The organism is Alteraquisediminimonas sediminicola (genome assembly GCF_019740335.1).
GTDB lineage: Bacteria > Pseudomonadota > Alphaproteobacteria > Sphingomonadales > Sphingomonadaceae > Alteraquisediminimonas > Alteraquisediminimonas sediminicola.
This window is the reverse complement of record NZ_JAHXZS010000002.1, coordinates 114,658-172,047: the sequence shown is the minus strand read 5'-3', so window position 1 is coordinate 172,047 and position 57,390 is coordinate 114,658. Positions and strand designations below refer to the sequence as shown.

The 57,390-nt window shown below is 58.2% G+C and carries 56 protein-coding genes and 1 tRNA gene (2 of these 57 cut by a window edge); 33 read left to right on the top strand and 24 right to left on the bottom strand.

What is annotated here, in order from left to right; genetic code table 11:
- The 7 genes from K6117_RS06860 to K6117_RS06835 all read right to left on the bottom strand — a co-directional run.
- Positions 1-1,099: the start of a TonB-dependent receptor family protein gene (locus tag K6117_RS06860; RefSeq protein WP_221793265.1), read on the bottom strand. Its footprint begins 1,166 nt before the window's first position; 1,099 of the gene's 2,265 nt are visible here — the first part of the coding sequence; it begins with the start codon at positions 1,097-1,099; the stop codon falls past the left edge of the window.
- A gap of 212 nt (positions 1,100-1,311) precedes the next feature.
- Positions 1,312-1,488, bottom strand: coding sequence for a DUF2256 domain-containing protein (locus tag K6117_RS06855; RefSeq protein ID WP_221793263.1), 177 nt, complete (start codon positions 1,486-1,488; stop codon positions 1,312-1,314).
- Positions 1,485-3,014 (bottom strand): cryptochrome/photolyase family protein, encoded by a 1,530-nt coding sequence (locus tag K6117_RS06850; RefSeq protein WP_221793261.1) that lies wholly within the window; start codon positions 3,012-3,014, stop codon positions 1,485-1,487. The genes K6117_RS06855 and K6117_RS06850 overlap by 4 nt, the downstream gene beginning before the upstream one ends.
- Positions 3,011-3,142 carry a hypothetical protein gene (locus tag K6117_RS14550; RefSeq protein WP_281422108.1) on the bottom strand — a complete coding sequence of 44 codons (132 nt, stop codon included), beginning with the start codon at positions 3,140-3,142 and terminating at the stop codon, positions 3,011-3,013. The genes K6117_RS06850 and K6117_RS14550 overlap by 4 nt, the downstream gene beginning before the upstream one ends.
- Positions 3,143-3,228: 86 nt before the next feature.
- Entirely contained in the window at positions 3,229-4,413 is a 1,185-nt protein-coding gene (gene bktB / locus K6117_RS06845) for a beta-ketothiolase BktB (RefSeq protein WP_221793259.1), read from the bottom strand.
- Between the two features lie 55 nt (positions 4,414-4,468).
- Positions 4,469-5,215, bottom strand: coding sequence for an SDR family NAD(P)-dependent oxidoreductase (locus tag K6117_RS06840; RefSeq protein WP_221793257.1), 747 nt, complete (start codon positions 5,213-5,215; stop codon positions 4,469-4,471).
- Between the two features lie 57 nt (positions 5,216-5,272).
- The gene (locus K6117_RS06835; protein ID WP_221793254.1) at positions 5,273-6,157 is read right to left on the bottom strand and encodes an alpha/beta hydrolase; all 885 of its coding nucleotides are present in this window, start codon (positions 6,155-6,157) and stop codon (positions 5,273-5,275) included.
- Between the two features lie 256 nt (positions 6,158-6,413).
- On the opposite strand from K6117_RS06835, the gene K6117_RS06830 reads away from it, so the two are divergent.
- From K6117_RS06830 to K6117_RS06750, 17 genes are all read left to right on the top strand, one after another.
- Entirely contained in the window at positions 6,414-7,073 is a 660-nt protein-coding gene (locus tag K6117_RS06830; RefSeq protein WP_221793252.1) for a TetR/AcrR family transcriptional regulator, read from the top strand.
- Positions 7,074-7,540: 467 nt separating this feature from the next.
- Complete coding sequence (locus K6117_RS06825) at positions 7,541-8,464, top strand: DUF7064 domain-containing protein (RefSeq protein WP_221793250.1); 924 nt, start codon at positions 7,541-7,543, stop codon at positions 8,462-8,464.
- Complete coding sequence (locus K6117_RS06820) at positions 8,457-9,686, top strand: phosphotransferase family protein (protein WP_221793248.1); 1,230 nt, start codon at positions 8,457-8,459, stop codon at positions 9,684-9,686. Before K6117_RS06825 ends, K6117_RS06820 begins: the two co-directional genes overlap by 8 nt.
- Positions 9,683-10,201 (top strand): hypothetical protein, encoded by a 519-nt coding sequence (locus K6117_RS06815; protein ID WP_221793246.1) that lies wholly within the window; start codon positions 9,683-9,685, stop codon positions 10,199-10,201. Before K6117_RS06820 ends, K6117_RS06815 begins: the two co-directional genes overlap by 4 nt.
- A 40-nt stretch (positions 10,202-10,241) precedes the next feature.
- The gene (locus K6117_RS06810) at positions 10,242-11,264 is read left to right on the top strand and encodes an aldo/keto reductase (RefSeq protein ID WP_221793244.1); all 1,023 of its coding nucleotides are present in this window, start codon (positions 10,242-10,244) and stop codon (positions 11,262-11,264) included.
- 826 nt (positions 11,265-12,090) lie between these two features.
- The gene (locus tag K6117_RS06805; RefSeq protein ID WP_221793242.1) at positions 12,091-14,487 is read left to right on the top strand and encodes a TonB-dependent receptor; all 2,397 of its coding nucleotides are present in this window, start codon (positions 12,091-12,093) and stop codon (positions 14,485-14,487) included.
- A gap of 133 nt (positions 14,488-14,620) precedes the next feature.
- Positions 14,621-15,283, top strand: coding sequence for a glutathione S-transferase N-terminal domain-containing protein (locus K6117_RS06800; protein ID WP_221793240.1), 663 nt, complete (start codon positions 14,621-14,623; stop codon positions 15,281-15,283).
- A 55-nt stretch (positions 15,284-15,338) separates the two neighbouring features.
- Positions 15,339-16,532 (top strand): LLM class flavin-dependent oxidoreductase, encoded by a 1,194-nt coding sequence (locus K6117_RS06795; RefSeq protein WP_221793237.1) that lies wholly within the window; start codon positions 15,339-15,341, stop codon positions 16,530-16,532.
- Positions 16,533-16,735: 203 nt separating this feature from the next.
- Positions 16,736-18,697: a flavin-containing monooxygenase gene (locus K6117_RS06790; protein ID WP_221793235.1), complete on the top strand. Its 1,962-nt coding sequence runs from the start codon at positions 16,736-16,738 to the stop codon at positions 18,695-18,697.
- A complete protein-coding gene (locus tag K6117_RS06785; RefSeq protein ID WP_246604919.1) occupies positions 18,684-19,469 on the top strand; it encodes a crotonase/enoyl-CoA hydratase family protein in 786 nt (261 codons plus the stop codon). The genes K6117_RS06790 and K6117_RS06785 overlap by 14 nt, the downstream gene beginning before the upstream one ends.
- A gap of 34 nt (positions 19,470-19,503) precedes the next feature.
- Positions 19,504-20,349, top strand: coding sequence for a 3-hydroxyacyl-CoA dehydrogenase family protein (locus K6117_RS06780; RefSeq protein WP_221793233.1), 846 nt, complete (start codon positions 19,504-19,506; stop codon positions 20,347-20,349).
- A gap of 27 nt (positions 20,350-20,376) precedes the next feature.
- Complete coding sequence (locus K6117_RS06775) at positions 20,377-21,558, top strand: acyl-CoA dehydrogenase family protein (RefSeq protein WP_221793231.1); 1,182 nt, start codon at positions 20,377-20,379, stop codon at positions 21,556-21,558.
- A gap of 5 nt (positions 21,559-21,563) precedes the next feature.
- Entirely contained in the window at positions 21,564-23,135 is a 1,572-nt protein-coding gene (locus tag K6117_RS06770) for a long-chain-fatty-acid--CoA ligase (RefSeq protein ID WP_221793229.1), read from the top strand.
- Positions 23,132-23,980, top strand: a complete 849-nt coding sequence (locus tag K6117_RS06765) for an ester cyclase (protein ID WP_221793227.1) — start codon at positions 23,132-23,134, stop codon at positions 23,978-23,980. Before K6117_RS06770 ends, K6117_RS06765 begins: the two co-directional genes overlap by 4 nt.
- Positions 23,977-24,903, top strand: a complete 927-nt coding sequence (gene kce, locus K6117_RS06760; protein WP_221793224.1) for a 3,5-dioxohexanoate:acetyl-CoA acetone transferase — start codon at positions 23,977-23,979, stop codon at positions 24,901-24,903. The genes K6117_RS06765 and kce overlap by 4 nt, the downstream gene beginning before the upstream one ends.
- 3 nt (positions 24,904-24,906) lie before the next feature.
- The gene (locus K6117_RS06755) at positions 24,907-25,683 is read left to right on the top strand and encodes a cyclase family protein (protein ID WP_221793222.1); all 777 of its coding nucleotides are present in this window, start codon (positions 24,907-24,909) and stop codon (positions 25,681-25,683) included.
- Positions 25,684-25,730: 47 nt separating this feature from the next.
- Positions 25,731-26,906, top strand: coding sequence for an acetyl-CoA C-acyltransferase (locus K6117_RS06750; RefSeq protein WP_221793220.1), 1,176 nt, complete (start codon positions 25,731-25,733; stop codon positions 26,904-26,906).
- A gap of 191 nt (positions 26,907-27,097) precedes the next feature.
- Here the strand turns inward: K6117_RS06750 and K6117_RS06745 are convergent, their stop codons facing one another.
- Entirely contained in the window at positions 27,098-27,292 is a 195-nt protein-coding gene (locus K6117_RS06745; RefSeq protein ID WP_221793219.1) for a hypothetical protein, read from the bottom strand.
- Positions 27,293-27,598: 306 nt separating this feature from the next.
- Here K6117_RS06745 and K6117_RS06740 point away from each other — a divergent pair, with 306 nt between their 5' ends.
- From K6117_RS06740 to K6117_RS06725, 4 genes are all read left to right on the top strand, one after another.
- The gene (locus K6117_RS06740; RefSeq protein WP_221793217.1) at positions 27,599-27,967 is read left to right on the top strand and encodes a response regulator; all 369 of its coding nucleotides are present in this window, start codon (positions 27,599-27,601) and stop codon (positions 27,965-27,967) included.
- A 7-nt stretch (positions 27,968-27,974) separates the two neighbouring features.
- Positions 27,975-30,287 carry a PAS domain S-box protein gene (locus tag K6117_RS06735; RefSeq protein ID WP_221793215.1) on the top strand — a complete coding sequence of 771 codons (2,313 nt, stop codon included), beginning with the start codon at positions 27,975-27,977 and terminating at the stop codon, positions 30,285-30,287.
- 113 nt (positions 30,288-30,400) lie between these two features.
- On the top strand, positions 30,401-31,069 hold the full coding sequence (locus tag K6117_RS06730) for a TetR/AcrR family transcriptional regulator (protein WP_221793213.1): 669 nt from the start codon (positions 30,401-30,403) through the stop codon (positions 31,067-31,069).
- A gap of 211 nt (positions 31,070-31,280) precedes the next feature.
- Complete coding sequence (locus K6117_RS06725) at positions 31,281-32,717, top strand: aromatic ring-hydroxylating oxygenase subunit alpha (protein WP_246604918.1); 1,437 nt, start codon at positions 31,281-31,283, stop codon at positions 32,715-32,717.
- 190 nt (positions 32,718-32,907) lie between these two features.
- Here K6117_RS06725 and K6117_RS06720 read toward each other — a convergent pair whose 3' ends face one another.
- The 3 genes from K6117_RS06720 to K6117_RS06710 form a co-directional block, all read right to left on the bottom strand.
- On the bottom strand, positions 32,908-33,162 hold the full coding sequence (locus K6117_RS06720) for a hypothetical protein (protein WP_221793212.1): 255 nt from the start codon (positions 33,160-33,162) through the stop codon (positions 32,908-32,910).
- Between the two features lie 281 nt (positions 33,163-33,443).
- Positions 33,444-35,537 (bottom strand): TonB-dependent receptor, encoded by a 2,094-nt coding sequence (locus K6117_RS06715; RefSeq protein ID WP_221793210.1) that lies wholly within the window; start codon positions 35,535-35,537, stop codon positions 33,444-33,446.
- 101 nt (positions 35,538-35,638) lie between these two features.
- Positions 35,639-36,718 carry a PepSY-associated TM helix domain-containing protein gene (locus K6117_RS06710; protein ID WP_221793208.1) on the bottom strand — a complete coding sequence of 360 codons (1,080 nt, stop codon included), beginning with the start codon at positions 36,716-36,718 and terminating at the stop codon, positions 35,639-35,641.
- Positions 36,719-37,134: 416 nt separating this feature from the next.
- Here K6117_RS06710 and K6117_RS06705 point away from each other — a divergent pair, with 416 nt between their 5' ends.
- On the top strand, positions 37,135-37,716 hold the full coding sequence (locus K6117_RS06705) for a TMEM165/GDT1 family protein (RefSeq protein WP_221793205.1): 582 nt from the start codon (positions 37,135-37,137) through the stop codon (positions 37,714-37,716).
- Positions 37,717-37,791: 75 nt separating this feature from the next.
- On the opposite strand, the gene K6117_RS06700 is transcribed toward K6117_RS06705, so the two are convergent.
- From K6117_RS06700 to K6117_RS06675, 6 genes are all read right to left on the bottom strand, one after another.
- A complete protein-coding gene (locus K6117_RS06700) occupies positions 37,792-38,607 on the bottom strand; it encodes a formate/nitrite transporter family protein (RefSeq protein WP_221793203.1) in 816 nt (271 codons plus the stop codon).
- 299 nt (positions 38,608-38,906) lie between these two features.
- A tRNA-Ser gene (locus K6117_RS06695) sits at positions 38,907-38,997 on the bottom strand.
- Positions 38,998-39,087: 90 nt separating this feature from the next.
- Positions 39,088-39,897, bottom strand: coding sequence for a pyrroline-5-carboxylate reductase (gene proC / locus K6117_RS06690; RefSeq protein ID WP_221793201.1), 810 nt, complete (start codon positions 39,895-39,897; stop codon positions 39,088-39,090).
- Positions 39,898-39,940: 43 nt separating this feature from the next.
- Positions 39,941-40,450, bottom strand: a complete 510-nt coding sequence (locus tag K6117_RS06685; protein WP_221793199.1) for a type III secretion system chaperone family protein — start codon at positions 40,448-40,450, stop codon at positions 39,941-39,943.
- Between the two features lie 95 nt (positions 40,451-40,545).
- Positions 40,546-40,806: an accessory factor UbiK family protein gene (locus tag K6117_RS06680; RefSeq protein ID WP_221793196.1), complete on the bottom strand. Its 261-nt coding sequence runs from the start codon at positions 40,804-40,806 to the stop codon at positions 40,546-40,548.
- A 62-nt stretch (positions 40,807-40,868) separates the two neighbouring features.
- Positions 40,869-41,423, bottom strand: a complete 555-nt coding sequence (locus K6117_RS06675; protein WP_221793194.1) for a TspO/MBR family protein — start codon at positions 41,421-41,423, stop codon at positions 40,869-40,871.
- Between the two features lie 530 nt (positions 41,424-41,953).
- Between K6117_RS06675 and K6117_RS06670 the strand changes: the two genes are divergently transcribed.
- The 8 genes from K6117_RS06670 to K6117_RS06635 all read left to right on the top strand — a co-directional run bounded on the left by K6117_RS06670 (position 41,954) and on the right by K6117_RS06635 (position 48,780).
- Complete coding sequence (locus tag K6117_RS06670; protein ID WP_221793192.1) at positions 41,954-42,787, top strand: helix-turn-helix domain-containing protein; 834 nt, start codon at positions 41,954-41,956, stop codon at positions 42,785-42,787.
- Complete coding sequence (locus K6117_RS06665) at positions 42,787-43,623, top strand: helix-turn-helix domain-containing protein (protein ID WP_221793190.1); 837 nt, start codon at positions 42,787-42,789, stop codon at positions 43,621-43,623. The genes K6117_RS06670 and K6117_RS06665 overlap by 1 nt, the downstream gene beginning before the upstream one ends.
- 67 nt (positions 43,624-43,690) lie before the next feature.
- Positions 43,691-44,152 (top strand): RrF2 family transcriptional regulator, encoded by a 462-nt coding sequence (locus K6117_RS06660; protein ID WP_221793188.1) that lies wholly within the window; start codon positions 43,691-43,693, stop codon positions 44,150-44,152.
- 10 nt (positions 44,153-44,162) lie between these two features.
- Positions 44,163-45,644, top strand: a complete 1,482-nt coding sequence (gene sufB, locus K6117_RS06655; protein ID WP_221793185.1) for a Fe-S cluster assembly protein SufB — start codon at positions 44,163-44,165, stop codon at positions 45,642-45,644.
- A gap of 1 nt (position 45,645) precedes the next feature.
- Entirely contained in the window at positions 45,646-46,389 is a 744-nt protein-coding gene (gene sufC, locus K6117_RS06650; protein WP_221793183.1) for a Fe-S cluster assembly ATPase SufC, read from the top strand.
- Positions 46,386-47,123 carry a SufD family Fe-S cluster assembly protein gene (locus K6117_RS06645; RefSeq protein WP_221793181.1) on the top strand — a complete coding sequence of 246 codons (738 nt, stop codon included), beginning with the start codon at positions 46,386-46,388 and terminating at the stop codon, positions 47,121-47,123. The genes sufC and K6117_RS06645 overlap by 4 nt, the downstream gene beginning before the upstream one ends.
- Complete coding sequence (locus K6117_RS06640) at positions 47,120-48,304, top strand: cysteine desulfurase (RefSeq protein ID WP_343211753.1); 1,185 nt, start codon at positions 47,120-47,122, stop codon at positions 48,302-48,304. The genes K6117_RS06645 and K6117_RS06640 overlap by 4 nt, the downstream gene beginning before the upstream one ends.
- On the top strand, positions 48,301-48,780 hold the full coding sequence (locus K6117_RS06635) for an SUF system Fe-S cluster assembly protein (protein WP_221793179.1): 480 nt from the start codon (positions 48,301-48,303) through the stop codon (positions 48,778-48,780). The genes K6117_RS06640 and K6117_RS06635 overlap by 4 nt, the downstream gene beginning before the upstream one ends.
- A 146-nt stretch (positions 48,781-48,926) precedes the next feature.
- Here the strand turns inward: K6117_RS06635 and K6117_RS06630 are convergent, their stop codons facing one another.
- The 3 genes from K6117_RS06630 to purS all read right to left on the bottom strand — a co-directional run bounded on the left by K6117_RS06630 (position 48,927) and on the right by purS (position 51,651).
- Positions 48,927-50,471 carry a 2-isopropylmalate synthase gene (locus K6117_RS06630; RefSeq protein ID WP_343211752.1) on the bottom strand — a complete coding sequence of 515 codons (1,545 nt, stop codon included), beginning with the start codon at positions 50,469-50,471 and terminating at the stop codon, positions 48,927-48,929.
- Positions 50,472-50,737: 266 nt separating this feature from the next.
- Positions 50,738-51,400, bottom strand: coding sequence for a phosphoribosylformylglycinamidine synthase subunit PurQ (gene purQ / locus K6117_RS06625; RefSeq protein ID WP_221793175.1), 663 nt, complete (start codon positions 51,398-51,400; stop codon positions 50,738-50,740).
- A gap of 14 nt (positions 51,401-51,414) precedes the next feature.
- Positions 51,415-51,651: a phosphoribosylformylglycinamidine synthase subunit PurS gene (gene purS, locus K6117_RS06620; RefSeq protein ID WP_221793172.1), complete on the bottom strand. Its 237-nt coding sequence runs from the start codon at positions 51,649-51,651 to the stop codon at positions 51,415-51,417.
- 157 nt (positions 51,652-51,808) lie between these two features.
- Between purS and K6117_RS06615 the strand changes: the two genes are divergently transcribed.
- Positions 51,809-51,967, top strand: a complete 159-nt coding sequence (locus K6117_RS06615) for a hypothetical protein (RefSeq protein WP_221793170.1) — start codon at positions 51,809-51,811, stop codon at positions 51,965-51,967.
- Positions 51,968-52,057: 90 nt separating this feature from the next.
- On the opposite strand, the gene K6117_RS06610 is transcribed toward K6117_RS06615, so the two are convergent.
- Genes K6117_RS06610 through K6117_RS06595 form a run of 4 tightly spaced genes read right to left on the bottom strand, consistent with a single transcriptional unit; the run spans position 52,058 to position 54,844 of the window.
- Entirely contained in the window at positions 52,058-52,456 is a 399-nt protein-coding gene (locus K6117_RS06610) for a hypothetical protein (protein ID WP_221793168.1), read from the bottom strand.
- Between the two features lie 39 nt (positions 52,457-52,495).
- On the bottom strand, positions 52,496-53,023 hold the full coding sequence (locus K6117_RS06605) for a demethoxyubiquinone hydroxylase family protein (protein ID WP_221793166.1): 528 nt from the start codon (positions 53,021-53,023) through the stop codon (positions 52,496-52,498).
- On the bottom strand, positions 53,020-53,499 hold the full coding sequence (locus tag K6117_RS06600) for a disulfide bond formation protein B (protein ID WP_221793164.1): 480 nt from the start codon (positions 53,497-53,499) through the stop codon (positions 53,020-53,022). The genes K6117_RS06605 and K6117_RS06600 overlap by 4 nt, the downstream gene beginning before the upstream one ends.
- A 1-nt stretch (position 53,500) precedes the next feature.
- Positions 53,501-54,844 (bottom strand): S41 family peptidase, encoded by a 1,344-nt coding sequence (locus tag K6117_RS06595; RefSeq protein ID WP_221793161.1) that lies wholly within the window; start codon positions 54,842-54,844, stop codon positions 53,501-53,503.
- A 200-nt stretch (positions 54,845-55,044) separates the two neighbouring features.
- Here K6117_RS06595 and K6117_RS06590 point away from each other — a divergent pair, with 200 nt between their 5' ends.
- Positions 55,045-55,992, top strand: a complete 948-nt coding sequence (locus K6117_RS06590; protein ID WP_221793159.1) for an endonuclease/exonuclease/phosphatase family protein — start codon at positions 55,045-55,047, stop codon at positions 55,990-55,992.
- A 65-nt stretch (positions 55,993-56,057) separates the two neighbouring features.
- Positions 56,058-57,390, top strand: partial view of an NAD(P)/FAD-dependent oxidoreductase gene (locus K6117_RS06585; RefSeq protein ID WP_221793157.1) — the 5' portion only. Its footprint extends 296 nt past the window's final position; 1,333 of the gene's 1,629 nt are visible here — the first part of the coding sequence; it begins with the start codon at positions 56,058-56,060; the stop codon falls past the right edge of the window.

Below are 57,390 nucleotides of genomic sequence, written 5' to 3'. Positions count from 1 at the left end.
AACCGGATGCCCCGATGATTTCGGCCATTTGGTTGGCGTTGGTCGTGGGGTTCGCCAACACGCTGCCAATGCTGACCCAGCCCGTATTGGCGGTGTTGCGGATGTCGTTGAGCTTGTACCAAGCGCGCGCCGTGTCGTTGCGATAGCCAATGGTCGTGACCGTGAACGCGGGCGACACTTCAAACCGATGGGTCAATTGATAGGTCTGATGTTCGACGTGCATGCGGTCGACCTGACTGGCATTATACCGTCGATATGGGCTGGCCTGAAAGTCGGCCAGCGTCAGCCCGAGATAGGTCTCGTTGCTGGTTTCGCTGTAATCCTGATATTTAAACTCAAAAGCATGGCGGCCATCGGTGGAGCGCAGGCCAAGTTTGAGGACCCAATCTTCGACCTCAAAGCCCGTGTTGCCGCCGATATCGATGCGTTTGAAGCCGTCGGAATGTTCGTACAGACCTTCTGCGAGCGCGCCGATTTCCCAATCGCTGCCAAGCCCAGTCCATCCGCCCGCCCAGCCATGGGCGCGCCGTCCATCAAAGGAACCGGCCAGCAATTCGGCAAAGCCCGAAGTGTCCTGCGGGATTGGCGTTGACGAGAGGTTGATCGCGCCGCCAACCGTCATCGGACCATATTTGATCGTCGCGGGTCCTTTTGACACCTCAACGCCACTCATGCGTGCGACATGCGGGAAATAATAAGCGGCGGGTGCTGCATAGGGCGCAGGTGCGATCAAAATGCCATCTTCCATGACGGCGACGCGCGCGCTGCGGTCGCTGCCAGACCCGCGAATGCCGATATTCGGGCGCAGGCCAAAGCCATCTTCTTCCTGAATATTGACGCCCGGAATCTGACGCAGCAGATGGTTGACGTCGCTATAGGCAAAGCGGGACATATCAACCGCATCAAGGACATGCACTGAACCGCCGATTTCAAGCGCGTCGAGTTTCGTGGCCGTCACCACGATGTCATCCGTCAACCGGTCCGCCGCCAAGGCCGCAGTCGCAGTCGTGGCGATCTGGGCCGCCACAGGCGAAGTGGCGGCGCTTGCGGCCATCGCGATGGCAATCATTGCTGCATTCTGCATGTAATTATTCTTCATGTACCCCACCTTGATTCACTGTTTCGGGCTGGCTGATAGCGCTATTGATAATAGTTCGCAATTATATTTTTGCGAACGCTTCGCAGTCTCTTGGGGTAAATTGACGCCGTGCGCTTTGATCCATGTCATCAAGATCAATAAAATATGTGGGGGCGCGCGCGATGACTCAATTTGCGTCCGCGCGGATCGGCAGGCGTGAAAATGCTTGAGTGTCAGCGTGGATCAGCGTGCTGGCCGGGTTTGCGTCGCAGGTCGCCTTTGCAGCGTTCCGAACAGGTTTTGACATTATCCCAATCACGCGCCCATTTTTTGCGCCATGCAAATGGCCTGCCGCAGGCGGCGCAGATTTTTTCGGGTAGATTGGATTTGGTGTATTTTTTGTCCGTCATAAGCTTGCCAGAAAGGTCTTGGCGCTGTCGGCGATACGCTGCTGTTCATCGGCGGCGAATTTGTCATAGGTGCGAATCATCTGCGCCATACGTGGGTTGTTGGCGATCTTGTCGCGATGCCGCGCGATGAAATCCCAATATAGCGCGTTGAACGGGCAGGCTGCCCGGCCAGTCCTTTGTTTGACATCATAGCGGCATGATCCGCAATAATTGGACATGCGGTTGATATAGGCACCGCTTGCGGCATAGGGTTTGGACGCGAGCAAGCCGCCATCGGCAAATTGGCTCATCCCCAAGGTATTGGGCAGTTCGACCCATTCATAGGCATCGGCATAGACGCTTAGATACCATTGATGCAGCTCGTGCGGATCAATGCCTGCCAGCATCGCAAAATTGCCGGTGACCATCAGGCGCTGGATATGATGGGCATAGGCCTGTTTCTTGGTCTGGCTGACCGCCGCCTTGATACAGGCCATGTCGGTTTCGGCTGTCCAGTAGAAATCAGGTAGTAAACGGGTGTGGCCAAAGAAATTTTCATGTTCATAGCCGGGCATTTTTAACCAATAGATGCCGCGCACATATTCGCGCCAGCCGATGATCTGGCGGATGAAGCCTTCAGCGGCATTGAGCGGTGCCTTGCCCGCGCGATAGGCGGCCTCGACCTGTTGGCAGATACGCAGCGGATCAAGCAGTCCGCAGTTCAGATATTGCGAGATGACGGCATGATAGAGAAACGGTTCACCCGCCAGCATCGCGTCTTGATAATCGCCAAAATGTGGCAGGGCTTGTTGGACGAACGCGGTAAAGGCCGCCTCGGCATCGGCGCGGGTGACGGCGAACCAGAACGGCGCAAGGTCGCCGAAATGATTATCGAACCGGGCATCGACCAGCGCCAGCACCTCTTGGGTAATGGCATCGGGTGCGCAGTTTTTGGGTCGGGGCATGAACAGATCAATGTCTGCCGCCTTTCGGTTGTCCGCATCGAAATTCCATTTGCCGCCCACTGGCTGATCACCATCCATCAACAAGCCGGTCTGGCGGCGCATGTCACGGTAGAAATATTCCATCCGCAGTTGCTTGCGGCTTGATGCCCAGTGCTTGAATGCGGCGTGCGCACACAAGAAGCGATCATCGGGAAGAATATCGACCGGGATCGAGAATTGGGACTGCCAATCCTTCATCATCTCCATCACGCGCCATTCGCCCGCTTCGGTGATGATGATGCGGTCGGGCCGATGGGTGGCCGCCGCATGCGCGACCTGTCCAGAAAAACTGCCCTGATTGTCGGGCGCAACCAATTTTACATAATCGAGGGTCCAGCCCAAGCTGCGCAGCTCTTCGGCAAAATGGCGCATGGCAGAAAAGAGGAATGCGATCTTCTTTTTGTGATGGCGCACATAGGTCGCTTCGTCGTGAAGCTCTGCCATCAGCACGCGGTCGCGCGACGGGTCGCCAGCGGCAAGGCTGGAAAGCGTGGGCGTCAACTGATCGCCCAGCACAAGGATGAGGTTGCGCACGCCCGTCATGACGCGCCGCCCACCGTCAACAACGCGGGCTTAGAAGCTAAAAAGAGGTAATGACCGGCAAACCATAATATCATTTTTCCCATGTCGACATCACTACAGCCATAGCTATCTGCTGTCAGTATGGACATTGGGGGGGATGCGACGCCTGTATCATGGCATCGGCAGGCAGGGGGCAGAGGCACTGTCGACACGTTGCCGACAATGCCTCCTTGGTTCAGCTAGGGCAGCGTTCGACCACCAGCGCGATGCCTTGGCCCCCGCCGATGCACATCGTGATCAGGCCGTAGGTGCCGCCGGTCCGCTGCAATTCGTACAGCGTCTTCACCAGCAAAATGGTCCCGGTCGCGCCGACGGGGTGACCCAGTGAAATACCCGACCCGTTCGGATTGACCTTGTCAGGATTGAAACCGAGCAATTGCGCCACGCCGCACGCCTGCGCCGCAAAGGCTTCATTGGCTTCGATGACGTCCATCTGGTCGAGCGTGAGGCCTGCGCGCTGAAGGGCAATCGGTACCGAGGTGACCGGCCCAAGCCCCATGCGATCAGGGGCAACGCCGGAATGGCCCCAGCCGAGGATTTTCCCCATCGGTTTCAGACCATGCTGATCGACGGCGCGCTGGGATGCCAATACCACAGCCGCGGCCCCATCGTTGATCCCGGACGCGTTGCCGGCAGTGACGGTGCCATCCTTCTTGAACGCAGGCTTCAGGCTTGACAGGCTTTCAACACTTGTCTCGCCCCGGACATGTTCATCGGTGTCGAAGATGCGCGTGGCGCGACGGTCTTTGACCTCGATCGGGAGGATCTGGTCTTTGAAACGACCTTCCGCCTGCGCCCGAGCAGCACGGGCGTGGCTTTCGGCGGCGGCAGCATCCTGTGTCTGGCGCGTAATCTGGAGATCGCCGGCGATATTTTCAGCCGTGATGCCCATATGAAAGCCTTCGAACGGATCGCTCAGGATGCCGACCAGGGCATCGATCATGTCGATATTGCCCATCTTCTGGCCAAAGCGCGCACTGGTGACATGGTGCGGCGCCCGGGTCATGCTTTCAGCCCCGCCGGCTACCGCGATATCGCATTCATCGAGTGCCAGCATCTGCGCAGCCGAAATCACGGACTGCACCCCCGAACCGCAAAGCCGGTTGAGCGTCAGGGCTGGCGTTTCGATCGGTATGCCAGCCTCGATGGCGGATACACGCGCGAGATAGGCATCGGCGGGCTTGGTCTGGATGACATTGCCCATGACGACATGCTGGATGTCGGATGGCGTAAGACCCGCGCGGTTGACCGCTTCGCGGATCACCAGCGCGCCGAGCTGAGACGGTGAGAAGTCTTTCAGGCTTCCACCAAAGTCGCCAATCGCGGTGCGGGTGCCGGAAACAACAAAAACCGGGTTCATCAAGAATCCTTTCAAGGGGCAGCTATGTGAATAAATAGGATGAGCCGCCGCGGGTTCAAGCGGCGATCATGCCGCCGTCTATGACATGTTCCGTCCCGGTGATAAACGAAGATTCATCCGAGGCGAGGAAGATGGCGAGGTTGGAAATCTCGGCGACCTCTGCAAAGCGCCGAAGTGGAATGTCTGACGCCGCACCGCCGCCATCTTCATCGGTTGCGGCAACCATCATCGGCGTTTTCACATAGCCGGGATGGATCGAATTCACCCGGATATTGTCGGGACCATATTCCACGGCGGCCTGTTTGGTCATGCCGCGCACGGCGAATTTGCTGCCGACATAGGCCAGATTGGGCGACCCGATATTGGCAACCATCCCGGAGATGGAGGATATGTTGAGGATTGACCCACCCTTTGCCGCGACCATCGCAGGCAATACGGCCCTCATCCCCAAAAATACGCCGGTCTGATTGACAGCGCATACTTTCAGATAATCATCCAGCGACATGTCGCCCGTTTTTTTGATGGGGCCAATGATCCCGGCATTGTTGACGAGGACGTTAATCTTGCCGAACCGCGCCTCGCCAAGTGCCACGACATTTGCCCAGTCGGATTCGCTGGCGACGTCGTGCCGGATGAACATGGCATTCGGGCCGAGCGCGGCGGCAATGGCTTGGCCGTCCACTTCGTTGAGATCGGTCAAGATGACCTTCGCCCCTTCCCGGACAAAGGCCTTGGCATGCTCTTCGCCCATGCCCTGAGAGGCGCCGGTAACGATCGCGACTTTCCCTGACAGACGGTTCATTTCAATCTTCTCCATGGTTTGTTTATGGTTCACATTGTGGTGGAATAGTGCCGGTTGCTATGTCGCGAAGCTCGCGCGGATGTCCGTGGCGATATCCGCAATCGCGCGGCTGGCGGTGGGCGTAATGGCGGACAGGCTCGCAAAGCCGTGGATCATGCCGAGATAGCGCCGTCCGGTTGCCATGACGCCGGCATGGCGCAGGGCAAGGAGAAACCTCTCGCCTTCGTCGCGCAATGGGTCGAATTCAGCGGTGATCACGGACATATTGGGCAGGCCCGTCAAATTGGCCTGCATCACAGCGGCAAGCGGATTTGCGGTGCCGTTTTCGTTCCCCAGATAGCACGCCCAGAACCAGCGCATGATGTCGCTAGTCAGAAAATATCCGGAGCCGAACTGCTCCATCGAAGGGCTGGAGCAACCGGGGTCGATAGCCGGATAGAACAATGCGACATGGCGAACGGACGGACCATGCGCGCGCGCCTGCACGGCAAGGGCGACTGCGAGATTGCCCCCGGCGCTGTCGCCGCACAGGGCGATTCTGGTGGCATCGAGACCAAGGCGAGAGGCATTGGCGGCGGCCCATGTCAGCGCACGCTCACAGTCCGTCAGCGGTCCGGGAAAGGGTGTTTCGGGCGACAGGCGATAATCGACCGCCAGCACAGCGGCATCGGTAGCAACAGCAAGTTCATGGCACATCGCATCATGGGTTTCGAGTGAGCCCACTACAAATCCGCCGCCATGGAAAAACAGGATGACCGGCAGTGCCGGGCGGTCGCTGCCACGATAGAGGCGCAGCGGAATCTCATGACCGTCACTCATGACGATATATGATTCAACCGCATGTGCCTTGGGGGTGTCCGGTCTACTTGCCGCGATCATGCCGCCATCCAGCGCGTGGCGAAAATTGGCCAGAGATGCATTGTCGGCGGGCGGTCGCAGCATCGACCGCGGATCGGACAGCATTGCCGAAAAGCAGGGGTCTATCCCTGCCTGACTCCAAAAATCCGATGACATCGATCCAAAAACTCTCACGAGAACGGAGGAATTGCTCCCCCCTGATTGTTCTCATAGCTAGCGGGACTCCGTATAAAAAGTCAACAATAGTGTTGAGAAAAAGCGCGGGGCATTATATTGAGCTTATGAATGGAGAGTGATAGGTGCCCCGCAAGTCCTTGTAACAGGTTGACTGAGAAACGATATGCCGACGAAAGATGCGAGTGAAATCAGTAAGCGGCGGCGGGCTTTAAAAGAAGAGCCCAAGGTGAAATACAAAGCGAGGCGTCAGGAGATCGCCGACGCTGCCGTGCGCGTTTTCAACCGTGTCGGCTTTGAACGGGCCAGTTTGAAGGCGGTTGCAGAGGAAATGGGGGCGGACCGCGCCTCGCTCTATTATTATATCTCGTCCAAGGAAGAGTTGTTCGATGAAGTGGTCCGGACCGTTGTGGAGCGCAACCTTGCGCTGACGAAACGTATCGAATCGAGCAACCTTAGTCCGCGCCGGAAACTGCGGGATCTCATCATGGCGTTAATGGGCTCTTATGGAGAACATTACCCCTTGTTTTATATCTATATTCGTGAAAATCTGAGCCATGTCAGCGGGGCGCGGCATGAATGGTCGCGCGATATGCGTGAATTGAATCGGCAAACGACCGAGGCTGTGATCTCGATTATTGAGCAAGGCTATGCGGATAACAGTTTCCGCAATGTTGGCTCGCCGCGGGTTGTCGCTTATGGCGTGCTTGGCATTGTGGGCTGGACCTATCGCTGGTTTCGCCCGGACCAGAGCGCTATCAGCGCAGAGGAAATTGGCAAGACTTACGCTGAATTGATCCTGTCGGGGATTGAATCTCCTTATTGATCAACATCATATATGTTGGCGATGTGAGCGAATTGCCGCTTGAGGATTTGCTGCGCATTCTCGTGACTTGGTTGTGGGGATGATGCGCGAGCATTCCCTGTTTTATAATGATATATCAGTTGGATATTCCGTATCCAAGATGCGTTCGTGCGCGGGGCTGATTAAAATTTAACGACACTGTTGACAAATCCTAAGCCTGCTTGATATTCTTTTTGCCAATGAACATGTCGGCGCCTGTCTCCTGACAGCGATCAGGCCATAATGGGCATTGACGGGAGAGCGGCAGCCAATTGAACCTGCAAGCGGTCATTTAGGCAGCGGCTTTATTGCTCGTAATATCCCCATTTTAGCCGCGTGTCGGTGGTGCTGAAAACAATAATCCTGAGAGGTCTAAAATGATTACGCTTGATGACTTCAAATTTCATCCTTGTGATCCTGCCGATAAATTATGGACAGAGACACTGTTCTTGATCTTTTCTGTGCCGGAAGCGGGGATTAGCGGTAATCTCTATACGCTTGCTCGACCTAATCTCGGCATTTGCCATAGCTCTATCGAAATCCATAAGGGGTTCAGCCTGCATCCTTGGCAGATCGAACATAATGACGCGCAGATGCACCTTTCGTGCCCTGAGCGTTTTGACAACTTCACGCTGGATAATGGCCTGTCATTCCAGGCGATCAATGCCCGGGAGTGCGCGTTCCAATATCAATCACTGGACGGCAATTGTTCGTTGGACGTGGCGTTCAAAGCAGTGTGCGATCCCTTCGACCCGCATGATGCGAATGAAAACCCCTTGATCAGCTCGGCCAAGGTGGCGGGATATGATGGCTGGAATACCGGGCATATGGAAAGCAAGGGCCGGGTGACGGGTACGCTTTCATTGCATGGTCGCGAATATCAAATCGACTGCATCGACGGCATGGATAAAAGCTGGGGGCCGCGTAAGGATTGGGGGAGCAAGGGGGCGACCTGGGTTCATGTCAATCTGGGGGATGACCTTGGCGCATTTCTGGTGTTGGGGCTGGATTTCGAGAACAAGGAAGTGGTCTATGGCCCGTTCAATTTCGGGTTCCTCGCCATCAACGGGGAGCGTCGGCCAATCGTCAAGGCATCGATGCGGGCGCAACGGTTCGACATGCTTGTCATGCGTGCGGAGGTCGAGTTCGAGGATGACCGTGGCAATTGCTATGCAGCGATAGGCACGACTGTGGCGGCGGCGCCCTGGTATAATTTCAATCCTTCCAGCGCGGCATTCCAGACGCTGATGCGCTGGGAAAGCGGATCGCGCGTGGGATATAGCCACATCGCAGATTTTACGGGCCTGAGTTTTCTGTCACGAGGCATGGCAGACAGGCATGACATCGGCGCAAGAGTGCTGAATCATGACTGAGGCTGCGATCATGGCGGATATCAGGAGCAAGCCTACAGAGGCGTTCATTGATGATATCCGCAGCCGATTTCCGACTGAAAAAGAAATTGATGCGGTGCTCACGCGCAAGATGCATCGCCGCAACGGCGCTATGTTTCAGGCCGTAAGTCTTGAGACATTGGTTGATGGGGCGCGTCGGTTGATCTCCGATAGGCTTGGCTATGCCATCAATATTAAGGATGCCCGCTGGCTGTCCGGCGGTGCCTCCAAGTTGCAGATGGTGTTCAATCTGAGCTGGCGTGGTGAAGATGGCACGGCGGAACAACAGATCGTCACCCCGATGGTGCTGCGTATGGAGCCTGCCGCCTCTGTGACTGAATCAAGTCGCCGCCGAGAATTTGAGGTCATTCGCGCCGTGGAAGGTGCGGTCCCTGTGCCTCACGCCTATTGGATGGACCCTGACGCGACCTTCCTGCCATATCCTGCAATGGTCTCCGGCTTCGCGACAGGGGTTGCCAAACCGTCGCATGATGCCGGTAAGGTAACGGGACTGGGCCAGAATTACGGCCCCAGCCTAAGGGCTAAGTTAGCGCCTCAATTCGTCGAATATCTCGCGAAAATTCACAAGTTATCGGTTGAAGATGGCCTGACGATGCCGAGCTTCGATCGTCCGGTTGTGGGGTCGAACCTGTCCGTGATCAAGCAGGTCAACGCAGCGCGTCGGATCTGGGAGGAAGACCGGGTAGAAGATGAGCCGGTGCTGGCGGTGGTGTATAAATATTTGATCCGCCATGCGCCGCCGCTGGACCATGTGTCGATTGTCCATGGCGATTATCGCAGCGGTAATTTTCTGTTCGATGAAGGCCGTGGCGAAATTACAGCCTTGCTCGATTGGGAGGGGGCTGTCCTTGGAGATCGGCATCAGGATCTGACCTATGCGGCCTTGCCGATATTTCAGCATTATGGCGAGGATGAAAAGACCGTTTTATGCTCTGGCATGATGCCGCAATCTGATTTTTTTGGCGCATATGAAAAGGCATCCGGCTTGCCGGTCGATCCGTTTCGCATTCAATATTACGCCCTCTTCAATCGTTACCTCGTCTCGATTCTGTTGCTCGCGGCATCGGCGCGGGCGGCGCGCTGTGCGGCCACCCATCAGGATGTGCTGCTCAATCACGTGTCGGGCATGGGCTATCTCGCATTGTCGGAGTTGCGGGACTATTTTAAGGGCATGTCAAAATGATCCAGACCGCCGAAACACAGTTGCAGGTCGCGCAACGGGCGCTGAGCGAAACGGTTTTGCCCGCCCTTGGCGGTGCCGAGAAACATGTGATCGAGCAACTGCAACTGACCATGGCCGCCTTGGCTTTCATGCAGCAGCGCTTACCCTATGTCCGACGTTATTACCGCCATTTATTGCGATCCTATCTCGATATGGCAGATGCGATGATCGATGTGCTGCAATCGCATGGACAAGTGGCACCGGATGAACTGGCGACACTGTGTGAAATGGGGCGGGCTGCGCTGCACAATCCTGAAGCCGAGGATGCGGATTATCAGCACATCACCGCCGCATTGCGCAGCGCCATTGCCGGGCTGTCGGTTGCGGCGCAAGGCACCGATCATGAAGCGGCGCTCGATGCTATTATCATTGAACTGAGCGGCCCCATTCTTCTCAATGACAGGATGTGGTGCATTCCGCTTGGTTTTGAATTGCGTCCGCAAGACCTGCCAATTCCCTCATGGATGGGGCGCTGATTGCTTTCATCATTACTGCCGCAAAGGGGAGAGGCCAGACATGCGATATAACAGACTGGGCCAGACAGGTCTGCTTGTCTCAGAACTTTGTCTTGGCACCATGACATTTGGCGGCAGCGAAGGGATGTGGAAACAGATCGGTTCGCTGCAACAGGAGGATGCTGATCGCCTGATCCGTGTCGCCCATGAAGCGGGTGTCAATTTCATCGACACCGCCGATGTCTATGCCGAGGGTCTCTCGGAAATAATGACCGGCCAATCGATCCGAAATCTCGGCCTGAATCGGGACGAACTGGTTATCGCGACCAAGGTCTTTGGCCCTGTAGGTCCGGGGCCGAATAGTCGGGGGAGTTCACGCTATCACATCATGAATGCCGTGAAGGCCAGTCTGCGCAGGCTCCAGCTCGATCATATTGACCTCTATCAATTGCACGGTTTTGATCCCCTGACGCCGGTGGAAGAAACCATGCGGGCCATGGATGATCTGGTGCGAGACGGCCTTGTCCGCTATGTCGGCGTATCAAATTGGGCTGCGTGGCAGATCATGAAAGCGCAGGGCATTGCGCAAAAAATGCAATATTCTCGCATTGAAAGCCTGCAAGCCTATTACAGCATCGCGGGGCGCGACCTTGAACGCGAACTGGTGCCAATGATGCAATCCGAACAGGTCGGCCTGATGGTCTGGAGCCCGCTGGCGGGGGGGCTTCTCACCGGAAAATATGATCGCGCTTCTGAAACCGGGCATAATGGTCGACGTTCTGAATTCGACTTTCCACCGGTAGACCCCGATCGCGGCGCAGCGGTTATCGCGGCGATGAGGCCGATCGCCGGGCGGCACGGTGTCTCTGTGGCGCAGATCGCGCTGGCGTGGCTTTTGCACCAACCGAGTGTTACCAGCATCATCATTGGGGCCAATCGCGAGGCGCAGTTGATCGACAACATCGCCGCCACCAATGTCCAACTCACCGCCGATGAATTGGCAACGCTCAATGCGTGCAGTCTGCTGCCGTCCGAATATCCGGGTTGGATGTTCGATTTGCAACGCGCCTATCGGGCGGATTAACTCCGTCGCGCAGACAGGGGGGAATAACAGTCAGCGCCTTGTCCGGCGTGGCATGCGGTCGGCACATTCTCCACCTGTCTGACGCCTTCCCATGTCAGGGCGTGACAATATGTGACTGTCCGCGACATTTTACATCTCTCCATCGCGGCGATCGAATACCGGCTTGAACTAGGTCTCGGCCTTTGTCCGGCATGTGATGGTGCAGATTTTGCAGCCCGATTTTCTCATATTTTCTGCGCAATAGTCTATTTCAACGATTGTGTTGTAATAAATGTCGCGCAACAAGCACCGGCCCGTCTCGCAGGCACAGTGCGCGATTCCCCCGCACAGGCCATAATTATAAAATGACAGAAGCCCGATGTTAAGGATTTTAACTGGTAAATTAACGGCAAAAAGTCCACTTGAAAGCTAGGGTTTTGGTCTCAATTATATAATTTATCATATTGATATAATTATGTTTTTAAAATTAATTGCGGCGAAGCCTCACGGGCGGCGTCGCGGCTTGTTTTGCGCGGCTACTTTTTGGGGAGGTCGCCAAAATAAAATGGGCGGACGGTTGTCGTGCGCGCGGGAGTTGCTGCCATCTGGAATTTCGCGCCGAGCAAATTTTTTTAACGGATGTGTTGACAAAAAAACACGCATGTTGCATTTCGATAATCAGTCGTGAGGCGGGCCAAGTCGATTCGGAGAAAGCGCCGGATCTGCTGAAAATCCTCTGTTGATGACATGCGGCAGGGGTTGGTTTTGTCGGCGCGAAAGGGAGCAAAAGGGCGCCCCATTCTGAATGTTTGAATTCTAAAAAGAAGACTTGAAAGGGAGAGCAAAGATGTTGAAACATCGGACCATATCATTCTCGGCAACGACCTTGATTTCCGCGCTTTATGCGACCACGGCCTTGGCGCAAGTTGCCTCTGTTGAGCCTGCTGCCACTGCAGATGTCGGCAGCGACATCATTGTGACGGCGCAGCGCCGTTCGGAGACGCTGGAGCGTACCCCGGTTGCCATCAGGGTGTTGAGCGCCGCCGCGCTGGAGAAGCAGGCGATTGTTACCGAGACCGACCTTCAAATGGCCTCGCCGGGCCTTACCATTCGGGCAGGGCAGAATTCGAACCAGTTGAACTATGCCCTGCGCGGCCAGTCGCTCGATGCATTCAGCGATACGCGTCCAGGCGTTTTGCCCTATTTCAACGAAGTGCAGCTTGATGGCGTCGGCGGTGGTTCGTCCGCCTTTTACGACCTTCAGTCCGTGCAGGTCCTGAAGGGGCCGCAGGGTACGCTTTTCGGCAGAAACTCGACGGGCGGTGCTGTCCTCTTTACGTCGGTCAAGCCGGGCAAGGAATTGGGCGGATATGTGAGCGGTCGTCTTGGCGACTATAAGCTGCGTCAGGTGGAAGGTGCGTTGAACGTGCCGCTCATTGGCGAGTCTGTTCTGGCTCGCGTCGCCGGCTTCTATGAAAAGCGCAACGGTTATCAGCGTAACCTGTATAACAACACGCGCGCTGGCGATGTCGATCGCTTCGGCTTGCGCGGCAGCTTGCATGTTGATGTGTCGGAGACGATTTCCAACGATTTGATGGTCGATTATCTCCATTCGAATGGCAGCAGCCTCAGCGGCCTGATTGACAGCCTCGAACCGACCGGCCTTGTGCCGTTGATTGCCCTCACGAACTTCGGCAATCAGGCGCAGTATAATTTCCTGATCAACGCCTTCACGGGCGGTGCAGCAGGCTGCAACGATTCGACGAATAATTGTGCGGCAGCCTATGCTGCGGCTCATCCGAACCTCGATCCGGCGGGCATTGCGTCCTATTTGGAAACGCAAAAGGCGCGCGGACCTTACAAGATCGAATCCGATGGCCCGTCCAGATATCGCGGTCGCAATATCATCCTGTCCAACATCACATCGTTTGAAGTCGGGGATGACACCAAGGTTCGCAATATTTTCGGCTATACCTATCTGAAGAACGGCATCGCTGGCGATATCGACGGTACGCCTTATGGTATCGATGATAATGGTAATGGCGGTAAGAACGACAATACCCGTCAGTATTCTGAAGAGCTTCAGCTGGTCGGCAAGGCATTTGACGGCAATCTCGACTATGTCGTCGGCGGGTTTTATTCGCATGAAACCAACAGGAACTTAACAACAAGCCTGTTGCTGCAATTCCCGCCGCTGACAGGTACAACGGTATACAGCAAGCTCACCACGCGTGATATGTATGCGGCATATGCTCAGGGGACTTATGATGTCAGCGAAGTAACTGGCATTCAGGGCCTCGGGGTCACTGTCGGTGCACGTTACACGCATGAAAAGATCAAGTTCGACGTACTCTCCGATGACACGGCCTATCTGGCTGCGCCTGCTGTGTTGGCGACTTATGATTTCCATCAGCAGAAATCATATTCCAACGTAAGCTGGACTCTGGGCGTTCAAGAGCAGGTCAATTCCAATTTGCTGATCTATCTCGCCTCGCGTCGCAGCTATAAGAATGGCGGGTACAATGGTATCCAGAATCCAGTGCCGGGTCTGGGGCCGAATGGCGGCAACGGATATGATCTGGAAACCCTTACCGACGCTGAAATCGGTCTGAAGTATCGCGGCAATGTCGGTGGCGTGCCGACCCAGTTCAATATCGCCGGATATCAGAACTGGATCAAGGATGGGCAGCGCGTCGCCTATACGTTGCTGGGCACCACGCCTGCGGCTGTCACCGTCAACGTGCCGCGTTCGAAAGTGACCGGCTTTGAATTGGATGGCTCGATCCGTCCGACTTCATGGTTCACTTTGGGCGGTTCGTTGAACTACACGGATGCGCGGTTTACGGACAGCTATGTGTCGATCGGTGGCGGTGCGCCGGTGCTGTTCGGCACCTATCCGGATACGTCGAAATGGTCGGGTTCACTGTTCGGCGAAGTGAGCGTGCCGATTCAGGATTCGATCACGGCCAGCCTGCGTTCGGACCTGTACTCGCAGTCGTCATTCTGGTTCGCATCCACCGGCAATCGCAGCCCTGGTGCGCGCATCGACGGCTATACTTTGGTCAACTTCCGCCTTGGACTTGAAGATAGCGATGCCGGCTGGTCGCTGGCTGCTCATCTGAAAAATGCGTTCAACCGCGTCTATTATGCAGGCGGCATTGCAACGGGTGAACTGTTCCAGTTCAACACTGTTGTGCCAGGTTCGCCGCGTGCGTTCCATGTTGAGGCTCGCTTCAAATTCTGAGGACGTAGCCGAGGGTTGAAAAGGGGTGATAGGGCAGGGGGTTAAACCCTGCCCGTCATTCCGGGGTGAACGTCATCACAGGGGAACCCGGCGTGATGCGTTCAACCTCCGTCTCTTTTAAAGGTGGTAAACCATGGCGTTCAAACTGATCAATGCACGGCCAAGCCCCTATGGACGCAAGATAGCGATCGCCTTGCATGAAAAGGGGATCGCCTATGATGTGCAATATGACGTGCCTTGGGGAAATGAGACATGCACCCCGCATTTCAGCCCGCTTGAACAATTGCCGATCCTGATCCGGGACGATGTCGAATTCATATACGACTCTGTCTACATCATGGATTGGCTGGAAGCCCGTTTTCCATATCCTGCCTTGCTGCCGAGCGACATCGATGCGCGCTTGCTGGTGATGAAGCGCCGGATGCTGGGCGAGCGCGTGATGGAGTTTGCGCAGTCGCTGATTTTCGAAATGCACCGGCCTGAACCCAGCCAGTCATGGGTGGATCGTCAGACGCGCAAGATTGCCGGCGGTCTTGCCGAGATCGAAAATCTTTCAGGCACTATTGTGCCAAAGGTGAATGATGCGATCAATCAAGGCGATATTGCGATTGCGACCAGCTTGCTGGGACTTGAGTTTGCGATTTCAGCGGGACTTAGTCCCGATCTCGATGTGTTGCGGTGGCGTGGCCGATACCCTCGTATCACCCGTCTGATCGAAGCACTTGAAGTGCGTCCATCCTTTGTTGCGACAACACCGGCAACCATGGATGTGAACCTCAAGGCGACGGTCAATTAAAGTGCCGCCAACGCGGTTCATGATTTTAATTTTATAGGAAATATTGGAGGATTATATGTCAGGCAAGCTGCGTTTTGGGGTTTTCTGTGGCCCGCATCACCCGCTCAATGAAAATCCGACACTGGCTCTCCAGCGGGATCTGGAACTTGCCGAGCATCTCGACAATCTCGGCTATGATGAGATCTGGTATGGTGAACACCATTCTGCTGGCTGGGAATTGATCGCCAGCCCCGAATTGATGATCGCCGCCGCTGCCGAACGCACGAAGCGCATCAAATTGGGCTCTGCGGTGAGCTCGGTGCCTTACCATCACCCGTTGATGCTGGCCGAACGTTTCAGCCAGTTGGATCACATGACCCGTGGTCGCGTGATGTTGGGCATGGGGCCGGGTTCGCTCGCTTCAGACGCGAAGATGATGGGCATTGAAGTCTCCAAGCAGCGCGACATGATGGATCAGGCCGTCGATGTGCTGGTGCGCTTGATGAGCGGTGAAACCGTGACCGAGAAGACCGACTGGTACACGCTCGACAACGCCCGCATTCACATGACGCCTTATACCCGCCCGCATATCGAGATGATCACGGCCAGCACCGTCTCACCGACCGGCTCGCGCGCGGCTGGCCGCAACGGGATTGGCATGCTGTCCTTTGGCGCGACGTCAGGCGGTGCGTTCGATGCGCTGGCCGCGAACTGGAACATTGCCGAGGAAATCGCCGCTGCCAATGGCAAGACGGTCGATCGCGCCAATTGGCGGCTGGTCGCCCCGATGCATATCGCCCCGACGCGCGAACAGGCGCGTGAGGAAGTGAAATTCGGTATTGAGGCCTGGGCGGATTATCTGCGCGAAGTCGCGGCTTTGCCGATCGCACCGGGTAGCGGCGATATCATCGATGCGCTGTTGAGCTCGAACATGGCGGTGATTGGCACGCCTGAAGATGCCGTGGCCCAGATCCGGCGGTTGCAGCAACAGTCCGGCGGCTTTGGCACGCTGGTGCTGTTTGCCCATCACTGGGCCGATACGGCGGAAACCAAGCGTTCTTATGAAATGTTCGCCCGCTTCGTGATGCCGATGGTCGATGATGCGACGGATAACCGTGTGGTGTCCGAAGCCGAATGCCGCGCTGCACGTCCGGAATTGGCGGGCCAGATCGGCAAGGCGATTCAAGACCGTATCCAGCGCCACATTGACGAGCGCGGTGCCAAGGACATCAGCCCGGATCTGATCGCCGCATTGCCGGAGCGCAAGTAATCCGCATCCGCCAGAGAAGGGGGCGATGCCCTTTCTTCTCTGGCGAATGTCAAAGCGTATGGGTTTTACCGCGATGCCGACGCGCTGCGTTGTCAACGAGTATGTTGACTGTGTGGCGGCGGTGTCCTGACTACGGCGGACGTCGAATGTCGGTGTCCATGATGTATAGCTAAAGCGAGATAGATGCCGTGACTCATCAGACCATGAATCTGGAACGACATAGCGAATGGCTCCCTGCCGCAATTGCCTCCGCGAACGTGCCGACGCTTGCTTGCATTCTCGTGCAGTTGACGGGTGACCGGCGCTGGATCGAGCCGCCGTATATTCCGACCCGCACCCGGGGACTGGAGGACAATGACGACGGCGGTTTGTCTGCCGAAGTGCAAGACGAAATCCGCACCGCTGCTTTGTCGGCGTTACAGGCATGGTGCGATGGCAAGCCGCTGGCGCTGCCAAATCCATCGGATGAATTGCTGCTCAAGATGATGAGCATCACCTTGGGCGAAGATATCGCGCCGGAATATGTGCCGATCATTCGTCATGAACTGCAATTGCCGCCAGTGACGCAGGGTGTCGCGACGGTGGCCGCAGTGCCTGCCCCGCCTGCCGGATTCAAGGCGCTGATCATCGGCGCGGGCATTTCGGGACTATGTGCCGCGGTGCAATTTGAAGCTGCCAATATCCCCTATGTCATCGTGGAGCGTCGTGAGGCACTGGGCGGCGTGTGGTATGACAATCGCTATCCGGGTGCGGCCTGCGATGTGCCGAGTCATCTCTATTCCTTTTCGTTCGCCCCTTATCATTGGTCGCGCTATTTCGCGGATTGCCGCGAAATTCACCGCTATCTCGAAGAGGTTGCGGATAAGTTCGATATCCGTCGCCACATTCGTTTCGGCGTAGAGGTCACACAAGCCCGTTTCGATGAGGCAACCGGCGGCTGGCAGGCGGATGTGCTGACGGCGGATGGCCAGCGCGATACGCTGCACGCGAATATCGTCATCAGTGGCGTGGGCGCGTTCAACAAGCCGCGTATACCGGATGTGCCGGGCCTCGACCAGTTCCAAGGGCCGAGCGTGCATACTGCGCGCTATCCGGATGAAGGTCTCGACCTTAAGGGACGCAATGTCGTGCTGGTCGGCAATGGCGCGAGCGCGATGCAAGTCGCCCCCGCGATTGCCGATGAAGTGGGTTCGTTGACCGTCGTGCAGCGCACCCCGCAATGGGTGGCGCCATTCCCGAAGTTCAAACAGGCCATTCCGAAGCCGTTGCAGCAATTGCTGGATGCGGTGCCGATGTATCGCTTGTGGTATCGCCTGCGGCTGAGCTGGGCATTCAACGACAAGCTGTATGACGCGCTGCAACAGGACCCCAATTGGCAAGGCGGTGGTCAGTCGATCAATGCGATCAATGATGCCCATCGCAAGGCGCTGACGGCTTATATCAAGTCGGAACTAGGCACGGCGCAGCATCTGTTGCCCGAGGTGCTGCCGAAATATCCGCCGTTCGGCAAGCGCATGCTGCTGGATAATGGCTGGTTCCGCACGCTGGCCCGCGATCATGTCCACCATGTGACCGGCGCCGTGACCGAAGTGCGTCCGCATAGCGTGGTGACGAGCGATGGCGTCGAGCATCCTGCCGATGTGTTAATCTGGGCCACCGGATTTGACGTGGTGAATCTGTTGGTGCCGATGAAGGTCAAGGGCATTGGCGGGCGCGACATTCATGAAGATTGGGATGGCGACGATGCGCGCGCCTATCTCGGGACCGTGGTGCCGGGCTTTCCGAACCTGTTTTGCCTTTATGGTCCCAACACGCAGTTCGGCCATGGCGGTAGCCTGATTACCGTGCTGGAACGGCAGATGCATTATGTGATGTCGCTGCTCAAGCAGATGTTCGCGCACAATATCGCGACCGTCGATGTGCGGCAGGATATTCACGATGCCTATAATGACGAGGTCGATCGCATCCATTCGCATATGATCTGGACCTATCCGGGCGTGGACAATTACACCCGCAATTCCAAGGGCCGGATCGTCGTCAACAACCCGTTCCGCATCATCGATGTCTGGGGCATGACCGATGTTGCCAATCTGAACGACTATCATTGCACCGCGCCGGGCGGTGCTGCGATCGCGGCACCGGCGGCCGAAGATGGCGGGCATTGATATGGCCGATGCGGCCCCCGTCCGGATTGAAGAGCAAGGCGCGATCCTGATCATCACGATCAATCGTCCGCAGCAGCGCAATGCCGTGAATCGCGCGGTGTCGCTGGCGATTGCCGAGGCGCTGGACTCGCTTGACAGCCGTGAAGATTTGCGCGTGGGCATCTTGACCGGCGAGGGGAGCAGCTTTTGCTCCGGCATGGATTTGCGGGCCTTTGTCGATGGCGAGCGGCCAGAGCTTGAAGGGCGCGGCTTTGGCGGCCTTGCCGAAGCGCCGCCGAAAAAGCCGCTGATCGCGGCGGTCGAGGGCTATGCCTTGGCGGGCGGGTGCGAATTGGCGCTGGCGTGCGACATGATTGTGGCCGCCGAGGATGCGTGGTTCGGCCTGCCGGAAGTGTGCCGTGGCCTTGTCGCGGGGTCGGGCGGGTTGCTGCGTTTGCCAAAGCGCATCCCGGCGGCGATCGCGCTGGAATATGCGCTGACGGGCCAGCGGATGGACGCGAAGACGGCGCATGGTTGGGGTCTGGTCAACCGGCTGACCCCATCGGGCGGTGCGCTGGCTGAAGCGCTGAAGCTGGCGACGCAGATCACGGCTAATGCGCCGTTGGCCGTCGCCATGAGCAAGCAGATCATCAATGAAGCTGTGGACTGGCCGGAAGAGGGCATCTGGGAACGCCAGCGCCCGATGATCGAGTCCGTCCTAGGTTCGCAAGATGCGCAGGAAGGCGCGCGCGCCTTTGCAGAGAAACGAGATCCGGTCTGGCGCGGCGTTTGAACGCCCTACCGACAAGATGTTCAGGAGTGTGGAAATGACGCAGAATGTGGCCGTATTGGGCGGTGGGACAATGGGGGTAGGCATTGCCTATGTCGCCGCACAGGCGGAGGCCGGCGTCTTTGTCGTCGAACCCGATGATGCCAAGGTCGATGCGATGATGCAGACGATCAACGGCGCGGTGGCGTCCGCCATGCAGCGCGGCAAGATGGACGCCGCGCGCGCCGAGGCGCTGGTGGCCCGAATTGCGCGGGTGGCGGCGATTGAGGAGCTTCCCAAGGGTCTCGACCTGATCGTGGAATCGGTGCCTGAACGCCTTGAACTGAAGCTGGATGTGCTGGCGCGGGCCGCCGCGCGTGCGCCAAAGCTGATCGCGAGCAACACCAGCGCCCTGTCGATTGATCGACTGGCACAGGCCCTGCCTGATCCCGCCATGTTTCTGGGGATGCATTTTTTCAATCCCGTATGGTCGATCAAGCTGGTCGAACTGGTGCGCGGCGAACAGACGTCCGAGGCGGCGCTGGAACGGGCGCGGGCCTTTGTCGCCTCGCTTGGCAAGGAATCGCTGACGGTCAAGGATGTGCCCGGTTTTGCGACCAGTCGGCTCGACCTCATCGCGTCGCTTGAAGCGATGCGGATGCTGGAAAGCGGCGTGGCGAGCGCGGAGGACATCGACCGCGCGGCAGTGCTGGCCTATCGTCACCCGGTCGGCCCGTTGCGCCTTAGCGATATTGTCGGGCTGGATGTCCGGCTCGACATCGCGCGGACGTTGCAAGCGGCGCATGGCGAACGTTTTGCGCCCCCCCAAATCCTGATCGACATGGTCCGTGAAGGCAAGCTCGGCGCGAAATCGGGCCAAGGCTTTTTCAACTGGTCCGAATGAATTTATTTTTGAGAAGGGAAAACTGAAATGTCAGCTGAACCGATGTTCTTTTCACCATTGGTGGATACCGCAGATCATCATCGTGATTTGCGTGAAAGCGTGGCGAAACTTGTCGGCAAATTTGGCCGTAGCTATTTTCAGGCACATGTCGCCAATGGCACCCAGCCGGTCGAACTGTGGAAGGAACTGGGCGACGCCGGGTTCCTCGGCGTGCATATCCCGGAAGAATTCGGCGGCAGCGGTGGCGGCCTGGCAGAACTCAATATCGTGATCGAGGAATGCGCGGCGCATGGCTGCCCGATGCTGTCGCTGGTGATCGCGTCGATCTGTGCGCCGATCATCGCCGGTTTCGGTTCGGACGAGTTGAAGAACAAATGGCTGCCCGGCCTTGCCAATGGCAGCCGGAAAATGGCGTTCGCCATTACCGAACCGGATGCCGGGTCGAACACCCATAAAGTCACGACCACGGCCCGCAAGACGGAAAAGGGCTGGGTGCTGAACGGGGCCAAATATTGGACGTCGGGCATCGACGAGTCCGAGGCGGTGATGGTGGTTGCCCGCGATGGCGATATCGTGGTGGAAGAGGGGCGCTCCGCCTTGTCCCTGTTCGTGGTGCCGACCGACACGCCGGGTATCACCTTGCAGCAGATCGATGCCGCCGTGCGGACGACTGAGCGTCAGTTCTTCGTGTTTTTCGACAATGTCGAACTGGCGGACGATGCGCTGGTCGGCGAACGCGGTGCGGGCCTGCGTCAGGTCTTTGTCGGCCTTAATCCCGAACGGGTCGCTGCGGCCGCCATCAACAACGGCATTTCGCGCTTTGCCCTGTCCAAAGCCGCACAATATGCGCGCGAGCGCAGCGTGTGGAAAAGCCCGATCGGCGCGCACCAGGGTGTCGCGCACCCATTGGCTGAGGCCTATATCAATGTGCAGGCCGCCCGTTTGCTCGCGGCGCGCGCCGCCGATCTTTACGATCGTGGAGAAGATGCCGCCGAGGCCGCGAACATGGCCAAATTCTCGGCAGCGGAATCCTCGCTCAAGGCGCTGGATCAGGCGATCCAGACCCATGGCGGCAATGGCCTGTCGTTTGAATATGGCTTGGCAGATTTGTGGTTTGTGGCACGCTTGCACAAGACCGCGCCGGTCAGCCGCGAGATGATTCTCAACTATGTGGCGCAGCACAGTCTCGGTCTGCCCAAAAGCTATTGAGGGTGATGATGGCCAATGCGATCGTGCCGCCACTGATGCCGGGTTCGGAGGATGAAATGGGGCATAGCCTTGTTGATCTGCTTCGGCATCATGCGGCGCGTTCGCCTCAGGCCATTTGCCTTGCCTATGAAGATGAGGCGATCAGCTTTCAGGCATTGGACGACCGCAGCAACAAGGTCGCCAATGCCCTGATCGCGCAAGGTGTGCAGCCGGGGGATCGCGTGGCCCTGCTCGATATGAGCTCGCCGCTTTCCTATGAGCTGATCTATGGCTGCGCCAAGGCGGGCGCGATCATGATGCCGTTGAACTGGCGGCTGTCGGCGCGCGAGATCGCGGCCATTGTCGCAAATGGCAGGCCGCGCGTGCTGTTATATGCCGCGTCGCTCGTATCGCTGCTGGATGAGGTGACGACGCCGCTGGTGCGGATCAATATCGATCAGGACTATGCGACATGGCGGGATGCGGCATCTGCGCAGGACCCGTGCCTCGTTTATGCACCGGATGATGCGGTGTTGCTGCTCTATACATCCGGGACCACGGGCCAGCCCAAGGGCGTCATGATCAGCCACCGCAACCTGTCCTTTGTCGGGCGCACCGCCGCTGAGGCATGGAGTTTCTCGGCGGCCAGCGTCAACCTTGTGGCGATGCCGCTATTTCATATCGGCGGGATTGGCTATGGGATGATGGCGCTCAGCCAAGGCGGCAAAACGGTCCTCGTTCGTCAGGCGGATGCGAAAACCGTGATGGATGCGATGCGCCGCCATCATGCCACCCATGGTTTTTTCGTGCCGACCGTGATCCAGCAACTTGTCGATCGCGCTGAAGAATGCGGCGATGTGCCCGACAGCATGGAGCGCATGATCTATGGCGGCGCGGCGATGAGCCCGACATTGCTCGCGCGCGCGCTGGCGGCCTTTGGCTGCAGCTTTTCCCATGCCTATGGCATGACCGAAACATCCGGCACGGTGATTTCCCTGCCGCCCGAAGATCACGCGCTTGATGGTCCCCATGCCGAACGCCTGCGGTCATGCGGTCGCCCCTTTCCCTGGGTGGAACTGGCGATCATGGACCCGGCGCAGGGTCAGCGGGTTGCCTCCGGCGAGGTCGGGGAAATATGGGTGCGGTCGGGCATGAATATGCGCGGCTATTGGGAAAACCCACAGGCAACGGCGGCCACGATCACGCCGGACGGGTGGCTGCGCACCGGCGATGCGGCCTGTCTGGACGCGGATGGCTATGTCTATATCCGTGATCGCTACAAGGACATGATCGTCTCAGGCGGCGAGAATATCTATCCGACGGAAATCGAAAATGTCCTGCACACTCATCAGGCGGTCAAGGAGGTCGCGGTTGTCGGGGTCCCGCATCCGCGCTGGGGGGAAACGCCGCGCGCTTTTGTCGTCCTGAAGCCCGGCGAGACGGTGACGGACACGGCATTGCGAGAATTCACGCGGGCGCGGCTCGCCCATTATAAATGCCCGACGTCGTTTGTGATGCTGGCGGCATTGCCGCGCAATGCCTCGGGCAAGGTGCTCAAACATGAATTGCGCGCCTTACAAGCGGAAGGGACAACATGATGGACGCGCACCCGATCTCGATCCCCGGCATCAGCGCATCCGCGCGATTGCTGCGCGGATTTGCGGTCGATTTTCTGACCGCGCATAATCCGGCGGCCACGCAATGGGTGATGGACCCGGCCTATTGCCTGTCGATCAGCGGCGTTGTGCTCGATGGGCGCGATGACGTCTATCTCCCGGCGACGGTCGCGCAATTGGAACAATTTCCCGGCCTGTGCGTGACGGTGCATGATGTCATCATCGGCCCGGATGCGGTGGCGATGCGCTTTACCGAACATGGCGTCGCAATCCGTCAACCGGGTTGCGCGGCGGCATGGGGCGGTATCACCCTGTTCCAGATTGAAAACGGGCGGTTGCGCCGGGGCTGGGCAGAAGAGGATTATTTCGCGCGCAAGCGACAGCTCAAGACCGGCATTTGCGATGCTATTCTTGCGCCGCACCAGGCCCCTTGGGATGTTGCCGATGCCTTGCCCCAGCCTGCCACCGAAGCTGTCGCACGGGCATGGCTCAATGAGCCGGGTTCGATTGTCGATCCGGCGCAGATCGATGCGATCTGCATGGAAGGTCCCAGTTTTGCGGCACTGATCGCGCCGGATGAAGTGCGGATCAATCAACTATTCAGCGCGGGCAATCGGGTGGCTTTTCATGCCGATGGTCATGGCCGCTACATGGGCGGTTTCGACGATATCGATCCCCGCCTCATCGGCCAGAAGGTTGTGCTGCCTTTTGCCGGGATGGTGACGGTGCAGGACGGTCGCGTGGCGCATGTGCAGATTTCAGCGGACCGCCTTGGCCTCTATCGCCATCTGCTTGGCCTGAATGCGGCGGAATTGGGAGCATCATGAGCAAGATCATCATCACCTGCGCCGTGACGGGCGGCGCGCACACCCCGACAATGTCCGATGCGTTGCCGATCACGCCGCAGGAAATCGCGGATCAGGGCATTGCGGCGGCAGAGGCGGGGGCCGCGATCCTCCATCTCCATGCCCGCGATCCCGATACGGGCGCGCCCACCGGGAATCCGGACGTATATGCGCAATTCCTGCAGGTGATCCGCCAGCGCACCGATGCCGTGGTCAATATCACCACGGGCGGTTCGGCGACGATGGCGGTGCAGGACCGGCTGGCGGCGGCCACAAGATTCAAGCCGGAAATGTGCTCGCTCAACATGGGGAGCATGAACTTCTCCTTCTTCCCCGCTGCCAAGCGGATCGAGCAATGGAAACATGGCTGGGAGCAGGATTATGTCGTGAATTCGGACGATTATATCTTTCGCAACACGTTCCGCGACATTGCCTATATCATCGAGACATTGGGCGAGGCCGGCACGCGGTTCGAGCATGAATGCTATGATGTCAGCCATCTCTATAATCTGGCGCATTTCGTCGATCGCGGCGTTATCAAGTCACCCTTTTTCATCCAGATGATTTTCGGTATATTGGGCGGGATCGGGCCGGATCTTGAAAATCTGATGTTCATGAAGGCGACGGCTGATCGCTTGTTCGGCAAGGAAAATTTCCAATGGTCGGTGCTGGCTGCCGGGCGGCACCAGATGCCGTTCCTGACGCAGGCGGCGTTGATGGGCGGCCATGTCCGTGTCGGGCTGGAAGACAGCCTGTTCATCGAACGCGGAGTGCTGGCGACATCCAATGCCCAGCAGGTCGAAAAGATTGTCCGCATCATCCGGGAAATGGGTCACGAGCCTGCAACCCCCGCCGAGGCGAGGGCGATGTTGGGCCTCAAGGGCGGCGACAGGGTGGAGTTCTAGATCATGGCGCGCAAGATCATCGACATCTCGGTTTATCTGGAAAATGACGTGGTTTCCGATCCGCCGATCTATCGGCCCAAGATCGAATATATCAATCATAAGATGTCGGTGCCGGAGTTGCTCGGCTTCTTCCCCGGTCTCGAACAAAAGGACCTGCCGGACGAAGAGGCATGGGCGATCGAGAAGATCGAGCTGATCACCCATAATGGCACTCATCTGGATGCGCCTTATCATTTCGCCTCGACGATGAATGGCGGCGAAAGGGCGATGACGATTGACGAGGTGCCGCTCGATTGGTGCTTCCAACCGGGGGTGAAGCTTGATTTCCGGCATTTCGACGATGGCTATGTCGTCACGGCGGCTGATGTCGCCGCCGAGCTTGACCGGATCGGCCATGTCTTGTCGCCGCTTGAAATCGTCGTCGTCAACACGGCGGCAGGCAAGCGTTATGGCCGCGACGATTATGTCACCGCAGGTTGCGGTATGGGCTATGATGCGACGATGTATCTGCTCGAACGCGGCGTGCGCCTGACCGGCACCGATGGCTGGAGCTGGGATGCCCCGTTCGTCCATACCCGTCAGCGTTATGAAGAAACCGGTGATGCGGGGCTGATCTGGGAAGGCCATAAGGCCGGACGGGATATCGGCTATTGCCATCTTGAAAAGCTGCACAATCTTGAGGTCTTGCCCGCGACCGGGTTCATGATCTCCTGTTTCCCCGTGAAGATCCGGGGCGCTTCGGCGGGCTGGACGCGGGCCGTCGCTATTTTCGATAACTGATAGATCATCAAGGCAGGCGAGACCTGTCGCAACAAGAGGAATTTACCATGCGTGATGCCGTTATTGTTTCTACTGCCCGCACCCCGATTGGCCGCGCTTATCGCGGGGCTTTCAACGCTACCCATGCGCCGACATTGGGCGCACATGCGATCCGCGCTGCCGTGGCCCGCGCAGGTGTCGATCCGGCGGAAATCGACGATGTGATCATGGGCGCGGCGTTGCAGCAAGGCTCGCAATATACCATCGCCCGCAATGCGGCGCTGCGCGCGGGCTTGCCCGTCACCGTCGCGGCCCAGTCGATCGACCGTCAATGCGCCTCTGGCCTGATGGCGATTTCGATGGCTGCCAAGCAGGTGATTGTCGACGGGATGAACGTCTGCGTGGCGGGCGGGGTCGAATCCGTGTCGCTGGTCCAGACCAAAGAACTGCGCGTGACGCCGGACCCGGAATTGGTTGCGATGGTGCCGGCCGCCTATATGCCGATGCTGCAAACCGCCGAGACGGTGGCCAGCCGCTACAATATCAGCCGTGATCTGCAGGATGAATATGCGTTCCAGTCCCAACAGCGCACGGCGGCGGCGCAGGTAGCGGGGGCGTTTGACGCTGAAATCATCAGCGTGACTGCCAATATGGCGGTGCAGAACAAGGAAACCGGCGAGGTTTCGATGCAGGAAGTCACGCTCGCCAAGGATGAGGGCAATCGCCCGGATACGCAGCTTGAAGGGTTGAAATCGTTGAAGCCGGTGGTCGGCCCGACCGGGGTGATCACCGCCGGCAATGCCAGCCAATTATCGGACGGTGCCTCGGCATGCGTGGTGATGGAGGCATCGCTGGCGGCCGCACGCGGTTTGACGCCGCTTGGCCGTTATGTCGGCATCGCGGTTGCCGGGACGGAACCCGATGAAATGGGGATCGGGCCGGTGTTCGCCATTCCGAAGCTGCTCAAGGCGCATGGGCTGAAGATGGAAGATATCGGCCTGTGGGAACTGAATGAGGCATTTGCGGTGCAGGTCCTCTATTGCCGTGACCGGCTGGGCATTCCCAATGACCGCCTGAACGTCAATGGCGGCGCGATTTCGATCGGCCATCCTTATGGCATGTCGGGCGCGCGCATGGTTGGTCATGCGCTGATCGAGGGCAAGCGCCGGGGCGTGCGTTATGTGGTCGTGACCATGTGCGTGGGCGGCGGCATGGGCGCAGCCGGGCTGTTCGAAGTCCTTTAATCCGTGCGGGCTGGCGGCTTGCCTGTTGCAGGAGGTCGCCAGCCCAGCATCAGATCGTTATTCCCCGACCCTAAGCGGCGGTTCAGGCTTTGCTCTTTTGTCCCAAGACGAGGATCAATCCTGCGATACAGGGCGTAGCAAAACGGATCGCCTTTATAAGGCGGTGACGCAGCGGTATTTGCGGCGCGACCTCAAAGCGTGAGGTTGAGCCGGGTGCGTGCGTGCGGATGACCATGCTGAACAGAATGCCCGCCGGACCCACCGCCATCATCGTCAACGCGCTGGGTGGCAGGCCCGCTTCCCTGTGCCGTACCGCGCATCGCCGCAATCCATGGCTTGGCGCGATTGCTATCGACGAAGCCCGTAAAGCCGCCATCTTTTGCCACCAATTCCTGACAGTGCCCGGCGGCGGAACTCCATGTGGCGCAGCCTTGGCTCTCGGTGCAGATCCGGCGGCAGCATGCGGCGACATTGACGCTGTGATTGCCGTTGGCATAGGCCGATCACAGATGATTGTTGTCAGCACAGTCACTTTGCTGGCGTCGAAAACAGCGAGTGTGATCCTCGGTTCAGATTGTTGCGGCATAGCGCCCGCCATGTTAAGAAAATTTAATTTTTGGCGGGCGACGAAGGATGTCAGATGCGCCGCCGGATGACCCAAAACCAGAGCTCGGGCAAAGTGGATATGATGAATGGCACGAGTTCTGTATGTTGATGATGATCTCGATTTATGTGAAATTGCAGAGATATCATTGCAGTGGGACCCGACCTTGGAAGTCAAGGTTTGCTCCTCCGGTCGAGAAGCGCTGATCCTTGCGGTGCAATGGCGGCCAGACATCATTCTCCTCGACGTGATGATGCCCGAAATGGACGGTCCCACTATTTTTAGGCGGTTGCGTGCATTGCCCGAGACCTCAATTGTGCCGGTCGTCTTCGTATCGGCGCGCGCCCAGCCGCATGAGATTGAGGAGTTTGAGGGGCTGGGCATCATTGATTTTATTCAAAAACCTTTTGAGCCAATGGCGCTTGCCGCTTCGGTTCGGAAGTTTTTGAACAAATGAGGCCATCATGCGACTGAAGCAAGCTGGCCAGTTGGCAGCGGGCCTTGCCATCATATTGACCGTGACATCTGGCATGAGCAGTGGATTCGTTTTTTATCAGGCAGAACAACGCCGGGATGCGTTGATCGCGTTGCACCAGAGTGCCGAACAACTTGCCAGCCTTCGACGCATTACCGTCGCGAATGCGGATGTTATTCATCAGTATCTTCGCGACAATATGCGGACGCGTGCGACGATTCGACCGCGTGAGCCTATGCGGCAACGCACGTTTTCCGACCAGCCTATGCTGGAGCAGTTACAGCGCCACGGCCTAACCGAAAACGAATCAAGCATCTTGCGTCTGGCGCATCAGGACACCGAAATTTTGCTGTCGGAGACGGCCAAAGCCATCGCCTTGATGCGGCAGGGACGCAGAGCGCAAGCTGTGGAATGGGATTTCAGCAAGCGCAAGGACGATCAGGTCAGGTCCATTATCGGTAGCATCGATATTCTTGAGCGTTCGATGCGGGGGCGGCTGGAACGTCGCGTTGATGATCTCAACAGGTCGATCGACAAGTCGATGCGCATCGCCATTGCGGCGATGGGCGTGAATTTGGCGGTAGTGATGTTGATGCTCTATGGTTATTTCACGCGCCGCGTGTTGCAGCCGCTGGGACGCCTGACCAACAAGGCGCAACGTCTCGCCGCAGGCGAAACAGCCATTCAATTCCGCCTCACCGAAGAGCCGAATGAAATCGGTGACCTCGCCCGTGCCCTGCGGGGCTATCAAGAGACGGTGATCGAACTGGATGCAGTGCGTCACCGCCATCAAGACGCGGAAGCGTGGTTGCGCTGTATAGTAGATTCCGTGCCTGAGGCGCTGCTCACCATCGATGCGGCAGGCACGATTCTTGAGGCCAATCCGCATGCGCATGCCGTTTTTGGCTATGAACCCGGTGCGATGACAGGGCTTGAGGTGGATCGTCTCGTGCCGCCGGATGTCCGTTCTGTCCATGTTGGGTTGCGCGCCTCTTTCCATGCGGCGGGCATGGACCGACGCGTTGGTCGTATGAAGGGGGAGTTTCGGGCGGTCCGAAAATCGGGCGAAGAATTTCCTGTCGAACTCGGGCTAACCCATTTGCCAGCATCGGGAAACCGCAGCCAATGCGTGTTGGTGGTGGTGCATGACCTTTCAGAACGCAAGACGTATGAGAGGTCGCTGGCCGCGCAAATCAAATTCCGGCAAACATTGCTGGAAGCTGTCCCTTATCCGATTTTCTATAAAGACAAGGAAGGTCGATATATCGGCTTTAACAAGGCGTTCCTCGATTGGTTTGATGTGAAGCCAGAGGAGGTTATCGGCGTCAGTGTCGCAGATTTTATCAAATTACCGGAATCGGATCGGGCACATTACGCCGAGGTCAATCGTCGTATTTTGGACGAGGGTGGCAGCTATGACAATGAGGCGCTGATCCCGGACGCGCAGGGCGTTCTGCACCCGATGATATATCGGCTTACCGCTTTCACCGACGCGGAAGGACGGATTGCGGGGCTGGTGGGGGCGTGGATTGATATCACCACCCAAAAAGAAGCGGAACAAGCGATGGTGCGGGCGCGTGATATCGCCGAGGAATCATTGCGGACGAAGTCCAATTTCATGTCGATCATGAGCCATGAAATACGAACGCCGATGTCGATTATCATTGGTATGGCGCAACTCGCGCTGACGACAGATTTGAATGAACGGCAGCGCCATTATGTGCAGCGGGTAGACGCCGCTGCGCGCAAGTTGATGGGTGTGATCAACGATATATTGGATTTTTCCAAGATCGAGGCAGGCAAGCTGACAATCGAGCACCGACCGTTCGAACTGAGCGAGATATTGTCAGGTCTGACAGACCTCGCGCATGTGATGGCGCGCAGCGATGATGTGCGCTTCCTGATCGATGTCGATGCAGATCTACCGACCATGTTGGTCGGCGATCAGGTGCGCCTCAACCAAATATTACTTAACCTCGTCAGCAATGCGTTGAAGTTCACAGAACATGGTGAAATTACGCTCCATATTGCCGCCGTTGAGAGGACTCAGACTGAGCTGGGGCTGCGGTTCACCGTGTCTGACAGCGGTATCGGCATGAGCGAGGAAGAACAGGCGCGACTATTCCAAGACTTTGTGCAGGCAGATAGTTCAACCACGCGCCGATTTGGCGGCACTGGGTTGGGGCTGGCAATCTGCAAGAAGCTGGTGGCCCTGATGGGCGGTGACATCGACGTCAAATCGACGCCGGGGCAGGGGAGCAGCTTCTGGTTCACCATCAAATTAGGGCTAAAGGCGCCATAGGCCTAGGCCTGCATGACGAGGGGGGCTGTCCCCGTGGCTTTATCATGCCGACCCGAGTTGTGTGATCTGGTCGAGTGATCTATCTGCATGGGCCATCACGCAGGAGATTGAAGATGGACAAGCCCGCCACTCGCAAGCCGCGCAGCATGGGCGTGAAGGGCGAGGCACGGCGCGAGTCCATCATGGACGCGGCGGAGCGGGTCTTTGCGGCGCGTGGCTATTATGGCTCGACCCTGCGTGATGTGTCTGCGCTGAGCGGTGCGGCGCTCGGGCTTATTTCGCATTATTTCGAGACCAAGGACGATTTGTTCACCGCCGTCGTCAACCGTCGACTGCCGTTGCTGGCAGAGATGATCCGCGCCAATATCGATGCCGCGCTGGCCGCGCCGGACGTGACGACCAGCGGTATCGTGCGCGGTTTCGTGCAGCCCTTTTTGGTTATCGGCGCAGATCCCGCATCGCCGCTGCATCATTATGTGCGGCTGACCTCGCATTTCATGAGCAGCTATCATGATCCGCTGCTGACCCCGACATTGCGGACATTGCAGCCGATCTCCCACATGTTTTCCGATGCGCTACGCACCCGCTGGCCGGACGCGCCGGAAACGCGGTTTCTGTCCGCCGTTTATCTTGTTGAATCGGCGCTGGTGTTCATGACGCAGGATCAGGGTTTTCTGGAGGATCTGGCCGGCAGCCGCGCCCGGCCCGACAAGCTGCGCGAACTGGTCGACGACACGGTCGAGTTTTTTTGCGGCGGAATCGAGCGATTGCTCCAAGTGTGACGGGCCTATTCTAAATAATAGTAGGACATTTGTCCTATTAATGAGACTTCTTCAGTCATCGGAGCAAGGACTCCGACCCCTTATTGGGGAGAGGGTTGGCGACGGACAGGCCATGCGACCAGTGCCGCAAGCAAGCAGGCAAGGCGCAATGTCCGCCATAGAGGAGCGCTGCCATTCTTCCCGGAACTGTTGTGACTGGAGAGAATGTCCCATGAATATTCAGACCCCCCGCCCGAAATTATCGACCATGCCGCGCGATGGCTCGACCAGCCTGGTCCCCGGCGAAGCCCGCTGCCCGGGGGCTTCGGTGCAGGAGTTGATCGCCCGCGATGTGGTGCCTGCGCCGGACGTGCTGCGCCACGAACATTGCGACTTTCTCGGCGATGAAGACATTTCGGTGGATCGGTACGTCACGCAGGAATTCTTCGACCGCGAGATGGAGCATGTCTGGAAAAAGACATGGCAATGGGCGTGTCGCGAGGAGCATATCCCGGAAGCAGGCGATTATTATGTCTATGAGGTCGGGCCATTTTCGGTCATCGTCATGCGCCAGCACGACATGTCGGTGAAGGCATTTCTCAACGCCTGCCTCCATCGCGGCACCAAATTGCGCGCTTGCGAAGGCGAGGGTTCGACCCGCGACCTGCGCTGCCCCTATCATGGCTGGACGTGGAAGATCGATGGCGCTTTGTCATCGGTGCCATGCGCATGGGATTTCCCGCATGTCGAACCGGAAAAATTCGCCCTGCCGAACGTCGCGACGGCGCAATGGGGAGGTTTCATCTTCATAAACCTCGATGAAAATCCCCAGCCGTTCGATGACTATGCCAAGGTGCTGATCGACCATTTCAAGGGCTGGGACCTCAGCCAGCGTTATGTCTCGCTGCATATGGCCAAGGAGCTGAACTGCAATTGGAAAACGGCGATGGAGGCCTTTATGGAATCCTATCACGTCTATGAAACCCATCCGCAGTTGATGACGGCGACCGGCGACGCCAATGTCCAATATGATTGCTATGACGCGCATGTGTCGCGCTTTTATTCGGCGGGCGGTACGCAGAGCCCGCATCTCGACAATCCGATGACCGAACAGGAACTGATCAACACGATGCTGGTCGGCGACCGGTCGATGGTGTCGGACGAGTTGACGGTGAAAGAGGGCGAAACCGCCCGTTGCGTGATGGCGCGCTATCTCCGCAAGGTATTCGGCGCGCAATATCAGGCCGATCTGTCAGGCTATTCGGACAGCGAGATCGTCGACACGATCGAATATCATCTGTTCCCGAACATGATCCTGTTTCCCGGATTCTCGTTGCCGATGGTCTATCGCTTCCGCCCGATTGGCCTGCGTGCGGACCGCACCAAGTTCGAAATCCTGTTCCTCCGCCCGGTGCCATCGACCGGCGAACGCCCGGAACCAGCCGAGTTGTTCACAGTCAAGGAAGAGGAAAGCTACACTATCGTGCCCGGCATGGATAAGGGGCTTGGCTCGGTCTATGATCAGGACACGATGAACCTGCGGGCGCAGCAGGAAGGTTTCCTCAACCAGTATAAGGCCGGACGCAAGGCGGGCCAGACGCTCGGCAATTATCAGGAAGTGCGCCTGCGTCACTTCAACCAGACGCTGGATGCCTATCTGGCGCGTTAAATAAGCTCCTCCTTCTTCCTCCGCATGGCGGGGGAGGAGGGGCGGTTTAACTGTTTTTGTTTCCAATTGATCTCTCCTTACAGCCATTGGTGAATCACCTCTTGCCGCAGGATTTCGGCGGTGGTTGTCATCCCCGGTTGAATGACAACATCCTTGTTCAGGCAGCGGTGCATGGAGCGTACAGGACTGTCTAACGCAACATCTGCGCGGGTAATATCCCGGCCTGCGTCATGGCGTTGGCCAGAGCTGATAAGTTTTCGATGAGTGCCGGGATTTGATCGTCATCGATAACGAGCGCAATCGCACCTTGGACCATCTCGGGCCTGAGGTGTTGCATGCCACGCACCAGGCTGATGATCAGGGCTTCATGTTCCGAGATGTGGCAGCAATTGAGGTTGCAAAACCGCATTGTTTCAATCGCATGTGCATTCAGCAGCAGCATCATGCGATGAAAAGGCGTCAACGCCCTGATCATCTTCCATTGGGCGAAGGCGGGGCCGATGGCCGTGGCTGGACAACTGCCTCGACTTAGCGTTTTGACCCAGCTACGGGCCGCCCAGACAAGAAAGCGCCCGCCACGATCAAGCGACATTACCGGGCGATCGATATAGTCATACATGGCAGGCTCTCTCTCATTTGGGTGGGCCGGGTGATCCGACCGTCATCGATGGCGCAATTGCCGCGCTGATCGGGTTTCCGGTCTATTGCGCAGGGTCATTTTCCGCTTCAGTCTCGCTGTCCCGCAAAATTGTAGCGCAGCGTCAGCATGGCTGCCCTTGGCGCGCCGGGCAGGTTGAGATGGGCGCTGGTGCCATGGCCGGAGACGATATAGGCGCGGTCAAAGATGTTGGTGACGTTGAGTTGGGCAACCACCGGTCCAAAGCGATGCCAGACCATCGCATCGGCGGTGAAATAATGCGGCAATATTACGGAATTGACTGTATCCGCGAACCGGTTGCCGACATAATTCGCCCCCGCGCCAAGGCCAAAGCGATTGCCGAAGTCCTTTGTGATCCAGATGTTGGCGGCGTGGTGCGGCGTGATGGTCGCGTGCTTGCCGATCAGGGCCGTATTTGCCGATTGGACGATTTTGGCGTCCAGATAGGCATAGCCGGCGATTGCCTGCCAGCCGTTTTCCAGATTGAGCGTGCCGCTGAGTTCGACGCCGCGCGTGCGTTGGACCCCGATGGGGATGAGTATCGTCGGCGCGGCGGGATTGGCCGCCTTGATCCCCGACCGCCGCAGATTGAAGGCGGACAAAGTGGCGTTCAGTTTACCGTCGAAAAGCGTATATTTGGCGCCGACTTCCGTATTGCTCGTCTTTTCCGGGGCGATGTCGGCATTGTTCGCAGCGATGGAGAACGCCTCGCCTGACGGTTGGAACGATCGGCTCCACGAGACATAATAGGACTGGTTGCGGTCGGGTTGCCAGACGAGACCGGCGCGAGGGCTCCAGTTAGTGTCCGTGCGCGCCAGATCGGATTTGCCGGGAAGATGATCGTCGGTCTGTTGCTTGAAGCGGTCGTATCTGATGCCGACAAGCGCCTTCAGATGGTCGCCGATCGAGATCATATCCTGTGCATAGAGGCCAAGGGTGTTGAATATGCCCCGGTTGTCGCTCGCCAAGCTGCCATTGGTCGTAATGACCGGCAGCACCGGGTTGAAGAGCGCGACCGTAGCGATACCAGTTTTCGAATAGGTCAGGACATCCTTGACCTGACGCCCCAGTTCCACGCCGAGCAAAAGCTGATGCTGCATGCCGACGAGTTCGGCCTTGTGCGTCAGTTCAGTCTGATTGAACCAGCCATGCTCGTTCCTGTCCAGCGCAGACCGATTGAGGCTGACGGTCAGGGCGGCTTCATTCACGGCACCGGGCAGGGTATTTTGCCGATCGAGCCGATAATCATAATAACGGAACGCGTTGCGCAGGCTGTTATGATCGTCGAATTTGTGGCTGATCGTCGCAGTGCCTGAATAGACGCGCGATTGATTATAGTCGTCCTCATGGGCGTTGCGAGAGCCATAATAGGTGGCAGGGGGCACATCGACAGGCCGTCCTTTATAGGCGGGTATGCCGAAATCGGTCACGCGCCGATCGCGCAGATAATCACCTTGAATGAGGACATCGGTCTGTGCGCCGAGCTTGAGTGCCAGCGAAGGTGAAAGGGCTTCGCGCTCATGAAACTGCTGGCTACGAAAGCTGTCGGCGCGCTCGATGGCTCCGGTAAGCCGGAAGGCGGCGATACCATCTTCCGGCGCCAAACCCACGTCCAGTTCGGCGCGACGATCGTCCCAACTGCCATAGCTGACGGCAATCTCGCCAACATTGACGCCCGGCTTCTTGGTCACGCGATTGATGAGGCCGCCCGATGAACCGCGCCCATAGAGTACGGAGGCCGGTCCCTTGATGACCTCCACCCGTTCGATGTTGGAAAGGTCGCGAAAATAGAGCGCATCATCGCGCAGTCCGTCAACAAACTGGTCGGCGATGGCGGAAAATCCGCGAATGGACACCTGATCGCGTTGACCGTCGCCGTGCGAGAATCCGACGCCCGGTACGTTTTTCAATACAGCCTGCAGTGACAAGGCGCGTTGATCGCGCATGACGGCATCGGTGACGACGTCGATGGTCTGCGGAATGTCCTTGAGCGGCGCGTCAATCTTGATCGAAGCGACGATATCAACGGCATATTCGGCGCGCTTGCCGGTCACGATGATGGTTGCTGCGCTTTCGCTTTCGGCGGCGGTTTCGGCAGCGGCCATTGTCGAAATACTGACCGAAGTGGCCAGCGTCAGGCGCGCAATCGTTGAGATGAGCATGAACTTCCCCTGTTAGGTGTAATATTATGCTAATGAGAATCATTCTCATATATAGGGCGGCAAAGGCCGTCAAGTGAACATGATGACTGGAGCGCGAAGGACTATCGCGGACGGATTGGGTTGAGCCGCTTAAGAAACGCCAGAAATGCATAAGCGGACAGCGCGAGAAAGCTGACGCCAATGATCGTTAAAATAATTTGATAGGTCCGACCCCATGTCTTGCCCGCGTGCAATGGGTAGAAGCTATTGATAATACGGATGGCGCGGGGTTGCTGCAAAGCGTCGGTAACGGTCAGCATGTGCATATTGGCAGGATCGAAGATGATGACGGTGCGCCCTTGCGGCGTCAGTTCGCCATTTTGGCGCAAGCGCACCTGCGCAGGTTCGCCCGCGGCCTTTGGCCATGACACAGATCGAAGCTCGGCACCCGGAAATTGCATTTCCGCTATTGCCAGCGCCTTGCGCCAGTCAATCTGTCCGGGTTTCGCCACGATTTTATGGGTGATCGGCAAATTTTCCCGTGTCAGGGACAGGAGCACTTGTTTGGCCGCATCATGAAAAATCATGGCTGTGCCCGTTACGCTCAATAGCAGGATGGGAACGGCAAAGAGCAATCCCATGTCGCGGTGGACCTTTAGCAATGCCGGCTTGGAAAGGCGATCCGGTATCAGCTTCGGTTTGAACAGGCGCGCATAGGGCCACCATAAAAAGAGGCCGGCGATCACCAGCATAAAGCTGAGAATGCCAAGGATACCAATAGCGGTTTCTCCCGTTGCGCCTGCCAGCAGCCGGTGGTGAAGGTCGAAGGCGATGTCTAAGAATCTTTCATTCTTGCGCCATTCCTCGATCAGCCTGCCATTTGCCGGATCTGCATAGGCACCGCCATCTGTCAGGCGGTATTGATCCACGCCCATGCGTTCAGAAGCGAATTGGACCATGATCAGCCGATCGCCATAATGGCTGCGCGCCCTGTCGATGGTCGCGGCTAGGACGGACGACGGTCGTGCAGGAACCGATTGTGCTGCCTTGGGTGTTGCCCAGCGCAGATAGTCATCCTTCCAGAGCAATAGGCTGCCCGACGCCGCCATGACGACCATGAACAGCGCCAGAATGCCCCCAACCCATATATGGAATTGATGTGCGACCGACCGTGCTCTGGTCGCTTTGCGAATATAAGACATGGTAACCGCTCATTTCCTTGCGGGATGATTCCCGGTAAGGGGGGCGGTTATATGATAATGCAACTGATTCGCAATATGGATTGCGCAATTTCACCCGAGCTTTTGCACTAGCGATTTATGTACATGGGTCAGTTGTGGAATGACGCGGCCATGATCGGCTATGATATGCGTGAGGATATCCGGCAGGATGGTTGATTTTAAACGACCAGAGCGTTAAGGCCGCAATGTCATCTGGGGAGTAGCCAGTCGTCCGTTAGGACGAGCCCTTGCGTCAACATACTCGGTTGAGAGGCCGTGGTGCAGGGGAAGCGGGACACCGCTTGGGCGAGACCAATGGCATCGAATCTCCGTTCAGGGTTGGGCGGCGAGATCGATGTCCGTTGGATCTTTAACGCCGCCCGACCCGGAGATTGTTCATGGAAGCATTATTGACATCGACAGCGGTCGTAGCCCTCGCGGAGATCGGCGACAAAACCCAATTACTCGCCATTGTTCTGGCGACGCGGTTCCAGAAGCCTGTGCCGATTGTGGCGGGTATCTTTGCGGCAACCGTCGCTAATCACTTTCTCGCCGCATTGGTCGGCTCGGAAGTTGCGTCGATCCTCGACGGCCAATGGTTCCGTTATGCCGTCGCGTTCTCGTTCATTGCCATGGCGGCATGGACGTTGATCCCGGACAAGTTTGACGATGATGAGCACAAGCCCGCCCGATTTGGCGCCTTTATCACGACGTTAATCGCGTTCTTTCTGGTTGAAATGGGCGACAAGACGCAAATTGCGACCGTCGCGCTTGGTGCTCGATTCCATGACGTCTTGCCTGTGACAATGGGTACGACCCTTGGCATGATGATTGCCAACGTACCGGCGGTATTTGTGGGCCATGAATTGCTAAAATATGTCCCTCTCAACATTGTGCGCATGATCGCCGCGGGCTTGTTCCTGCTGATCGGTTTTTGGGTCGTTGCCCAGACTGCGGGATGGACCGCAGGGCTTATCTAATGTGTGAACGGGCGGGGGGTAAGCTTCCCGCCCAATCCCCAGTTATAGGCTTGAGCCTGTGCGTGCGGGCATTTTTCATCGCGTCATGTCATGAGACGAGGGGCGCAGGTACACCAGCCAATAGACAAGGGCGACAAGACCGCCGCCGCCGATAATATTGCCTGCCGTCACCGGGACCAGATTGGCAAGCAACATCCCGGCGTCAATCATACCGGTCTTGTGCAACATTCCGACGGGAATAAGATACATGTTCGCCACGGAATGTTCGAAGCCTAGCATGACAAAGGCTGCAATCGGGGGGACAATAACAACCACCTTGCCGGCTACGCTGCGGGCGGCAAAGCTCATCCAGACGGCGAGGCAGACAAGGATGTTGCATAATATGCCGCGCGTGAATGCCTGCAATGGGCTTATCCCTAGCTTGGCCATCACGATATTTTCGGCTGTAACCCCGACCGAACCATCCCCCAAGGTCAGTACACCCGAGACATGGACGAAGATCGCGGTGGCAATAGCCCCGATAAGATTGCCCACATAGACGATTGCCCAATTGCGCAAGATGGCACCTGTGCCGACCCGGCCACTTGCCCATGCCATGACGATGAGGCTGTTGCCCGTAAAGAGTTCGGCACCTCCTATGATCACCAAGATCAATCCAAGTGAAAACGCCACACCTCCAATAAGGCGGGTCGGGCCAAAGCCTAGTTCGCTGCCCGTAATGGCGACTGTATAGGCCATGGCGCCGAATGCGATGAATGCCCCTGCCAACACGCCTAAAGTCAAAGTTGGCAAGATGCCCAGACCAGCCTTGCGTATGCCAACGGCTTCGACGAGTTGCGCGATCTTATCTGGTGCGATGACCTGAAGTGGTTGCGGTTCAATGTCCATCATCTATCCGATCTTCGCCTGCAGTAGATGAAACGCTTAGCTGTTGGTACATGTGCTTGAGGGCATCAGCAAGGATCTGAGCCATCGCCCGGTACCCGGTGACGGACTTATGTGTGTCTTTGGTTTAAGCTGATGTTGAGCGTGTAGCGTCGTCACCAAAATTTGGGTTTCTCAACTGGCCGGCATTAAACGATCAAGAGTTCGAATATTGGAATAAAATATAATATAATCATATGGATATATGATATTTTTTCTCTGTTTGAATGTAATTCAGAGGCGGTTTTATTCCGATTTCTGGTCGGTGGCGGAGCGGGAGGGATTCGAACCCTCGATACGCTTTTGACGTATACTCACTTTCCAGGCGAGCGCCTTCGACCACTCGGCCACCGCTCCGCATTGCTCTGGTAGGCCGGTCCTCTATCCTGCACTTGGGCGCGGCGCAAGCTATTGCTGCGCAAAAAAGCGTGATGTCAGTTTATTGGCTTAGCCGCGCGCGGCGGCGGCCATTTCGGCGTTGCGGCGGGCGGAGGCGTTGAGCGTTTCTTCCATCAGGCGGAACAGGTCGTTATTCTGATCGAGCCGGTTCAGCCCCTCGCGCGTTGAACCGCCGGGGCTGGCAACGCGTTCCGCGAGCTGGCCGGGGGTTTCATCCGAACCAATCGCGAGCAGGGCCGAACCCTCGACCGTTGCCAGTGCCAAGCGGGTCGCCTGATCGGCGGGCAGGCCAAGGGCCGTGCCTGCACGCGCCATCGCATCGATGAAGCGGAACACAAAGGCCGGGCCACAGCCGGAGAGCGCCGTGACCGCGTCAAACAGGCTTTCCGCCGAAATCCATTCGACCAGGCCCAGCGGGCGCATCAGCGCCTCTGCACGTGCCTGAATGGCCGGATCGTCAGTGCCGTACAGCGCCATGACGCCCTTGCCGATGGCAGCCGGGGTGTTCGGCATGATCCGGATGATCGTGCCAGCATTGGGGAAGCGGCGGCGCAATGCGTCGATTTCAACGCCCGCGAGAATGGACAGGAGGATCGTTTGTGGGCCTACCAGTGGCGCGACATCATCGGTGATGGCGTCGAGTTGCTGGGGCTTGACCGCGAGCAGCATGATATCCGCCGTGGTGCCGGCCAGTGCGCTGGCGCTGCGGACGATATTGACGCCGGGGGCAGGGGCGGTGGCGAAGGGATCAATCGCGGTAATCGCGGCGGGCTTGGCCCCATCGGCAATCCAGCCGCGCACCATCGCGCCACCCATATTGCCGCAACCGACCAGCAGCACCTGTCCGAAATCGCTCATCTGAATTCGAAGTCCCTATAAATTGGCAATGATGCCTTGGCCCTCAAGCCTCTCCGGCGGTTTCAATCATCGAGGCGGCGATGGCCTCTTGGGGTGTTTTGCCGCCCCATAAAACGAATTGGAACACGGGATAGAATCGCTCGCATTCTTCCAGCGCGGTTTCGATCACCGTTTCGGCCTGTTCGATCGACATGCCCATTTCTTCCGCGGGTTCGAGGATCAGAGCGTGGCGATAGACGATCAGCCCGGTCGCATGCCAGAGTTCGAAATGGCCGACCCAGAGCTGTTCATTCACTAGGCTGATGGTTTCATGGACGACAGGATATTGGTCGGAATTGATACGAATGTCAGGAAAACACAGGAATTGCAGTGCCCGGTCGTCATCCCGGCAGACCGCGCGCATTTCGTAATTCGTCCAACTGCCCTGCACAGAGGCAATAATCTCGTCATCGCCTTGTCGCTGGACCTGCCAACCAAAGGCGGCGAAACATTGATCAAGGGCGTCGATTGGACGTCCCGTCTCGCGGGAAACCTCGAACTCGTCGCTCATCATGTGGGGAGCCTGCTCACAACTCGGTGATTTTTACAAGGCCCAACCCGGCTGGCGACCCGCTTTTTTGTGGAAAAAACGGTCGCCAGCGGTTTGCGTCAGGCCTTGGGCGTCTTTTTACTCGCAGCTTCAAGCGCGGTAATGCGCTCTTTCAGCGCATCGACCTCTTCACGGGCGGCCAGCGCGATGGCTTTTGTCGCTTCGAATTCGTCGCGGCTGACCATGTCCAGCCCGCCCAGCCATTCGCGCATTTTTTCGCGCATGTTGGTTTCGGCCTCGCGCCCCATGCCGGCAATCGTGCCTGCCGCGCCGTTGATCATTTTGGACAGATCTTCGAGGAACTTGTTTTCGGACTGCATGAAGCGGCCTTTCGATAAAGTGTGTTTAAGATATGGCCGACCCTTGAAGAAGGTGGCGATAACTACATGTCTATTTGGGTGCTGAATTCGCCGGGCGCAAGGATTTCAGCATCGGGATTGAGCTTGTCGAGCTGATAATTCAGGCTGCCCGCCACGCATAGCCATGCGAGATAAGGGACCAAAAGCCACGCAGCGACCGACCTGATCCGGCCAAAGGCGAAGGTGGTGGCCAGTGCCAGTACGCCGATCAGCCCCAGCCAATAGACCGAGAACGTCATTTCATGGGCAGCAAAAAAGATCGGCGACCATGCGAGGTTGGCGAGCAATTGCAACGTGAACAGGCTGAGCGCCAAGCCGCGTCCGCGCGCACCACGGGCATTCAGGATCATCGCGAGCGATATGCCCATCAGGATGTATAACACGGTCCAAGTCGCCCCGATAAACCAGCCGGGCGGGGTCATGTCGGGTTGGACCAAGGCTGCATACCAGCGGTTCTGTTCGCCAGAATTCGCCAGCCTGCCGGAGGCGATCCCGAGCAGCAGGATGCTGGGGACGGTAAACAGCGCCCAGCGGACAAACGACATGCGCAATTGCGATAGCGAGGCGATTCCACTCATGCCGACTGTGTACTCCTCAAACAGGCGGACGTTGGGGCGTGTGCCAAACATCGTGCCGAATCTATTAACCAGCCTGATCCTACCGACAGATCGACGCTTGGCAATGCGTAGCATTTTGATTGGACGACAAAAAGCGGGTAACTGCGACGCAGGGGCGGGGGAGGCGCGGGCTGGTTTCGCGACAGTTTTAGCGGCATTTATTGCCATTCATGTGTCGAATTTATTCTAAAAATGCAAAATCATCCAATACGGACGAAAGGCGACTAGTTTAAGCCGTCATTGCGACCCGAAGGGATTTCCGAGCGAAATCCTTTTTCCTGTGGCTCGGCTGGCACGCTGGCTGGGCCACTTTTTTTAAAAATTTGTTTACGCAACCTCCCGTCCAAGGCATGTATGGCAAGTATATCTGTGTGCGTGAATGGCGGCGTTGCATAATATTTGCCCAAAAATTCGGCATCAGACTTAGCGGTTTATATGGATCGCAATCTGGCGCTTGGACGTATGGCTTGGGGTGCACAAACGTGTTTTCGTTGGATTATGTTCCACCGCCGCCTGATCTGTCGGAATTTCTGACGGCATTCTATTATTTCCGGGCGGACGACGCAGAATTGAACGAATTGGAACGTGCGGATGTCGCGCAGTTCCGATTTGTGCTGGCCGGTGAGGGCCATATGGAATTCCCCGATGGCAATCATTACCCTTTTACGCCGTGCAGCCTGCTTGGCCCACGCACGGTCGCTTCGCGCATTGTCGCCAAGGGGCCGGTGCGCGCCTTTGGCTTGGGATTGCTGGCGGCGGGATGGGGGGCGCTGACGGGCGTTGAGGCGGTGTCGCTGACCAACAAGATGATCGATGCGACGAGCTTGCTTGGTCCGACTGTGCTGGATGTTCACCGTGCGCTGGCGGCGACCGACGATCTGGATGCGATGGTCGAAATTGGTACATCCTTTGCGCGGACATTGCGCCATCGGGCGGATCAGGTGCCATTATGGTTTACGCGAGCGGTCGATCGCTGGCTGATTTCCAGCCTTCAACCCGTGTTGGCGGATCTGATCGCGGATACCGGCCTGACTCGCCGCCAGATCGAAAAGCTGACCAAGCAGCTCTATGGCGCGACGCCGGGGCTGTTGGTGCGCAAATATCGGGCGTTGCGGGCGGCCAATGCGCTGGCGCGGGGCGATGAAATGGGCGAATTGCTGGCGGCGGATGCCTATTATGACCAATCGCATTTCATTCGCGAGGTGAAGGAGTTCACCGGCATTACCCCCGGCGGCATCAAGGATGAAGAAGAGCGGTTGAGCCGATTGACCTTTGGTCGTGCGGCGCTGGCGGGTAAGGTTTCTTCGCTATCGTCCGATAGCTGATGCCAAAGCTGTTCGAAGTCATCGGGGCGCATCCGGCCTTGCGTCCGGCGATCCCCTTTTATTACCGGCTGCGGCAGGATTATAGCGTCAATGAGGAATATTTGCGGGTGGATACCGGCAATCTATGGTTTTTTATTGAAGGCGGCGATGGCTATGTCGAATGGCCGAACGGGCGGCGATATGTCACCACGCCCTTGCTGTGTACGGGGCCGTTGACGACCAGTCCGCGCATGCGCGTGTCGGGGCCCGTCGAATGTATCGGCATCCCGATCAATCCGGAAGCCTGGGGGCAGTTGTTGGGGGAGCATGCCTTCGCCTTTTCGGATCGCGCCGTCGATATGCAGATTGTCCTTGGTGGTTTGGCAGACGAGATGGCCGAGGTCGTGCGCGCGACCAGCGACATGCGGGCATTGGCGGATGGGTTGGATGCGTTGCTATTGCCCCGGCTGAAGCCGTTGCCGCCCAGCCATCGCCAATTGCTGGGCGTGATCCGGTCGTGGCTGAGCGCGGATCTGTTCCCGGATGTCGATGCGCTATATGCGCGTTGCGATTTGTCGTCGCGGCAGGTGATGCGGATCGCCAGCCAATATTTCGGTGGGCCGCCCAAATTATTGTCGCGCAAATATGGGGCGCTCAGGACAGCATCGGCGATGCTCGCCAATCAAGGCCGTCCCCCCGCCGAAGCGGTCAGCCATTATGCCGATCAATCGCATATGATCAGGGAGTTACGCGCATTCACCGGGCGCACGCCGCGCGGGTTGATGACCCGTGGCAGCCCGATCACGCGCGAGGCGCTGACATTGGCGAATTTCCAGGAAATTGTCCCTTATGCTTGATTTGCGACGCTAGGGATGCGATAACAAACCGGATCAATTTTGTCTGATTTAGGATTCGCCGGTCGCCATGCGTCTTTCTTCCCTTGCTGATTATGCCGTGGTGATGATGTCCGCGGCTGCGCGCCATTGCGGCGGGGCAGGGGTGGACCCGTTGACGGGTGAGAAGCGCAAGCGGATCAACGCGGCGCAATTGGCCGATGAAACCGGCATTCCGTTGCCGACCGTGCAAAAATTGGTGAGCAAGCTCTCGGCGGCGGGATTATTGTCGTCGGTGCGTGGCGCGGGCGGTGGGTTTCGGCTCGCCCGTCCGCCTGCGGCGGTGACGCTTGCGGATATTATCGAAGCGGTCGAAGGCCCGATCGCGATGACGCCCTGTGTTGACAGCGGCAAGCATGATTGCAGCCTTGAAGGTGCCTGCCGGGTGCAGCAGCATTGGCCGCAGGTGAATGATGCCGTGCGCGGCGCGCTTGCCAATGTGCCGTTGACGCAACTGGTGGATCGGCATTTTACGCGGCCAGAAGTGTTGTGAGGAATAACGCATGACCAACATCGCCGACACAAAAAATGCCGAGGCATTGGCGGCGGCCAACAAGGTCTCCGATTATGAATGGGGCTTTTCGTCCGACATCGAACAGGAGTTCGCGCCCAAGGGGTTGAGCGAGGACACCGTGCGCTTCATTTCGGCCAAGAAGAACGAGCCGGAATGGATGCTGGACTGGCGGTTGAAGGCCTATCGTTATTGGCTGACGATGGAAACGCCGCATTGGGCCAAGCTCAATATCCCGCCGATTGATTATCAGGACGCCTATTATTATGCGGCGCCCAAGGCGAAGAAGCAGTTGGGCAGCCTTGACGAGGTCGATCCCGAAATCCTGCGCGTCTATGAGAAGCTGGGCATTCCGCTGGAAGAGCAGAAGATGCTCGCCGGGGTTGAGGGCGCGCGCAAGGTCGCGGTCGATGCGGTGTTCGATTCCGTCAGCGTCGCCACCACCTTCCGCAAGGAATTGGAAGAAGCAGGCGTCATTTTCCGTTCTATTTCCGAAGCCATTCGCGAATATCCCGAACAGGTCAAAAAGTGGCTCGGCAAGGTCGTGCCGATGCACGACAATTATTTTGCGGCGCTCAATTGCGCGGTATTTTCGGACGGCACCTTTGTGTATATTCCGGAGGGCGTGCGCTGCCCGATGGAATTGTCGACCTATTTCCGCATCAACGCGGAAAATACCGGCCAGTTCGAACGCACGCTGATCGTTGCGGACAAGGGCAGCTATGTGTCCTATCTCGAAGGCTGCACCGCCCCGATGCGCGACGAGAACCAGTTGCATGCGGCGGTGGTCGAACTGGTCATTCTCGACGATGCCGAAATCAAATATTCGACCGTGCAGAATTGGTATCCCGGCGATGCCGAGGGCAAGGGCGGCATTTATAATTTCGTGACCAAGCGCGCTCTGTGTCAGGGCAAGAATAGCAAGGTGAGTTGGACGCAGGTTGAAACCGGCTCGGCGGTCACCTGGAAATATCCAAGCTGTGTGTTGAACGGGGAAAATTCGGTCGGTGAATTTTATTCGGTCGCCGTCACCAATAATCACCAACAGGCCGATACCGGCACCAAGATGATCCACAATGGCAAGAACAGCCGGTCGACCATCGTGTCCAAGGGGATCAGCGCGGGCAAATCCAACGGCACCTATCGCGGCCTTGTCAAAGTCGCGGCCAATGCGGATGGGGTGCGTAACTTCACCCAATGCGACAGCCTGTTGCTGGGCGATCAATGCGGCGCGCACACCGTGCCTTATATCGAGGTCAAGAACCCGACCGCCCAGATCGAACATGAAGCGACGACCAGCAAGATTTCCGACGATCAGTTGTTTTACGCGATGCAACGCGGGCTGGATCAGGAAAGCGCGGTGGCGTTGATCGTCAATGGTTTCGCTAAGGAAGTGCTGCAACAATTGCCGATGGAATTTGCTGTCGAGGCACAAAAGCTGCTTGGAATTTCTCTCGAAGGATCAGTTGGTTAAAATGCTGAATATCAACAACCTCCACACCGCGATTGGCGACAAGGAAATCCTCAAGGGCTTGTCGCTCAAGATCAATGCGGGTGAAATTCATGCGATCATGGGGCCGAATGGCGCGGGTAAATCGACCCTGACCTATACGCTCGGCGGACGGCCCGGCTATGAGGTGACGAGCGGCGCGGTGGAGTTTGACGGGCAGGATCTGCTCACGCTCGCGCCGCATGAACGCGCCGCCGCTGGCCTGTTCCTCGGTTTCCAATATCCGGTCGAAATTCCGGGCGTATCGAACGTGCAATTCCTGCGCGAGGCGTTGAACGCCCAGCGCAAATTGCGGGGCGAAGCGCCGTTATCGGGGGGCGAGTTCCTGAAGGTCGCCCGCGCTCAGGCGGATGCGATGGGCATGAATATGGACATGCTCAAGCGCCCGGTGAACGTCGGCTTTTCGGGTGGCGAGAAAAAGCGCAACGAGATGGTCCAGATGGGCATTCTCGATCCCAAGCTCGCGATCCTCGATGAAACCGATAGCGGCCTCGACATCGATGCGCTGCGCGTGGTCGGCGAGGGCATCAACCGCGTGATGCGCAAGCCGGACAAGGCCGTGTTGTTGATCACCCATTATCAGCGCCTGCTCGATTATGTGCAGCCGGATTTTGTCCATGTGCTGGCGGCAGGGCGGATCGTGAAATCGGGCGGGCCGGAACTGGCGCTGGAGCTCGAACGCGAGGGCTATGCGGAGATCGCGGCGTGACGACACTTCCCACCCGCCGGGATGAGGCATGGCGCTATGCCGATATCGACGCGGTGGCCCGTCTCTGGCCGCTGGCAGCCCCGGAGCGGATCAATGTCGCGGCGGGTGATACGGCGGCGCGTCATCTGATTGTCGATGCCGCTCAAGGCGCGACCGAAATCCGGCAGTTTGCGATCAACCTCGATAAGGGGGCGAAGTTCGATTTTCATGTGCTGGCCTTGGGCGGGGCCTATGGCCGGATCGAGCTTGATGTCATCTTGCATGAAGGGGCGGATTTCAATCTTGGCGGCGTCATTCTCGGCAATGACGACCAGATTCTCGAAATCGTGACGACCGTCAATCATGTGGAGCCGGGCGCGACCAGTCGTCAGACTATCCGCGCTGTGATGGCCGACAAGGCGACCGGCACCTATTTGGGCAAGGTCGCGGTCGCGCGTGGGGCGCAACACACCGACAGCGTGCAGTCGTTCAAGGCGATGCTGCTGGGCCGTGCCGCCACTGCCAATGCCAAGCCGGAACTCGAAATTTACGCCGATGACGTGAAATGCGCCCATGGCGCGGCGATTGGCGAATTGGATGCGATGGGCCTGTTCTATCTGGAATCGCGCGGCCTGACGCCTGCGGATGCAAAGCGACTGATGTTGCAGGCCTTTGTCGCGGGCGTGTTCGATGGCGCCGAGGCAGAAGAAGAATTGCAGGCGGCGGCACTCGCGAAATTGGGAGAATTGGTGTGACGTTTCGCGCTGATTTCCCCGGTTTGGCGGGGGGCTGGCATTATCTCGACACTGGGGCCACGGCGCAAAAGCCGCAGGCGGTGATCGATGCGATGGTCAATGCGCTGGGCCGCGATTATGCGACGGTGCATCGCGGCGTTTATGCCCGCTCGGCAAATATGACGATGGCGTTTGAAGCCGCGCGGCGGCGGGTGGCGCAGTTTATCAACGCGCCGTCCGAAAATGAGATCGTGTTCGTGCGCGGCGCGACCGAGGCGATCAATCTCGTCGCCCATAGCTTTGGGTCGCTGCTGCAAAAGGGCGATCGCATCCTGTTCAGCCAGTTGGAGCATCACAGCAATATTGTCCCGTGGCAGTTGTTGCGTGATCGGATCGGGGTGGAGATCGATGTCTGTCCGCTGACGGCGGATGGCCGGATCGACCTTGATGCCGCCGAAGCCATGCTGACGCCTGCCCATAAATTGGTCGCTTTGGCCCATGTGTCGAATGTGCTGGGGTCGGTGCTGGATGTGCCGCGCGCGGTGCGGATGGCGCATAAAGTCGGGGCGAAGATCCTGCTCGATGGCTGTCAGGCCGTGCCGCGTCTGGCGGTGGATGTGCAGGCGCTGGATTGCGATTTCTATGTGTTTTCCGGCCATAAATTATATGGCCCGACCGGCATTGGCGTATTGTGGGGCAAGGGTGACTTGCTCGATCAAATGCCGCCCTATCAGGGTGGTGGCGCGATGATCGACCGGGTGACGTTTGAAAAAACGACCTATGCCCCGCCGCCCGCGCGGTTTGAGGCAGGCACCCCGGCGATTGCCGAGGTGATTGGGCTGCATGCCGCGATCGATTATGTCGATGCGATCGGCCTTGCCAAGATTGGCGCGCATGAGCACGCATTGGTGCAGGCGACGCGCGATGCGCTGCGCAAGTTCAACAGCGTACAATTATTCGGGCCGGAGGATGCCGCCGGGATCGTGTCTTTCGCGATGCAGGGCGTGCATCCGCACGACATCGGGACCATTCTCGATGAAGAGGGCGTGGCGATCCGCGCGGGCCATCATTGCGCCCAGCCGTTGATGGAATTGTTGGGCGTGCCTGCAACCGCACGGGCCAGCTTTGGCCTGTATAATGATCAAACAGATGTGGACGCGCTGGTGCGCGGCCTTGAACGTGTGTCGAGGATTTTCGGATGAGCGAGGACAATAAGGTCAATTATCAGGAAGTCGGCGCAGTATCGCCGCCGCCTAAGGCGCGTGTGACCGATGCGGGTTTTGCCCCGCCGTCTACACCTGCGCCGGAGCGCAAGCCTGATTATCTCGAAGGTTTCCTCTCGGAAAAGCCAGCGGCCCTGACCGGCGAAGAGCCGGGCGGCGATCTGTATGAGGCCGTGATTGCGGCGCTCAAGGACATTTTCGATCCGGAAATTCCGGTCAATATTTATGACCTCGGCCTGATTTACAATGTCGAGATCAGCAACGGCCATGCGGTTGTCACCATGACGTTGACGACCCCGCATTGCCCCGTCGCGGAATCCATGCCCGCCGAAGTCGAAATGCGCGTGGGCGCGGTGCCGGGGATCGGCGCGGCGGAGGTCAATCTTGTCTGGGACCCGGCATGGGATCCCGCGAAAATGTCCGATGAGGCCAAGCTCGAACTCGGCATGTTGTAAAAAAAGGGGGCGTTGCGGCCCCCTTTTTTATATTGCGAATGACTCCGGCGGCATGGCCGCCGCAAGGCCGACCGGCCGCCCGAGCTTATTGCGAGGAAAGCCAAGGCGACGGATGTCGCCGCCCGACGATTGAGGGACAAAAAAAATTACCCCGCCGATGCTTCGTTCAAATTGCTCTTGCCCCGCTTGACCATCAGCTTGTTGAGCGCATTGACATAGGCGCGCGCGCTGGCGACCATCGTGTCATAATGCGCGCCACGGCCACGCACCGTGCGGCCATCTTCCGACAACAGCACTGACACTTCGGCCTGTGCATCGGTGCCGCCGGTCACGGCATGGACTTCATAGCGTTCCAGCACCGATTGATCATGCGGCACGATCATGCGGATGGCGTTGAACAATGCATCGACCGGGCCATTGCCCTTGCTGGTGACGGTCGTTTCCTTGCCATCGACTTCCAAGGTCAGGATCGCGCGCTGCGGACCGTTGGAGCCGCAATAGACCTCGACTTCCTTGACCTGAATGACATCATGGCCGCGCAGGACTTCATCATCGACGAGCGCGATAATGTCTTCGTCGTACACAGCCTTTTTGGCATCGGCCAACGCCTTGAACCGGACGAAGGCGTCCTGAAATTCATTGTCGCCCAGACGGAAACCCAGTTCCTCCAGCTTCTGACGGAAGGCGGCACGGCCCGAATGCTTGCCCATGACCAGATTGGAGGCGTTCAAGCCGACCGATTCCGGGGTCATGATTTCATAGGTGCTCGCATCCTTGATCATGCCATCCTGGTGGATGCCGCTTTCATGGGCGAAGGCATTGGCGCCGACAATCGCCTTGTTCGGCTGAACCTGAAAACCGGTGATGCCGGAAATCAGGCGGCTGGCACGGGTGATTTCGGTGGTCACGGCATTGGTGCGGAACGGCATCACATCGTGACGCACCTTCAATGCCATGACGATTTCTTCAATCGCCGCATTGCCCGCGCGTTCGCCGATGCCGTTGATGGTCGATTCCACCTGACGCGCCCCGGCCATGACAGCGGCGAGCGTATTGGCAACCGCCAGCCCCAGATCATTGTGGCAATGGGTCGAAAAGATCGCCTGATCGGCATTCGGCACGCGGTTCAACACATCGCGGAACATCGCGCCATAGGTTTCCGGTGTGGCATAGCCGACCGTATCCGGCAGGTTGATGGTGCGCGCCCCCGATTTGATCGCGACTTCCACCGCGCGGCACAGGAAATCCGGGTCGGAGCGGGTCGCATCTTCCGCCGACCATTCGACATCCGGGCATAAGGATGCGGCCAGCGAGACGCTATGTTCAATCGCGGCCAGCACTTCTTCCGGCGTCTTGTTCAGCTTGACGCGCATATGCAGCGGGCTGGTCGCGATGAACGTGTGGATGCGCGGGAATTTGGCGTGTTTCACCGCGGCCCAGGCGCGTTCGATATCGGCGGTGGCGGCGCGGGCGAGGCTGGCGACGGTGGCGCTTTCACATTGTTTTGCCACTTGCGACACGGCTTCGAAATCGCCTTCCGAGGCGATGGCGAAACCGGCTTCGATAATATCGACGCCCAATGATTCGAGCTGGGCCGCCACGCGCAGCTTTTCTTCCAAATTCATGGAACAGCCCGGCGACTGTTCGCCATCGCGCAGGGTGGTGTCGAAAATTTTGACGGTATCGGTCACGTTCTTGATCCTTGATGAACCGGCCATCTGCGGGCCGGTCGATATCTCGATGACAGGCTATAGGCCTGAACGGTAAAAGGATAAACCCTTAGGCGGGAAGTGCCACAGGCGGCGCGGGGCGCGGCCGAGCGAAAACACACGCCTAAGGGCGTGTAAGTCGTAGCAGAAGCAGGGCGCGAATAACGTGCATAGGCAATGTTATTGCCGAATCACGCGCGAATGTCCAGCCAAACCCCATTAGGGCCGACAGGGAATCCCACAGGCGATCAAAGTGCGGCGAGCACGCCTTCAAACAGGCGACGGCCATCATTGCCGCCATGGGCCGGTTCGATCATCCGTTCCGGATGCGGCATCATGCCCAGCACATTGCGCTTTTCGCTCAGGATTCCGGCGATGTCGCGGGCCGCGCCATTGATCGGGGTCGTGTAGCGGAACGCCACCCGGCCTTCGCCTTCAAGCCGGTCGAGCGTGTCTACATCGGCGTTGAAATTGCCATCATGATGGGCAACCGGGAAATTGACCTGCTCACCAGCCTGATAGAGCCGGGTGAAATCGGAATTGTTGTTCGCAACCGTCAGCGACACATCACGGCAGATGAAGTTCATCGTCGCATTGCGCATCAACGCGCCGGGCAGCATGCCCGCCTCGGTCAACACCTGAAAACCATTGCACACGCCCAATACGCGCACGCCACGGTCGGCAGCGGCCTTGACGGCGGCGATGATGGGGCTGCGGGCCGAAATCGCGCCGCAGCGCAGATAATCGCCATAAGAAAAGCCGCCGGGCAGGGCGATGAAATCGACACCCTCGGGCAGTTCGCTTTCGCGATGCCAGATCATGGCCGGGGCCTTGCCGGTCACTTGTTCAAGTGCGACGGCCATATCGCGGTCGCAATTGGAGCCGGGGAAGACGATGACTGCGGTTTTCATGGCGTTTTCGTCCGTCAGCCGGCGACTGGTTCGATGCGGAAATTCTCGATCACGGTATTGGCGAGCAATTGCTGGCACATCCGTTCGATATCGGCGGTGGTCACGCTGTCATCGAGGTCGAGTTCGATCAGCTTGCCTGCGCGCACGTCATTGACGCCGCTGAATCCAAGACCCTCAAGTGCGTGGTGGATGGCCTTGCCCTGTGGGTCAAGCACCCCGTTTTTCAACGTCACATAGATCCGCGTTTTCATGCATTCGTCCCGGTTGCTGCGTGGCTGTGTGTGGATGTGCTCCCTATGGCGATGCTTGTTCGATCATGCAAGGATTCACACATCATTAGCGATAAATATGGCATAAGCGAATGAGTCGGTCCGATGTTCGGGTGTCCGCCGACGAGGAGTTGAGTACATGTTTGGCATTGCGTTTATTGTTTTTGTCGCCCTTTTTGGCTATGGGGAAGAACTGTTCGGCTGGTACGATAATACCGAGGGTTATATCCGTATCGCCCTTGGCATCAGCTTCGTTCTTGGCGCGATTTGCGGGTATACGGGCCGTTCGGGAGAATAGCCCGAAACGCCCTGATCCTTTTATAAAAGCTAATCTTCGTCAGCAAATAAAAGTCCGGATCGGATGGCGGTGGCCAAGCCCCGCGTTCGATCAGGGCAGATTGCTGTCTGCGGCTTTCTTGGCCTTTTGCTCTTCACGCGCCTGCCGCATCATTTCGGCATAGCAGCCGGTCCAGCCACCGGCCCCGGTGGTGGAGCAGCTATTGGTGCCGGTGCGGCCGACATATTCGATCGATCGCGCGCGCTCTGCCCAGCTTTGCGCATCGGGAGTCCGCTTTGATTCGCGCAACGCCTGCGGGATGCGATAGCGTTCCGATTCGGGCTTGCGCGCACACACCACAATGTCGCCACCCGTGCTGGTGGGGCAGGGATCGTCGCCATAGACGATCAACATCTGGTCTTTTTGCTGTGCGGCGACAGGCATGGGTGCAAGCGTGATTGCCAGCGGTACCGCCATCAGACCAAGGGTCGTAAAAATGATCGGGCGCATGGCAGATCTCCTGAGTCTAAAATTAGAATGATGATGACATCATATCCGCTTGGACATGGCAATGGCGAAGCGGCAGCCAAGGCGGATCGCTCCCGCCAAAAGGGGATAGGCCGGGGCCTGTTCGGCACCCGCCGCAAGGGCAGTGGCGCGATGTTCGACCTCTTCGGCCTGAAATTCGGCTATCATCTTGCGTAGCTCGGGATCGGCCTCGCTCGGCGGCGCTGCGTCCAGTTCGCGCAATTGTTCGGCATAATGGGCGTCGATTTCGGTTTCGATGGCGGCGGTGCAGGCCATCGCCGCCTTCGGTCCGATCAGGGCTGTCGCCGCACCCAAGGCAAAGCCCGCCACATCCCAAAAGGGCTGGAGCAAGGTCGGGCGCACCCCGCGTTCGGCCATCAGCTTATCGAACAAGCGGCGGTGGCGTTCTTCCTGCGCGGCCATATGCGCGACGGTGCCGCTGATTGCATGGTCGGTGCCGAGCACCGCCATCTGGCCCGCATAGATGCGGGTCGCGCCATATTCGCCCGCCTGATCGACGCGGATCATTTGGCTGCGATCAGAAGTCATGCTCGGCCTTTCCGTGCCAGCAAAGCGAGGACCCAAAGCCCCGCCGGGATCGAGATCAACGCATTATATCCGGCAAGGGAAATGCCGAACAATGTCCATTGTGGCTGGTCGCATCGGATCAAGGGTGTGGCCATGATGTCGGCCAACACTTGCGAGGCCGAACCCGCGGCGCTCGTGACCGAACATGAGGTCAGCCCCTCCCACCAGCGATATTCGACCCCGGCATGAAACACGCCGATCAGACCGGAGGTGATGATCGCCAGACCTGCAAAGACGACGAGAAACGATCGCAATCCACGCCCCGGCAGGAGGAAGGCGAGGGCCGCCAGCGCTATCGCCGCATAATGCGGCCAGCGCTGCCAATGGCACATTTCGCACGGATACAGCCCGCCGATATATTGCGAGCCAAGCGCCCCCGCCATCAATGCGGCAGGCACGATGAGCGCGAGCAACCGAGCGGGCGCAAGACCCTGCATCTTAACGCGAACCGCCGCTCTTGCCGCCCGCTATTTTGCCGGAAGCGAGCTTAGCGGCGGCAGTCTTGTTGATCGCGCGCACGGCGTAATCGAGCTGGAAGTCCTTGATGCCCTTCTTTTCAAGTTCCGCCGCCGTCGCGGTGAAGCGCGGATCGTCCTTATTGTCGTCTTCCAGCACGCTGTTATCGACCTTGGCCTCGTTGATCAGGTGGCGACGCAAATCGGCCTCGCGGAAGCTCGGGCGCGATTTGTAATCCGGATCGGACAGCTGCGGCACGTTGATGTCCGGCTCGATCCCGCCTTCCTGCACCGAACGGCCCGATGGCGTGTAATAACGCGCGGTCGTCAGGCGGAGCGCGGTATCTTCCGACAATTGCAACAGGGTTTGCACCGACCCCTTGCCAAAGCTGCGGGTGCCCATGACGATGGCGCGGTGATGGTCCTGCAATGCGCCGGCCACGATTTCGGAAGCGGAGGCGGAGCCGGAATCGACCAAAACGATGATCGGCTTACCCTTCGCATAATCGCCGGGCTTGGCATAATAACGCTCGATATCCGATTTGCGGCGGCCCCGCTGCGATACGACTTCGCCACGTTCAAGGAACGCATCCGAGACTTCGATCGCCTGATCGAGCAGCCCGCCGGGGTTGGAGCGCAGATCGATGACATAGCCGATCACCTTGCCCTCAGTTGCCTTTTCAATCGCGACCATCGCGGCGCGGACGCCTTCGCCGGTGTTCTTGCTGAAACTGTTGATGTTGACGACACCAACCTGATTCTTGATTTCCCATTTGACCGGTTTGAGCGTGATGATCTCACGCGTCACTTCGACGTCGAACGGCTTGTCACGGCCCGGACGGACGATGGTGAGCTTGATCGAGGTGCCGGGTTTGCCACGCATTTTCTGCACCGCTTCATCGAGCGTGCCGCCATAGATCAGCACCCCATCCAGATGGGTGACGAAATCGCCTGCCTTGACACCTGCACGGTCGGCGGGTGAATCTTCGGTCGGGGCGACGACCTTGACGGCCCCGTCTTCCATCCCGACCGTGAGGCCAAGCCCGCCATATTCGCCATCGGTCTGCGTCCGCATATTCTGGAAATCGCGGGCGTCGAGGAACGAGCTATGCGGATCGAGCGCGGCGAGCATGCCATCAATCGCGCCCTTGATCAGCACCTTATCATCGACCTGTTCGACATATTCGGTGCGAATGCGTTCAAACACACTCATGAATTGGTCGAGCTCGCGATAGCTGTCGACATCCACCGCCGCCATCGACGCATTGGCCGCCGGGATCAGCGCCATAGCGCCAGCGAACAGGAGGAACTTGCGGGAGACTTTCATGCGCAATCGGCTTTCACAAGATACTGGTTACCAACATGATATATGTCGGCAACTTGGGTGATGTTAAGTTGAAAAGGACTCTAGCCGAGTTTCACGGGCCGACCAAGTGGAACTGTTGCGGATTTCGCGCATGGATTAGCGGCTTGCAATGGTTACATATTGCCCCATGCTGACGGCTTGAGGAGTGGAGCGCCGATAGAATGCGGATTGCGTCGTTCAACGTCCAGAATTTACGGCTGCGCCAGCGCGGTGGCGATTGGCGGCTGGATGGCGCGCGCGATAGCGATACGGCTAGCGACAGCACCATGGCGGCCCAAATGCTGGATGGCACGGATCGGCGGTTGACGGCGGAGGTGCTGCGCGATGCCGATGCGGATGTGGTGGCGTTGCAAGAGGTGTTCGATCTGGCGACGCTCGATTATTTTCATGATCATGTGCTGTTACCCGAAGGGGTTGCGCCTTATCCCTATCGCATCTGCCTGCCGGGCAATGACGGGCGCGGGCTGGATGTCGCGGTGATGAGCCGCTTGCCATTGGCCGAGGTCGTCAGCCATGCGGCCCTGACCCCGCAAGACCTTGGCTTGGCGGTGGAGCCGCATCCCGGCCTTGGCATCGCGCCCGACCACCCGGTGTTCAGGCGCGATTGCCTGATGGTGACGGTCGGTCGACTGACCTTGTTTCTTTGCCATTTCAAAGCGCCCTATCCGGATGAAGAGGGCGCATGGACCATCCGAAGGCTGGAGGCACAGGCGGTGCGGCGGTTGATTGAACGGCGCTTTGCCAATGACGCGAACGCCTATTGGATGTTGATCGGCGACCTGAATGAACCGGCCATCTCACCTGTGGGGAAAGAGCGGGCGATTGCGCCGTTGATCGGTGATTTTTCGGTCGATTTGCTGGCGCGATTGCCTGCGGATGATCGCTGGACCTATTTTGATCGTTGGAGCGGGCTTTATTCCCGGCCCGATGCGGTGCTGGCATCCCCCGCCTTGGCGCGGGATTGGCCGGAGGCCTGCCCAGTGATCCTGCGCGAGGGGTTGGGACGCGAGGTGGGTGCAGGGGCCGGGGCGCGGCTTGATCAGGTGGGCGAGCATCGCCCGCATGCGAGCGATCATGCGGCGATTTTGATCGATTTTCCTGAACTCTGACCCCAGATCTGATGGCGGCGGTGAAGAAGATAGCATCACGGCATTATTCTCGTTAAAGGGACGGCATGCTCCGTTTGACAGATTTGAAACTGCCGCTCGATCACCCGAAAGAGGCGCTTGCCGGTGCGATATGCGCCCGGCTTGGCGTGTCCGCCGATGAAGTGACGGGCTTTAATATTGTGCGCCGTGGCAATGATGCGCGCAAGAAATCCGCGATCCAGATGGTCTATGCCGTGGATGTCGCGTTGACGGATGAGGCGGCGGTGTTTGCCCGTTTGGCCGATGATCCCCATGTCCGGCCCACGCCCGATACCGCCTATCGCTTCGTCACTAAGGCGCCCGCCGATTATAACGGTCCGCGTCCGGTCGTAATCGGGGCGGGGCCGTGCGGGTTGCTCGCGGCGCTGGTGCTGGCGCAAATGGGCTTTCGCCCGATCATTATCGAACGCGGCAAGGCAGTGCGCGAACGGACCAAGGACACTTGGGGCCTGTGGCGGCGCGGCGTGCTCGATCCGGAATCCAACGTCCAGTTCGGCGAAGGCGGCGCAGGCACGTTTTCGGATGGCAAGCTCTACAGCCGGATCAAGGACCCGCGCCATTTGGGACGCAAGGTGCTGACCGAATTCGTCAAGGCCGGTGCGCCTGCTGAAATCCTGACGGAAGCCCATCCCCATATCGGCACGTTCCGGCTGGTGACGATGGTGATGAGCATCCGCGAAACGATTGAGGCGCTGGGCGGCGAATATCGTTTTCAGACGCGGGTCGATGATGTCGATATTGCGGTTGATGCGGATGGCACGCGCAAGATGCGGGGGCTGAAACTCAGCACTGGCGAATATCTGGCGGCTGAACAGGTGATCCTCGCCGTTGGCCATAGCGCGCGCGATACGTTTCAGATGCTCTATGATCGCGGCGTCTATGTGGAGGCCAAGCCCTTTGCGGTGGGTGTGCGGATCGAACATCCGCAATCATGGATCGACAAGGCGCGTTATGGTGCCTCTGCCGGTCATCCCGATCTGGGGGCGGCGGCCTATAGCCTGTCGCACAAGGCCAGCAATGGCCGCACGGTCTACAGCTTTTGCATGTGTCCGGGCGGGACTGTCGTTGCGGCCACGTCCGAAGAAGGGCGCGTTGTCACCAATGGGATGAGCCAATATTCGCGGGCCGAACGCAATGCCAATTCCGGCCTTGTCGTCGATATCGATCCGATGCGCGATTATCCGGGCGGGCCGATGGCGGGCATCGCGTTTCAGCGCCATTGGGAGTCGCTCGCTTATGTGGCCGGTGGATCGACCTATGCCGCGCCGGGGCAGCGGCTGGGCGATTTCCTTGCGGGCCGGGCATCGACCGCATTGGGGAGCGTGATCCCCTCTTATCGCCCGAATGTGCATCCGACCG

Excerpts from the sequence above, each read along its gene's own strand:
- purS (WP_221793172.1), bottom strand. The coding sequence starts at position 51,651 with ATGAAAACGCGGATCTATGTGACGTTGAAAAACGGGGTGCTTGACCCA.
- K6117_RS06765 (WP_221793227.1), top strand. The coding sequence starts at position 23,132 with ATGATGGACGCGCACCCGATCTCGATCCCCGGCATCAGCGCATCCGCG.
- K6117_RS06730 (WP_221793213.1), top strand. The coding sequence starts at position 30,401 with ATGGACAAGCCCGCCACTCGCAAGCCGCGCAGCATGGGCGTGAAGGGC.
- K6117_RS06750 (WP_221793220.1), top strand. The coding sequence starts at position 25,731 with ATGCGTGATGCCGTTATTGTTTCTACTGCCCGCACCCCGATTGGCCGC.
- K6117_RS06795 (WP_221793237.1), top strand. The coding sequence starts at position 15,339 with ATGTCAGGCAAGCTGCGTTTTGGGGTTTTCTGTGGCCCGCATCACCCG.
- purQ (WP_221793175.1), bottom strand. The coding sequence starts at position 51,400 with ATGAAAACCGCAGTCATCGTCTTCCCCGGCTCCAATTGCGACCGCGAT.
- K6117_RS06780 (WP_221793233.1), top strand. The coding sequence starts at position 19,504 with ATGACGCAGAATGTGGCCGTATTGGGCGGTGGGACAATGGGGGTAGGC.
- K6117_RS06675 (WP_221793194.1), bottom strand. The coding sequence starts at position 41,423 with ATGAGTGGAATCGCCTCGCTATCGCAATTGCGCATGTCGTTTGTCCGC.
- proC (WP_221793201.1), bottom strand. The coding sequence starts at position 39,897 with ATGAGCGATTTCGGACAGGTGCTGCTGGTCGGTTGCGGCAATATGGGT.
- K6117_RS06815 (WP_221793246.1), top strand. The coding sequence starts at position 9,683 with ATGATCCAGACCGCCGAAACACAGTTGCAGGTCGCGCAACGGGCGCTG.
- K6117_RS06735 (WP_221793215.1), top strand. The coding sequence starts at position 27,975 with ATGCGACTGAAGCAAGCTGGCCAGTTGGCAGCGGGCCTTGCCATCATA.
- K6117_RS06635 (WP_221793179.1), top strand. The coding sequence starts at position 48,301 with ATGAGCGAGGACAATAAGGTCAATTATCAGGAAGTCGGCGCAGTATCG.
- K6117_RS06725 (WP_246604918.1), top strand. The coding sequence starts at position 31,281 with ATGAATATTCAGACCCCCCGCCCGAAATTATCGACCATGCCGCGCGAT.
- K6117_RS06840 (WP_221793257.1), bottom strand. The coding sequence starts at position 5,215 with ATGAACCGTCTGTCAGGGAAAGTCGCGATCGTTACCGGCGCCTCTCAG.
- K6117_RS06835 (WP_221793254.1), bottom strand. The coding sequence starts at position 6,157 with ATGCTGCGACCGCCCGCCGACAATGCATCTCTGGCCAATTTTCGCCAC.
- K6117_RS06740 (WP_221793217.1), top strand. The coding sequence starts at position 27,599 with ATGGCACGAGTTCTGTATGTTGATGATGATCTCGATTTATGTGAAATT.
- K6117_RS06755 (WP_221793222.1), top strand. The coding sequence starts at position 24,907 with ATGGCGCGCAAGATCATCGACATCTCGGTTTATCTGGAAAATGACGTG.
- K6117_RS06705 (WP_221793205.1), top strand. The coding sequence starts at position 37,135 with ATGGAAGCATTATTGACATCGACAGCGGTCGTAGCCCTCGCGGAGATC.
- K6117_RS06605 (WP_221793166.1), bottom strand. The coding sequence starts at position 53,023 with ATGACTTCTGATCGCAGCCAAATGATCCGCGTCGATCAGGCGGGCGAA.
- K6117_RS06785 (WP_246604919.1), top strand. The coding sequence starts at position 18,684 with ATGGCGGGCATTGATATGGCCGATGCGGCCCCCGTCCGGATTGAAGAG.
- K6117_RS06855 (WP_221793263.1), bottom strand. The coding sequence starts at position 1,488 with ATGACGGACAAAAAATACACCAAATCCAATCTACCCGAAAAAATCTGC.
- K6117_RS14550 (WP_281422108.1), bottom strand. The coding sequence starts at position 3,142 with ATGTCCATACTGACAGCAGATAGCTATGGCTGTAGTGATGTCGACATG.
- K6117_RS06595 (WP_221793161.1), bottom strand. The coding sequence starts at position 54,844 with ATGAAAGTCTCCCGCAAGTTCCTCCTGTTCGCTGGCGCTATGGCGCTG.
- K6117_RS06615 (WP_221793170.1), top strand. The coding sequence starts at position 51,809 with ATGTTTGGCATTGCGTTTATTGTTTTTGTCGCCCTTTTTGGCTATGGG.
- K6117_RS06820 (WP_221793248.1), top strand. The coding sequence starts at position 8,457 with ATGACTGAGGCTGCGATCATGGCGGATATCAGGAGCAAGCCTACAGAG.
- K6117_RS06775 (WP_221793231.1), top strand. The coding sequence starts at position 20,377 with ATGTCAGCTGAACCGATGTTCTTTTCACCATTGGTGGATACCGCAGAT.
- K6117_RS06700 (WP_221793203.1), bottom strand. The coding sequence starts at position 38,607 with ATGATGGACATTGAACCGCAACCACTTCAGGTCATCGCACCAGATAAG.
- K6117_RS06810 (WP_221793244.1), top strand. The coding sequence starts at position 10,242 with ATGCGATATAACAGACTGGGCCAGACAGGTCTGCTTGTCTCAGAACTT.
- sufB (WP_221793185.1), top strand. The coding sequence starts at position 44,163 with ATGACCAACATCGCCGACACAAAAAATGCCGAGGCATTGGCGGCGGCC.
- K6117_RS06850 (WP_221793261.1), bottom strand. The coding sequence starts at position 3,014 with ATGACGGGCGTGCGCAACCTCATCCTTGTGCTGGGCGATCAGTTGACG.
- K6117_RS06800 (WP_221793240.1), top strand. The coding sequence starts at position 14,621 with ATGGCGTTCAAACTGATCAATGCACGGCCAAGCCCCTATGGACGCAAG.
- bktB (WP_221793259.1), bottom strand. The coding sequence starts at position 4,413 with ATGAACCCGGTTTTTGTTGTTTCCGGCACCCGCACCGCGATTGGCGAC.
- K6117_RS06770 (WP_221793229.1), top strand. The coding sequence starts at position 21,564 with ATGATGGCCAATGCGATCGTGCCGCCACTGATGCCGGGTTCGGAGGAT.
- K6117_RS06715 (WP_221793210.1), bottom strand. The coding sequence starts at position 35,537 with ATGCTCATCTCAACGATTGCGCGCCTGACGCTGGCCACTTCGGTCAGT.
- kce (WP_221793224.1), top strand. The coding sequence starts at position 23,977 with ATGAGCAAGATCATCATCACCTGCGCCGTGACGGGCGGCGCGCACACC.
- K6117_RS06710 (WP_221793208.1), bottom strand. The coding sequence starts at position 36,718 with ATGTCTTATATTCGCAAAGCGACCAGAGCACGGTCGGTCGCACATCAA.
- K6117_RS06600 (WP_221793164.1), bottom strand. The coding sequence starts at position 53,499 with ATGCAGGGTCTTGCGCCCGCTCGGTTGCTCGCGCTCATCGTGCCTGCC.
- K6117_RS06610 (WP_221793168.1), bottom strand. The coding sequence starts at position 52,456 with ATGCGCCCGATCATTTTTACGACCCTTGGTCTGATGGCGGTACCGCTG.
- K6117_RS06790 (WP_221793235.1), top strand. The coding sequence starts at position 16,736 with ATGAATCTGGAACGACATAGCGAATGGCTCCCTGCCGCAATTGCCTCC.
- K6117_RS06660 (WP_221793188.1), top strand. The coding sequence starts at position 43,691 with ATGCGTCTTTCTTCCCTTGCTGATTATGCCGTGGTGATGATGTCCGCG.
- K6117_RS06680 (WP_221793196.1), bottom strand. The coding sequence starts at position 40,806 with ATGCAGTCCGAAAACAAGTTCCTCGAAGATCTGTCCAAAATGATCAAC.
- K6117_RS06830 (WP_221793252.1), top strand. The coding sequence starts at position 6,414 with ATGCCGACGAAAGATGCGAGTGAAATCAGTAAGCGGCGGCGGGCTTTA.
- sufC (WP_221793183.1), top strand. The coding sequence starts at position 45,646 with ATGCTGAATATCAACAACCTCCACACCGCGATTGGCGACAAGGAAATC.
- K6117_RS06720 (WP_221793212.1), bottom strand. The coding sequence starts at position 33,162 with ATGATGCTGCTGCTGAATGCACATGCGATTGAAACAATGCGGTTTTGC.
- K6117_RS06590 (WP_221793159.1), top strand. The coding sequence starts at position 55,045 with ATGCGGATTGCGTCGTTCAACGTCCAGAATTTACGGCTGCGCCAGCGC.
- K6117_RS06805 (WP_221793242.1), top strand. The coding sequence starts at position 12,091 with ATGTTGAAACATCGGACCATATCATTCTCGGCAACGACCTTGATTTCC.
- K6117_RS06685 (WP_221793199.1), bottom strand. The coding sequence starts at position 40,450 with ATGATGAGCGACGAGTTCGAGGTTTCCCGCGAGACGGGACGTCCAATC.
- K6117_RS06665 (WP_221793190.1), top strand. The coding sequence starts at position 42,787 with ATGCCAAAGCTGTTCGAAGTCATCGGGGCGCATCCGGCCTTGCGTCCG.